The organism is Variovorax sp. GW821-FHT10D07 (genome assembly GCF_059415325.1).
Window position 1 is genome coordinate 666855 of record NZ_JBWKMZ010000002.1, and the last position, 56189, is coordinate 723043.

At 68.7% G+C, this 56189-nt stretch carries 51 protein-coding genes and 3 pseudogenes (1 of these 54 only partly in view); 41 read left to right on the forward strand and 13 right to left on the reverse strand.

The features are described 5' to 3' along the window. Positions 1-280 precede the first annotated feature (280 nt). On the forward strand, positions 281-1672 hold the full coding sequence (locus AC07PU_RS08465; protein ID WP_495316697.1) for an MFS transporter: 1392 nt from the start codon (positions 281-283) through the stop codon (positions 1670-1672). On the opposite strand, the gene AC07PU_RS08470 is transcribed toward AC07PU_RS08465, so the two are convergent. After that, entirely contained in the window at positions 1673-2818 is a 1146-nt protein-coding gene (locus AC07PU_RS08470; protein ID WP_431512211.1) for an ROK family protein, read from the reverse strand. A gap of 109 nt (positions 2819-2927) precedes the next feature. Here AC07PU_RS08470 and AC07PU_RS08475 point away from each other — a divergent pair, with 109 nt between their 5' ends. Beyond that, positions 2928-4499 (forward strand): ABC transporter permease/substrate-binding protein, encoded by a 1572-nt coding sequence (locus AC07PU_RS08475; RefSeq protein ID WP_495316699.1) that lies wholly within the window; start codon positions 2928-2930, stop codon positions 4497-4499. 55 nt (positions 4500-4554) lie between these two features. On the opposite strand, the pseudogene AC07PU_RS08480 reads toward AC07PU_RS08475, so the two are convergent. Next, a pseudogene (locus tag AC07PU_RS08480) lies at positions 4555-5388 on the reverse strand (LysR family transcriptional regulator); the annotation flags it as partial. A 104-nt stretch (positions 5389-5492) separates the two neighbouring features. Here AC07PU_RS08480 and AC07PU_RS08485 point away from each other — a divergent pair. Beyond that, complete coding sequence (locus tag AC07PU_RS08485) at positions 5493-6689, forward strand: MFS transporter (protein ID WP_495316701.1); 1197 nt, start codon at positions 5493-5495, stop codon at positions 6687-6689. Positions 6690-6833: 144 nt separating this feature from the next. Here the strand turns inward: AC07PU_RS08485 and AC07PU_RS08490 are convergent, their stop codons facing one another. The 7 genes and pseudogenes from AC07PU_RS08490 to AC07PU_RS08520 form a co-directional block, all read right to left on the reverse strand. Continuing rightward, complete coding sequence (locus AC07PU_RS08490) at positions 6834-8270, reverse strand: aldehyde dehydrogenase family protein (protein ID WP_431512208.1); 1437 nt, start codon at positions 8268-8270, stop codon at positions 6834-6836. A gap of 55 nt (positions 8271-8325) precedes the next feature. Further along, the gene (gene gudD / locus AC07PU_RS08495) at positions 8326-9672 is read right to left on the reverse strand and encodes a glucarate dehydratase (RefSeq protein WP_495316703.1); all 1347 of its coding nucleotides are present in this window, start codon (positions 9670-9672) and stop codon (positions 8326-8328) included. Between the two features lie 58 nt (positions 9673-9730). After that, the gene (locus tag AC07PU_RS08500; protein WP_495316705.1) at positions 9731-10717 is read right to left on the reverse strand and encodes a Bug family tripartite tricarboxylate transporter substrate binding protein; all 987 of its coding nucleotides are present in this window, start codon (positions 10715-10717) and stop codon (positions 9731-9733) included. A gap of 16 nt (positions 10718-10733) precedes the next feature. Beyond that, a complete protein-coding gene (locus AC07PU_RS08505) occupies positions 10734-11189 on the reverse strand; it encodes a nuclear transport factor 2 family protein (RefSeq protein WP_495316707.1) in 456 nt (151 codons plus the stop codon). 49 nt (positions 11190-11238) lie between these two features. Beyond that, positions 11239-12150: a 5-dehydro-4-deoxyglucarate dehydratase gene (gene kdgD / locus AC07PU_RS08510; protein WP_093343117.1), complete on the reverse strand. Its 912-nt coding sequence runs from the start codon at positions 12148-12150 to the stop codon at positions 11239-11241. 55 nt (positions 12151-12205) lie between these two features. Next, positions 12206-13194, reverse strand: a pseudogene (locus AC07PU_RS08515) (Bug family tripartite tricarboxylate transporter substrate binding protein). 121 nt (positions 13195-13315) lie between these two features. After that, positions 13316-14146 carry a FadR/GntR family transcriptional regulator gene (locus AC07PU_RS08520; protein WP_093343120.1) on the reverse strand — a complete coding sequence of 277 codons (831 nt, stop codon included), beginning with the start codon at positions 14144-14146 and terminating at the stop codon, positions 13316-13318. A gap of 114 nt (positions 14147-14260) precedes the next feature. Between AC07PU_RS08520 and AC07PU_RS08525 the strand changes: the two genes are divergently transcribed. The 25 genes and pseudogenes from AC07PU_RS08525 (at position 14261) to AC07PU_RS08645 (ending at position 42453) form a co-directional block, all read left to right on the forward strand. Beyond that, positions 14261-15010, forward strand: coding sequence for an amino acid ABC transporter permease (locus AC07PU_RS08525; RefSeq protein ID WP_495316709.1), 750 nt, complete (start codon positions 14261-14263; stop codon positions 15008-15010). After that, on the forward strand, positions 15007-15663 hold the full coding sequence (locus AC07PU_RS08530) for an amino acid ABC transporter permease (protein ID WP_398500917.1): 657 nt from the start codon (positions 15007-15009) through the stop codon (positions 15661-15663). The genes AC07PU_RS08525 and AC07PU_RS08530 overlap by 4 nt, the downstream gene beginning before the upstream one ends. Positions 15664-15682: 19 nt before the next feature. Next, complete coding sequence (locus tag AC07PU_RS08535) at positions 15683-16462, forward strand: amino acid ABC transporter ATP-binding protein (protein ID WP_281081344.1); 780 nt, start codon at positions 15683-15685, stop codon at positions 16460-16462. A 57-nt stretch (positions 16463-16519) separates the two neighbouring features. Then, on the forward strand, positions 16520-17314 hold the full coding sequence (locus AC07PU_RS08540; RefSeq protein WP_093343126.1) for a transporter substrate-binding domain-containing protein: 795 nt from the start codon (positions 16520-16522) through the stop codon (positions 17312-17314). A gap of 13 nt (positions 17315-17327) precedes the next feature. Continuing rightward, positions 17328-18140, forward strand: coding sequence for an NAD-dependent epimerase/dehydratase family protein (locus AC07PU_RS08545; RefSeq protein WP_495316712.1), 813 nt, complete (start codon positions 17328-17330; stop codon positions 18138-18140). A gap of 14 nt (positions 18141-18154) precedes the next feature. Beyond that, on the forward strand, positions 18155-19045 hold the full coding sequence (locus AC07PU_RS08550) for an SMP-30/gluconolactonase/LRE family protein (protein ID WP_495316715.1): 891 nt from the start codon (positions 18155-18157) through the stop codon (positions 19043-19045). 64 nt (positions 19046-19109) lie between these two features. Then, positions 19110-20087, forward strand: a complete 978-nt coding sequence (locus AC07PU_RS08555; protein WP_209540988.1) for a TRAP transporter substrate-binding protein — start codon at positions 19110-19112, stop codon at positions 20085-20087. Between the two features lie 154 nt (positions 20088-20241). Beyond that, positions 20242-20730 (forward strand): TRAP transporter small permease, encoded by a 489-nt coding sequence (locus AC07PU_RS08560; protein WP_093343131.1) that lies wholly within the window; start codon positions 20242-20244, stop codon positions 20728-20730. Positions 20731-20739: 9 nt separating this feature from the next. After that, a complete protein-coding gene (locus AC07PU_RS08565; protein WP_093343132.1) occupies positions 20740-22035 on the forward strand; it encodes a TRAP transporter large permease in 1296 nt (431 codons plus the stop codon). Continuing rightward, positions 22035-23594, forward strand: coding sequence for a galactarate dehydratase (gene garD, locus AC07PU_RS08570; RefSeq protein WP_495316719.1), 1560 nt, complete (start codon positions 22035-22037; stop codon positions 23592-23594). The genes AC07PU_RS08565 and garD overlap by 1 nt, the downstream gene beginning before the upstream one ends. Positions 23595-23679: 85 nt before the next feature. Further along, a complete protein-coding gene (locus AC07PU_RS08575; protein WP_495316721.1) occupies positions 23680-25698 on the forward strand; it encodes a lipocalin/fatty-acid binding family protein in 2019 nt (672 codons plus the stop codon). Between the two features lie 55 nt (positions 25699-25753). Beyond that, positions 25754-26515 (forward strand): SDR family NAD(P)-dependent oxidoreductase, encoded by a 762-nt coding sequence (locus tag AC07PU_RS08580; protein ID WP_490876018.1) that lies wholly within the window; start codon positions 25754-25756, stop codon positions 26513-26515. A 68-nt stretch (positions 26516-26583) separates the two neighbouring features. Continuing rightward, positions 26584-27564: a Bug family tripartite tricarboxylate transporter substrate binding protein gene (locus AC07PU_RS08585; protein WP_495316723.1), complete on the forward strand. Its 981-nt coding sequence runs from the start codon at positions 26584-26586 to the stop codon at positions 27562-27564. Beyond that, positions 27561-28646 carry a lactonase family protein gene (locus AC07PU_RS08590; RefSeq protein ID WP_495316726.1) on the forward strand — a complete coding sequence of 362 codons (1086 nt, stop codon included), beginning with the start codon at positions 27561-27563 and terminating at the stop codon, positions 28644-28646. The genes AC07PU_RS08585 and AC07PU_RS08590 overlap by 4 nt, the downstream gene beginning before the upstream one ends. Before the next feature lie 41 nt (positions 28647-28687). Next, positions 28688-29677 carry a Bug family tripartite tricarboxylate transporter substrate binding protein gene (locus AC07PU_RS08595; protein WP_395348114.1) on the forward strand — a complete coding sequence of 330 codons (990 nt, stop codon included), beginning with the start codon at positions 28688-28690 and terminating at the stop codon, positions 29675-29677. A gap of 144 nt (positions 29678-29821) precedes the next feature. Then, a complete protein-coding gene (gene asd, locus AC07PU_RS08600; RefSeq protein ID WP_296778307.1) occupies positions 29822-30673 on the forward strand; it encodes an archaetidylserine decarboxylase in 852 nt (283 codons plus the stop codon). Positions 30674-30868: 195 nt separating this feature from the next. Further along, positions 30869-31171 (forward strand): annotated as a pseudogene (locus AC07PU_RS08605) (winged helix-turn-helix transcriptional regulator); the annotation flags it as partial. A gap of 280 nt (positions 31172-31451) precedes the next feature. Next, positions 31452-31802 (forward strand): FKBP-type peptidyl-prolyl cis-trans isomerase, encoded by a 351-nt coding sequence (locus tag AC07PU_RS08610; RefSeq protein WP_057594512.1) that lies wholly within the window; start codon positions 31452-31454, stop codon positions 31800-31802. Between the two features lie 239 nt (positions 31803-32041). Then, complete coding sequence (gene grpE / locus AC07PU_RS08615; protein ID WP_093343144.1) at positions 32042-32605, forward strand: nucleotide exchange factor GrpE; 564 nt, start codon at positions 32042-32044, stop codon at positions 32603-32605. A 124-nt stretch (positions 32606-32729) separates the two neighbouring features. Beyond that, on the forward strand, positions 32730-34673 hold the full coding sequence (gene dnaK / locus AC07PU_RS08620; protein WP_057594514.1) for a molecular chaperone DnaK: 1944 nt from the start codon (positions 32730-32732) through the stop codon (positions 34671-34673). 120 nt (positions 34674-34793) lie between these two features. Next, positions 34794-35933 (forward strand): molecular chaperone DnaJ, encoded by a 1140-nt coding sequence (gene dnaJ / locus AC07PU_RS08625; protein WP_057594515.1) that lies wholly within the window; start codon positions 34794-34796, stop codon positions 35931-35933. Between the two features lie 39 nt (positions 35934-35972). Further along, positions 35973-36995 carry a hypothetical protein gene (locus AC07PU_RS08630; protein WP_495316732.1) on the forward strand — a complete coding sequence of 341 codons (1023 nt, stop codon included), beginning with the start codon at positions 35973-35975 and terminating at the stop codon, positions 36993-36995. A gap of 611 nt (positions 36996-37606) precedes the next feature. After that, positions 37607-39529 carry a PrkA family serine protein kinase gene (locus tag AC07PU_RS08635; protein WP_495316734.1) on the forward strand — a complete coding sequence of 641 codons (1923 nt, stop codon included), beginning with the start codon at positions 37607-37609 and terminating at the stop codon, positions 39527-39529. A 60-nt stretch (positions 39530-39589) separates the two neighbouring features. After that, positions 39590-40882, forward strand: a complete 1293-nt coding sequence (locus AC07PU_RS08640) for a YeaH/YhbH family protein (protein WP_495316736.1) — start codon at positions 39590-39592, stop codon at positions 40880-40882. After that, the gene (locus AC07PU_RS08645) at positions 40879-42453 is read left to right on the forward strand and encodes a SpoVR family protein (protein ID WP_281077238.1); all 1575 of its coding nucleotides are present in this window, start codon (positions 40879-40881) and stop codon (positions 42451-42453) included. Before AC07PU_RS08640 ends, AC07PU_RS08645 begins: the two co-directional genes overlap by 4 nt. A gap of 7 nt (positions 42454-42460) precedes the next feature. Here the strand turns inward: AC07PU_RS08645 and aroQ are convergent, their stop codons facing one another. Together aroQ and AC07PU_RS08655 are read right to left on the reverse strand one after the other, a co-directional pair. Beyond that, on the reverse strand, positions 42461-42901 hold the full coding sequence (aroQ, locus tag AC07PU_RS08650; RefSeq protein ID WP_057594519.1) for a type II 3-dehydroquinate dehydratase: 441 nt from the start codon (positions 42899-42901) through the stop codon (positions 42461-42463). 39 nt (positions 42902-42940) lie between these two features. Next, positions 42941-43912, reverse strand: a complete 972-nt coding sequence (locus AC07PU_RS08655) for a LysR family transcriptional regulator (RefSeq protein WP_208508497.1) — start codon at positions 43910-43912, stop codon at positions 42941-42943. 193 nt (positions 43913-44105) lie between these two features. Here AC07PU_RS08655 and AC07PU_RS08660 point away from each other — a divergent pair, with 193 nt between their 5' ends. From AC07PU_RS08660 to AC07PU_RS08715, 12 genes are all read left to right on the forward strand, one after another. Then, complete coding sequence (locus AC07PU_RS08660) at positions 44106-45185, forward strand: BMP family ABC transporter substrate-binding protein (protein WP_398499409.1); 1080 nt, start codon at positions 44106-44108, stop codon at positions 45183-45185. 17 nt (positions 45186-45202) lie between these two features. Beyond that, positions 45203-45886 (forward strand): Rieske 2Fe-2S domain-containing protein, encoded by a 684-nt coding sequence (locus tag AC07PU_RS08665; RefSeq protein ID WP_495316741.1) that lies wholly within the window; start codon positions 45203-45205, stop codon positions 45884-45886. A gap of 10 nt (positions 45887-45896) precedes the next feature. Then, the gene (locus AC07PU_RS08670; protein ID WP_495316743.1) at positions 45897-46760 is read left to right on the forward strand and encodes an aromatic ring-hydroxylating dioxygenase subunit alpha; all 864 of its coding nucleotides are present in this window, start codon (positions 45897-45899) and stop codon (positions 46758-46760) included. Next, positions 46757-47407 carry a glutathione S-transferase family protein gene (locus AC07PU_RS08675; protein WP_495316745.1) on the forward strand — a complete coding sequence of 217 codons (651 nt, stop codon included), beginning with the start codon at positions 46757-46759 and terminating at the stop codon, positions 47405-47407. The genes AC07PU_RS08670 and AC07PU_RS08675 overlap by 4 nt, the downstream gene beginning before the upstream one ends. A 72-nt stretch (positions 47408-47479) precedes the next feature. Next, positions 47480-48586, forward strand: coding sequence for an S-(hydroxymethyl)glutathione dehydrogenase/class III alcohol dehydrogenase (locus AC07PU_RS08680; protein WP_057594524.1), 1107 nt, complete (start codon positions 47480-47482; stop codon positions 48584-48586). Positions 48587-48603: 17 nt separating this feature from the next. Then, positions 48604-49512: an alpha/beta fold hydrolase gene (locus tag AC07PU_RS08685; protein ID WP_495316747.1), complete on the forward strand. Its 909-nt coding sequence runs from the start codon at positions 48604-48606 to the stop codon at positions 49510-49512. After that, a complete protein-coding gene (fghA, locus tag AC07PU_RS08690) occupies positions 49509-50384 on the forward strand; it encodes an S-formylglutathione hydrolase (RefSeq protein WP_495316749.1) in 876 nt (291 codons plus the stop codon). Before AC07PU_RS08685 ends, fghA begins: the two co-directional genes overlap by 4 nt. Positions 50385-50394: 10 nt before the next feature. Continuing rightward, on the forward strand, positions 50395-50889 hold the full coding sequence (locus tag AC07PU_RS08695; protein WP_093343159.1) for a GNAT family N-acetyltransferase: 495 nt from the start codon (positions 50395-50397) through the stop codon (positions 50887-50889). A 23-nt stretch (positions 50890-50912) separates the two neighbouring features. Continuing rightward, the gene (locus AC07PU_RS08700) at positions 50913-51302 is read left to right on the forward strand and encodes a VOC family protein (RefSeq protein WP_296778344.1); all 390 of its coding nucleotides are present in this window, start codon (positions 50913-50915) and stop codon (positions 51300-51302) included. Between the two features lie 16 nt (positions 51303-51318). Beyond that, positions 51319-51636 (forward strand): YciI-like protein, encoded by a 318-nt coding sequence (locus AC07PU_RS08705; RefSeq protein ID WP_093343162.1) that lies wholly within the window; start codon positions 51319-51321, stop codon positions 51634-51636. Then, entirely contained in the window at positions 51633-52130 is a 498-nt protein-coding gene (locus AC07PU_RS08710) for a TfoX/Sxy family protein (RefSeq protein WP_495316752.1), read from the forward strand. The genes AC07PU_RS08705 and AC07PU_RS08710 overlap by 4 nt, the downstream gene beginning before the upstream one ends. After that, positions 52127-52738, forward strand: coding sequence for a 3'-5' exonuclease (locus AC07PU_RS08715; RefSeq protein ID WP_495316754.1), 612 nt, complete (start codon positions 52127-52129; stop codon positions 52736-52738). The genes AC07PU_RS08710 and AC07PU_RS08715 overlap by 4 nt, the downstream gene beginning before the upstream one ends. Here AC07PU_RS08715 and AC07PU_RS08720 read toward each other — a convergent pair whose 3' ends face one another. Both AC07PU_RS08720 and AC07PU_RS08725 read right to left on the reverse strand, forming a co-directional pair. After that, positions 52739-53476, reverse strand: a complete 738-nt coding sequence (locus AC07PU_RS08720) for an alpha/beta fold hydrolase (protein ID WP_057594530.1) — start codon at positions 53474-53476, stop codon at positions 52739-52741. 83 nt (positions 53477-53559) lie between these two features. Continuing rightward, a complete protein-coding gene (locus tag AC07PU_RS08725) occupies positions 53560-54585 on the reverse strand; it encodes an AraC-like ligand-binding domain-containing protein (protein WP_495316756.1) in 1026 nt (341 codons plus the stop codon). Between the two features lie 201 nt (positions 54586-54786). Here AC07PU_RS08725 and gnd point away from each other — a divergent pair, with 201 nt between their 5' ends. Then, positions 54787-56189: the 5' portion of a decarboxylating NADP(+)-dependent phosphogluconate dehydrogenase gene (gnd, locus tag AC07PU_RS08730; RefSeq protein WP_208507688.1), read on the forward strand. It continues 22 nt past the right edge of the window; only the first 1403 of its 1425 coding nucleotides appear in the window; its start codon is at positions 54787-54789; its stop codon lies beyond the right edge, outside the window.

Consider the following 56189-nt stretch of genomic DNA (forward strand, 5'->3'; position numbering starts at 1 on the left):
GCCCGCGCTTGCAAGGCATCAGCCTTGCTGCGCGCGGGCGCCTTGCATCCAGCCCCTTTGCGGGGCAACGCGACCCCTTGAATAGGGTTAACAGGCCCTGGATCACGCGCTGGGGCAAGGTGGTGGCGGCCACGGGCGCCAAGCCCGAGTGAGCGGCGGGCGGGCGCCGCGGGCCCGCGACGCGCTTCTCCGAGCGCCTGCAAGGGTTTCCCCTTAAGACTAGCCTTCGCGTCCTCCCACGGCGTCGCCGGACGCCGCAGCCCTCTTCTTTCCGCGAGCGATGGCCTCCCTGTTTTCCCGTCAAGAGATCCATGCGGTCGGCCCGGGCCTGCCGGCCCACGAGCGCTTCGGTTCGCTGCTCGCCGTCATGCTGGGCGTGTGCGTGGCCAGCCTCGATACCGCGATCGCCAACACCGCCCTGCCCACCATCGCCAACGAACTGCGTGTGAGCGAGGCCGCCTCGACCTGGGTCGTCAGCGGCTACCAGCTCGCGATGGTGGCCGCGCTGCTGCCGGCCGCCGCGCTCGGCGACGTGCTCGGCCACCGGCGCGTGTTCCTCTGGGGCCTGGTGCTGTTCACCGTGTCCTCGCTGGGCTGCGGCCTGGCCGATTCGCTGCCCGCGCTGGTCGGCTGGCGCGTGGTGCAGGGCCTGGGCGCCGCCGGCGTGATGGGCGTGAACGGCGCGCTGGTGCGCGTCATCTACCCGTCGGGCATGCTGGGGCGCGGCCTGGGCGTGAACGCGCTCGTCGTGGGGCTGGCCTTCGCGGGCGGGCCCACGGCGGCATCGCTGGTGCTGCTGCTGGGTTCGTGGCACTGGCTGTTCCTGATCAACGTGCCGATCTGCGCGGTGGCGGTGTTCTACGGCCTGCGCTTCCTGCCGGCCACCGAGCGTCACGGCCACGGCTTCGACGGCCTGGCCGCGCTGCTGTGCGCCGCCGCGCTCGCGCTGCTGGCCTCCACGCTCACCGAGGCCGCGCACCAGGCCACCGTCGAGTCGGTGGTCGTGCAGGCGGTGCTGGGCTTCGGGCTGCTGGCCTGGCTGCTCAAGCGCCAGTCCGGGCATCCGGCGCCGATCCTGGCCGTGGACCTGCTGCGCAATCCCATGTTCGCGCTGTCGGCGGCCACGGCCGTGTGCTCGTTCGCGGCGCAGGCGCTGGCCTTCATCTCGCTGCCCTTCCTGTTCCAGGCGCTGCTGGGCTACTCGCAGGTCGAGACCGGCTTCCTCATCACGCCGTGGCCGCTGGTGGTGGCCGCGATGGCGCCCGTGGCCGGGCGCCTGTCGGACCGCTACGAGTCGGGCATGCTCTGCGGCGTCGGGCTGGCGCTGCTCGCGCTGGGCCTGCTGTCGCTGGCGCTGCTGCCGCCGCATCCCACGGTGGCCGGCATCGTCTGGCGCATGGCGCTGTGCGGCGCGGGCTTCGGCTTCTTCCAGTCGCCGAACCTGCGCGCCATCATGGGCTCGGCACCGGCCTCGCGCAGCGGCGGTGCCAGCGGCATGGTCGGCACGGTGCGCCTGTTGGGCCAGTCCTCGGGCGCGGCGCTGGTGGCGGCCTGCTTCCATGTGTCGAGCACGAATGGCGCGGTGTACGCGCTGTGGCTGGGCACCGCGTGCGCGGCGAGCGCCAGCGTGTTCAGCTTCCTGCGACTCCGGCGAAGGGCGCTGGCGATCTAGTTACTTGCGGTTCGTGAAGCTGGCGTTGCCCAGCCCGGTGCCGATCGTCAGCACCGCCCAATGCCCGACATCGCGCATGAACGGCAACTCGCTCAAGCCCTGCACCACCGCGTCGTTGTGCATCAGCACCAGCGTCGGGCCCGAGCCGATCATCGGCATGCGGCGCCACAGCGCGCTCGGCAGGTGGAAGTTCTCGCTCTCCCAGTCGCCCGGCAGGTTCTGCGCGCCGCGCGCGATCGAGCCGTCCTTGCGGATCAGGCCCGGGCAGGCGATGCCGATGAAGGGCGCGAGCCGGATCTTCTTGCGTTCGGCATAGCGCACCATGTCCTCGAGCATGCCGGCCACGTGCTCGACGAAGTTGGTGCGGCTGGGCTTCTCGTCGGCATGACGCCACTTCTCGCGCCGCACCACCTTCGCGAGCGAGAAGTCGCGCGCCTTGCGATGGCGCGTCTTCACGATGCCGCAGCGTACGTTGGTGCCGCCGATGTCGATCGCGAGGATCGCGTCGTGCTTCTTGAGCATCTCGGGCGGCGTCAGGTGCACCCAGCCGATCAGCCCGCCGTCGTCGACCTCGTGCGAGAGCCGGCCGAGCTGCACGTGCACGCCCATCTCCTCGAGGATCGCGCCGGCCTCGAGGATCGCGCGCTCGCCGGCCTCGCTCTCGGGAAAGCCGCCGCCCACCACGATGCGCTCGACCTTCTCCCACGAGGGCTGGTGCAGGAAGCGCTGGATCACCGCCGCGAGTTCCTGCGCGAACTCGCCGATCGCGCTGTGCATCACGTTGGCCGCATCGCTGACCTTCTGGCCGCGCAGCAATCGGTCGAGCTCCTTCTTGCTCATGTCGCGCGAATGCCGCAGGCCCAGCGGATCGGTGCCGTCGCTGCGGTGCTTGCGGCGCCAGCGCTCGAGCAGCGCGCGAAACGCGGTCTGGCTCGCCTGGTCGCCGACGAAGCCCTCGTTGTCGCGCAACTGCAGGCTGTAGCCGTCGACCTGCAGCTTGGGCAGCTCGCGCAGGCCGTGGACGTCGGGGCCGGGGAGATCGATGCGCGACGCGGACGGATCGCCGGCCTTGCGCTTGCTCTTCGGCGTAGCCGGTTCGGACTTCGGCTTCTTCTTCGCGGTCGTCGCGGTCGTGGACTTCTTCATGGACCCAGTGTGGCCGCGCCAAGGGCCGCGCCGCATCGGCGCCGCGCACGGCAGGCTGTAGGACGCCGACGGGTACGCCGCGCGCGGGCTTGTCTATACACTGGCCGCGATGCACCCGCCCCACTCCCTCCGGCGCGTCACGCTGGCCCTCGTGCTCGTGCTGCTGGCAGCCATCGCCTGCCTGTGGTTGGCGGCACCGGCCCGCGCGGCCACCGACGACGGCACGCTGCGCGTCGGCTCCAAGCGCTTCACCGAGTCCTACATCCTGGCCGAGCTGCTCGCGCAGACCGCCGCGCCGCACCTGGCGAACAAGCCGGTGGTGCGCCAGGGCCTGGGCAACACGGCCATCGTCTACGAGGCGCTGCGCTCGGGCGCGATCGACCTCTATGCCGAATACACCGGCACCATCGCGCTCGAGATCCTCAAGGGCTCGCCTGCGGCCACGCGCGAGCAGATGAACGCCTCGCTCGCGCCGCTGGGCCTGGGCGTGGCGATACCGCTGGGCTTCAACGACGGCTATGCGCTCGCGGTGCGCGCGGCCGATGCCGACCGGCTCGGGCTGCGCAGCCTCGGCGACCTCGCGAAGCATCCCGAGCTGAAGCTCGGCCTGTCGAACGAATTCATCGGCCGCGCCGACGGCTGGAAGGGCCTGGCCGCGCGCTACGGCTTCACGCAGACGCCCACCGGCCTCGACCACGGCCTGGCCTACGACGCGATCGGCGCGAAGCAGGTCGACGTGATCGACATCTACACCACCGACGCCAAGATCGACCACCTGGGCCTGCGCGTGCTCGAGGACGACCGCCAGTACTTCCCGCGCTACGACGCGGTGGTGCTCTACAAGCTCGACCTGCCGCAGCGCCTGCCGAAGGCCTGGGCGGCGCTGCAGAAGCTCGAGGGCCGCGTCGACGAGCACGCGATGATCGCGATGAACGCGCGCGCCGAGCTGCAGAGCGTGCCCTTCGACACCATCGCGCGCGACTTCCTCGCGAGCGCCAGCAAGGACGGCGCGGCGCCGCAGGACACGCGGCGCGGCTTCACGGCCAAGCTGTTCGGCCCCGATCTCTGGCAGCTCGCGCGCCAGCACCTGCTGCTGGTGGCGCTGTCGGTGGGCGTGGCCATCCTCATCGGCGTGCCGATCGCGATCCTGGTGTTTCCGCACCTGCGGCTGCGCGCCCTGGTGCTGGGCGTCGCGAGCCTGATGCAGACCGTGCCCTCGCTGGCGCTGCTCGCGGTGCTGATCTCGATGCTCGGCGCCATCGGCACCCTGCCCGCGCTGATCGCGCTCACGCTCTATTCGCTGCTGCCGATCATGCGCAACACCGTGACCGGCCTGGCCGAGGTGCCCAACGGCCTGCGGCTGGCCGGCACCGCGCTCGGCATGACCTCGAAGCAGAGCCTGCGGCTGGTGCTGCTGCCGCTGGCACTGCCCACGCTGCTCGCGGGCGTGCGCACCGCCACCGCGATCGCCATCGGCACGGCGACCATCGCGGCCTTCATCGGCGCGGGCGGCTTCGGCGAACGCATCGTGACCGGGCTCGCGCTCAACGACCGCGAGTTGCTCGTGGCGGGCGCGCTGCCGGCGGCGGCCCTGGCGCTGCTGAGCGAGGGCGTGTTCGAGCTGGTGGAGTTCTGGCTGCGCCGGCGCCGCCGCGCGCCGCCGGCATCGACAGTGCCTTGAGACCCTCGCGCAGCAGCCGCGCGCCCACGCCCAGCGGCTTGTCGGCGCGGTGGCAGAAGTAGGCACGGTGGCCGGTCTCGCCGTCCACGCCGAGGCGGCCCACCGGCAACTGCACCAACGTGCCCGCGGCGATGTCGGCCGCCACCAGCCATGACGGCATCTTTCCCCAGCCGAGGCCAGCGCGCAGCAGCGCGAGCTTGATCTGCATGTCGCCCGCGCGCCAGGTGGTGGGAGAGAGCACGTCGAAGTCCTGGCCCGCGCTGAGCGCGCTCGCATCCTCCACCACGATCTGCAGATGCCGCACGGCCGCGTCGTCGAGCGAGCCGCGGGCCTTCTTCTTCGCGAGCATCGCCAGCGGATGCGCAGCGGCCGCCACCGCCACCATCGACAGCGGCATCAGGAACTCGCGCGCGATGCGCTCGTCGAGCTGCGAGAAGGCCGAGATCGCGAGCTCGCAGCGGCCGCTGTGCAGCGCCTCGATCGGCGCACCCATCGAGCCGTACTCGATGCGCATCGCGATGCCCGGATGCACCGCGTGCACGCCGCGGATGGCGGCCGCCACGAGGTCGATCGGGAACAGCGTGTCGACCGCGATCGAGAGGCCGAGCTCGATGCCCTGCTCGATCCCCTGCGCGCGGGCGCGCAAGGCATCGACCTTCGCGAGGATCTGCCGCACGTCGCCCAGCAGCGCCTGGCCCGCGGGCGTGAGCACCGGCTTGTGACCCGAGCGGTCGAACAGCCGCACCTGCAGCTGCTCCTCGAGGTTGGCGACGGCCTGGCTCACGGCCGACTGCACGCGGTGCAGCCGTTCCGCGCCCGCGCGGAAGCTGCCGGTCTCGGCCACCACCACGAACATCTGCATCTGGGACAGCGTGAGCGCATCCAGCATGGGCTTCTCCTCGTTCGAACAACGCAACTCGATCGGTTCGATCGATGAAGTCGACCGATATTATTTGCTTTCATCGATCGGGTTCGAAGGCCAGACTGGCACCCATGCACTCCACGTCCGCGCCGCTGCCCTCCCCCGCCGCCACCACCGCCTGGACCGCCGTCGCCCTGGTCGTTGCCGCGGGCGTGATCGCCGCGCTGCAGGTCGGCAAGGTCGCGATCGCGGTGCCACAGCTGCGCGACGATTTCGGACTCGGCCTGTCGGCGATCGGCTGGCTGATGGCGGTGTTCTCGCTGCTCGGCGTACTCGGCGCGATTCCGGTCGGCGCCTGGATCGCGCGCGCGGGCGACCGTCGGCTGCTCGCGGCCGGCCTGCTGGCGCTGGCTGTCGGCAGCACCATCGGCGCCCTGGCCGGCAGCCTGGCCGCGCTGCTGTTCGCGCGCGTGATCGAGGGCCTGGGCTTCCTGCTGATCGTGATCGCCGGGCCCGCGCTGCTGCAGCGCATCGTCGCGCCCGCGGCCAAGGACCTGGCCTTCGCGATCTGGAGCTGCTTCATGCCGGTCGGCATCGCGATCGCGTTCTTCGTCGGCTCGGTGCTCGAGGGCTGGCGCGGCTTCTGGCTCGCGAACGGCCTGCTCGCGCTGGTGCTGCTGGCGCTGGTGCTGGCGGCCGTGCCGCGCGGGGAGCGCGACGCGCGCCGGCTGTCGTGGCGCGGCATCGCCGGCGACACCACCCGCACGCTCGCGGCGCCCGCGCCGCTGCGGCTCGCGCTGTCCTTCGCGATCTACAGCCTGCAGTTCTTCGCGCTGTTCAACTTCCTGCCGGTGCTGCTGATCGAGCGCATGGGCGCGAGCGTGGCCACGGCCGGGCTGCTGAGCGCGCTGGCCTGCCTCGCGAACGTGGGCGGCAACCTCGCGGCCGGCCTGCTGCTGGCGCGCGGCACGCCGCGCTGGCTGCTGGTGGCAGTCGCGACCGCCACCATGGGCATCGCCGCGCTCGGCATCTTCCTGCCGCTGCTGGCGGCGCTGCCGACCTTCGTGCTGTGTCTGCTGTTCTCGGGCGCCGGCGGGCTGCTGCCCGCGACCCTGCTGGCCTCGGCCGAACGGGCCGCGCCGGAATCGCGGCTCGCGCCGCTCACGGTCGGCCTGCTGATGACCGGCAACAACATCGGCCAGATGATCGGCCCGGTGCTGGTCGGCGGCGCGGTCGAGGCGCTGGGCTGGCCGGCCGCCGCCGCGATCGTGGCGCTCGCGAGCGTGGCGGGGCTGTGGGTGGCGATGGGGTTGCGGCCGTTGCGCTGAGAACGGAAGCGGACAGCCGAACGCAGAAGGAAGCCAAAAGAAACGCAGAAGTCGCAGAAAAAACCTTTTGGGGTTTCCCTTCTGCGACTTCTGCGCAACCTTCGCGATTTCTGCGTTCGGCTGCCCGATCCCGTATCGGAGACCTCAGGCCAGCGTGTACGCCGTCTTCACCGTGGTGAAGAACTCCTGCGCATAGCGCCCCTGTTCGCGCGGACCATAGCTCGAACCTTTGCGACCGCCGAAGGGCACGTGGTAGTCCACGCCCGCGGTCGGCAGGTTCACCATCACCATGCCGGCCTGGCTGTGGCGCTTGAAGTGCGTGGCGTACTTGAGCGACGTGGTCGCGATGCCCGCCGACAGTCCGAACTCGGTGTCGTTGGCCGTGGCCAGCGCTTCCTCGTAGTTCTTCACGCGGATCACGCTCGCCACCGGGCCGAAGATCTCTTCCTTGTTGATGCGCATCGCCGCGGCCGATTCGCTGAACAGCGCGGGCGACATGTAGTAGCCGTCGGTCGCTAGCTTCAGGCGCTCGCCGCCTGCCGCCAGCACCGCGCCCTCAGCCTTGCCGATGTCGACGTACTCCAGGTCCTGCTCGAGCTGCGACTTCGAGGACACCGGACCCACGTCGGTGCCCTGCGCGAGCGCGTCGCCGACCTTGATCTTGGCCATGCGTTCCTTCATCGCCGCGATGAACTTCGGGTAGATGCCTTCGGTGACGATCAGCCGGCTCGAAGCCGTGCAGCGCTGGCCGGTCGAATAGAAGGCGCTCTGCGTGCTCAGTTCCACCGCCTGCGCGAGGTCGGCATCGTCGAGCACCACCTGCGGGTTCTTGCCGCCCATCTCGAGCTGCACCTTCTTGCCGTTCTTCACGCACTGCACCGCGATGTTGCGGCCCACGCCCACCGAGCCGGTGAAGCTGATCGCGTGGATGCCCGGGTGGTTGACCAGCGCATCGCCGATCACGCTGCCGCGGCCCATCACGAGGTTGAACACGCCGGCCGGAATGCCCGAGCGGCTGATGATCTCGGCCAGCGCCCAGGCGCAGCCCGGCACCAGGTCGGCGGGCTTGAGCACCACGCAGTTGCCAAAGGCCAGCGCGGGCGCGATCTTCCAGGCGGGAATGGCGATCGGGAAGTTCCACGGCGTGATCAGGCCGACCACGCCCACGGGCTCGCGCGTGATCTCCACGCCGATGTTGGGGCGCACCGAGGGCAGCAGCTCGCCCGACAGGCGCAGGCACTCGCCCGCGAAGAACTTGAAGATCTGGCCCGCGCGCGTGGCCTCGCCGATGCCTTCGGCCTTGGTCTTGCCTTCCTCGCGCGCGAGCAGCGTGCCGAGTTCCTCCTTGCGCGCGAGGATCTCGTTGCCGATCTTGTCGAGCGCGTCGGAGCGTGCCTGCACGCTGCCCGTGGCCCAGGCCGGGAAGGCGGCGGTGGCGGCGGCCACGGCCGCTTCGACATGACTCGCGTCGCCTTGCGTGTAGTGGCCCAGCACGTCGCCGAGGTTGCTGGGGTTGACGTTGGGGCTGTAGCTCGCGCCGGCGCGCCATTCGCCGCCGATCAGGTTGTCGTGGTTCTGCATGGAATGCATCCTTGTTGCTGCGGAAAGAACGGAATGAGGGGTGAGGCCGGCGGTCTCAGCGGACCATGCAGGGCCGTTTGTTGTCGAAGCGCCAGTTGGGGATCAGGTACTGCATCGCCTGCGCATCATCGCGCGCGCCCAGGCCATGCTTCAAGTAGAGGTCATGAGCTTTTTTGACTTCGTCCATGTCGAGCTCGACACCGAGGCCGCCGCGCGTGGGCACTTTCACGAAGCCGCCCTCGATGCGCAGCGGCTCCTTCGTCAGGCGCTGGCCGTCCTGCCAGATCCAGTGCGTGTCGATGGCCGTGACCTTGCCCGGCGCGGCCGCCGCCACGTGCGTGAACATGGCCAGCGAAACGTCGAAGTGGTTGTTCGAATGCGAGCCCCAGGTCAGGCCCCAGGCCTGGCACAGCTGGGCCACGCGCACCGAACCGGCCAGGGTCCAGAAATGCGGATCGGCCAGCGGGATGTCGACCGACTGCAGCGACAGGCTGTGGACCATCTCGCGCCAGTCGGTGGCGACCATGTTGGTGGCCGTGGGCAGGCCGGTGGCGCGGCGGAACTCGGCCATCACCTCGCGGCCCGAGAACACGCCCTCGGCGCCGCACGGGTCCTCGGCGTAGGCCATCACGCCATGCAGGTCGCGGCACAGCCGCACCGCGTCGGCCAGCAGCCAGCCGCCGTTGGGGTCGAGCGTGACGCGCGCCTGCGGAAAGCGCTCGTGCAGCGCGCGGATCGCCTCCACCTCCTCCTCGCCGCGCAGCACGCCGCCCTTGAGCTTGAAGTCGGTGAAGCCGTAGCGCGCATGCGTGGCCTCGCCCAGGCGCACGATGGCTTCGGGGGTCATGGCCTCCTCGTGGCGCAGGCGGAACCAGTCGTCGTCGGCGCCGGGGTCGCTGTCGTAGGGCAGATCGGTCTTCGCGCGGTCGCCCACGTAGAACAGGTAGCCGAGCATCTGCACCGCGTCGCGCTGCTGGCCCTCGCCGAGCAGCGCCGCCACCGGCACCTCGAGAAACTGGCCCAACAGGTCGAGCAGCGCGGCCTCGACGGCCGTGACCGCATGGATGGTCACGCGCAGGTCGAAGGTCTGCAGGCCGCGCCCGCCGCTGTCGCGCGCGGCGAACTCGCGGCGCATGGCGTTGAGCACGGCGTTGTGGTTGCCGATGGGCTGGCCCACGACCAGCGCGCGCGCGTCCTCGAGCGTCTGGCGGATCTTCTCGCCGCCGGGCACCTCGCCCACGCCGGTGCGCCCGGCGCTGTCGGTGAGGATCAGCAGGTTGCGCGTGAAGAAGGGACCGTGCGCGCCGCTGAGGTTCATCAGCATGCTGTCGCGGCCCGCGACCGGGATCACCTGCATCTCGGTGACGACGGGGGTGGAGGAACGGGAGTCCGGGAGCGTCATGGCTTTGGCGTCGGTTCTGAAGGCTGCGGGCCCGCGGGGCCCTTGTCAATCGGCGTGATCAATCGGCGGTGATGTGCCGGGTTTCGATCAGGGTCTTCCAGCGCGTCCATTCGCGCGCCTGGAAGGCGGTGAATTCCTCCGGCGTGCTCGCGACGATCTCGAGGCCCTGCTCGAGCATGCGCTTCTTCGTCTCGGGATCCTGCATCGCGGCCACCACGGCATCGGCCAGCTTCTTCTTCGTGGCCGGCGGCAGTCCGCGCGGCGCGGCCACGCCCTGCCACGAATAGACCTCGGCGCCCTTCACGCCGGCCTCGGCCAGCGTGGGCACCTCGGGCAGCACGGGCGAGCGCTTGTCGCCGGTGACGGCAATGGCGCGCAGCTTGCCGGCGCGGATGTGCGGCAGCACGGCATTGACGTTCTGGAACGAGAAGTCGACCTGGTTGCCAAGCAGGTCGTTGACCGCCGGCGCGCCGCCCTTGTAGGGCACGTGCACGCCCTCGGTCTTCGTCTGCTGCCAGAACAGCTCGGCCGAGAGGTGGTCGGAGGAGCCGTTACCCGAGCTCGCGAACGAGACCTTGCCCGGCGTCTTGCGCAGCAGCGCGAGCACCTCGTCGACCGTCTTCTCGGGCCGCGCGACATTGGCCACCAGCACGTTGGGCGCCTGCACCGGCACGCTGATGTAGTCGAAGTCTTTCGTCGCGTCGTAGGGCACGCTCTTCTGCAGGTGCGGCGTGACGACGAAGGCGCCGAGCGAGGACACCAGCAGGGTGTAGCCGTCGGGTGCCGCGCGCTTGACGAAGCCGGTGCCGATGGTGCCGGTGGCACCGGGCCGGTTGTCGACCACGAAGCTGCCGCCGAGCTTCGTCTGCAGCTGCAGCGCCAGCGCGCGCGCCACCATGTCGGTGGAGCCGCCCGCGGGGAACGGCACGATGATGGTCACGGGCTTCTGCAGCGGCCAGTCACCTTGTGCGGACGCGGCCATCGGCAGCCAGGCCGCACCGGCCAGGCCGACCAGGCCGGCCGCGAGCAATGCTCTGCGCTTCATGCGTGCCGTCCGCGGATCAGGAGGCGCGCACGGCCTGGCGCGCGAGCAGCTTCCAGTCGCCGCCCTGCTTCTGCCACACGCCGAGGATCTTCAGCGCCACCTTGCCGGGCTTGCCCGAGTCGTTGGTGTCGGCGGCCAGCGCATGGCGCACGATGGCGGTGCGGGCATCGACCACCTTCACGGTCTGCTCGGTGATGGTGATGGTCACGAAGTCGGACTTGCCGTCGAGCAGGTCGGCGATGAAGCTTTCCTTGGTGTCGACCTTGCCGCCCGAGTGGCCGTAGCTGAGCTCGTCGGCCACCAGCGCCGACAGCGCGGGACGGGTCGGGTCGACCATCGCGATACGCAGGCGCTCGGCGGCCGCGGCCACGTCGGCCGCATCGGAGGCGCTGCCGCCGCCCGTGGGCATGACGTTGGCGCAGCCCGAGAACATCGCCGCGGCGGCGGCAACGAGGAACAGTTTCTTCAGCATGTCGTCATCTCCGGTGTTGTGTGTGTTTCTTGTTCGACGGCGCCGCCGCTTACTGCGGGCCCAGCTTCTCGATCAGCGCGGCGAGCTGCGCGACCTCGTCGGGCTTGAGGTCGGTCAGCGGCGCGCGCACCGGGCCGGCGTCATGGCCGACGATCTTGGCGCCGGCCTTCACGATGCTCACCGCGTAGCCCGGCACGCGGTTGCGCAGCTCGAGGTAGGGCATGAAGAAGTCCTTCAGCAGGCGGTGCTGGGTCGGCAGGTCGTCGTTGGCGACGGCGTTGTAGAAGTCCATCGCGGTCTTCGGGATGAAGTTGAAGACGGCCGACGAATACACCGGCGTGCCCATGGCCTTGTAGGCCGCGGCATAGACCTCGGCCGTGGGCAGGCCGCCCAGGTAGGCGAAGCGGTCGCCCATCTTCTGGTAGATGGCGACCATCGCCTCGATGTCGCCCACGCCGTCCTTGAAGCCCACCAGGTTCGGGTTGCGTTCGGCCAGGCGCGCCAGCGTGTCGGGCTTGAGGCGGCTGGTGGCGCGGTTGTAGACGATCACGCCGAACTTCACGCTCTTGCACACGGCCTCGACGTGCGCGGCGATGCCGTCCTGGCCGGCTTCGGTCAGGTAGTGCGGCAGCAGCAGGATGCCGTGCGCGCCGGCCTTCTCGGCCGCCTGCGCGCACTGGATCGCGAAGCGCGTGGGACCGCCGGCGCCCGCGATGATCGGCACCTTGCCGCGGCAGGTGTCGACCGCGGTCTGGATGATGCCGGGGTACTCCTCGCCGGTCAGCGAGAAGAACTCGCCCGTGCCGCCGGCCGCGAACAGCGCGCTGGCGCCGTAGGGCGCGAGCCATTCGAGGCGCTCGATGTAGCCCTTCTTGTCGAAGTCGCCGTTGGCATCGAAGTCGGTCAGCGGGAACGAGAGCAGGCCGGAGCCCATGATGTTTTTGAGTTCTTGCGGGTTCATCGAAGAAAACGTCCAGTGAAAGAAATGAAGAAAGGGTTGGAAGCGGCGAGCGCGTTCAGTCGAGCTTGATGCTGGCGTCGGCCACCACCTTGGCCCAGCGCGCGCGTTCCTTGTCGAAGAAGCGCTCCTCCTCGGCGGGGGTCATGGTCACCACCTCGGCGCCCTGCCCCGCGAGCCGCGAGCGGATGTCGGCCGTGCGGATGACGGCGATCAGTTCCTTGTTGAGGCGCTGCACGATCGCCTCGGGCGTGCCGCGCGCGACGCGCACGCCCTGCCAGGTGCCCGATTCGTAGCCGGGCACGCCCTGCTCGGCGATGGTCGGCACGTCGCCGATCAGCGGCATGCGCGTGGCCTTGGACACGCCCAGCACCTTGAGGCGGCCGCCCTGCACCTGCGGCAGGGTGGCGAGCATGCCGTTCATCAGTACCTGGGTCTGGCCCGAGACGGTGTCCTGCACCGCCTGCACGCCGCCCTTGTAGGGCACGTAGGTCCACTTCGCGCCGCTGGCGCGCTCGAGCGCCACGCCGGCCAGGTGCGGCGCGCTGCCGGTGGGGTCACGGCGAAGTTCAACTCCGAGGTCTTCGAGAGCGCGACCAGTTCCTTGAGGTTGTTGGCCTTCACCGACGGATGCACCACCAGCAGGTGCGGCGAATAGGCCAGCATGGTCACGCCGCGCAGGTCCTTCGACGGATCGAAGGACAGCCTGGTGTAGACCGAGGGGCTGATCGCCAGCGCGCCCACGTCGCACAGCAGCAGCGTGTAGCCGTCGGGCGCGGACTTGGCGACGAAGTCGGCGCCCAGGTTGCCGTTGGCGCCGGGCTTGTTCTCGACGATCACCGGCTGCTTCAGCGCTTCCGACAGCGGCTGGCTGATGGCGCGCGCGATGATGTCCGACGAACCGCCGGGCGGGTACGGCACCACGATGCGCAGCGGCTTCGCGGGCCAGCCGGCGGTGCCGGCTTGCGCCAGGGCGAACCCCGGCAGGCTTGCGGCCAACGTCGTGGCCAGTGCGGCGCTGAGCGCGCCGCGGCGTTTGATGGTCATCCTCTGCCTCCAGTTGTCTCGATGGTCGATGCCTCGCTCGTTGGTCTTGCGAGTTATCAGTCATCGTACAACTAGAAAAACAAGTTGTCCAGCATCACGAACCCCAAAAGGGGTTCATGGACTAGTTATCGGAGGACTTGGCCGCTTCGGCCTTCTTCTGCGCCGCTTCCTGCGCCATGCGCAGCCGTTCGCGGCTGTTGGTCAGGTGGATGCGCATCGCGGCGCGGGCCGATTCGGGGTCGCGCCGCGCGATCGCCGCATAGATCTCTTCATGCTCACGGTTGACGCGGCTGAGGTAGGCCCCGCCCTCCTGGTGGCGGATCGCGCTGATGCGGGTGCGCGGAATGATCGTCGTGCCCAGGTGTCGCATGATGTCGGCGAAATAGGGGTTGCCGGTCGACTGGGCGATCTGCAGGTGGAAGCGGAAGTCGGGCGCCACGGTGTCGCCCGAGACCGTCACGTTGTGCTCGAAATCGTCGAGCGCCTGGCGCATCGCGACCAGCTGCTCCTCGGTGCGGCGGCTCGCGGCCAGCCCGGCCGATTCGGTCTCGAGGCTGATGCGCAGCTCGAGCACGGCCAGCACGTCGACCGAGGTCGCGATCTCGCCCGGCTCGAGCCGGAACACCCCGCCCGGACGCGGCTGCAGCACGAAGGTGCCGACGCCGTGCAGGGTCTCCACCAGCCCGCCGGCCTGCAGCTTCGACAGCGCCTCGCGCACCACGGTGCGGCTCACGCCATAGGCCTGCATGATGGCCGACTCGGTCGGCAGCTTGTCGCCCGGCCGCAGCACCTGGCTACGGATCTTCTCGCCCAGGTCTTCCACCAGCCCGTGCGCCAGTCCGCGCGCGCGCTGGCGCGGCCGCCCCACGAAGGCGCTGCCGCCCTTCGAGGCGGAAACACCGGCTTCCGGCGCATCGGAAACCAAGGGATTACCCGCAGTCGTCTGGTCCATACCCACGATCATAATCTCCCATCAGTTGTACGACAACAGATAACCTATCACTCAAATCCTGCCAGATCGCCGCCTTCGCACCTCTGCGGGTGTTCTCGTCGAAGCGGCATTCACATGAAGTATTCGCTCGATTTCTCTCCGCTGGCATCGTACTGGCCCGTGTTCGTCAACGGGGCATGGCTGACCCTGAAGATGACCGCGCTGGCCGTGCTGATCGGCGTCTGCGTGGGCACGCTGGTGGCTTTCGCCAAGCGCAGCCGCATCCGGCCCCTGTCGCGCGCCTGCTCGATCTACATCGAGGTGGTGCGCAACACGCCGTTCCTGGTCCAGATCTTCCTGCTGTATTTCGGCCTCGCGAGCTTCGGCCTGCGCATGCCGACCTTCGCGGCCGCGGTGCTGGCGATGGTGATCAACATCGCGGCCTACGCGGCCGAGATCATCCGCGCCGGCCTCGAGTCGGTGCCGCGCGGGCAGATCGAGGCCGCCGAATGCCTGGGCCTGTCGAAGTGGCGCATCGGCTGGCACGTGATGCTGCAGCCTTCGATCGAGAAGGTCTACCCTGCCCTCACGAGCCAGTTCCTGCTGATGATGCAGGCCTCGGCGATGGCCTCGCAGATCTCGGCCGAGGAGCTCACGGCGATCGCCAACACCGTGCAGTCCGACACCTTCCGCTCGCTCGAGACCTACATCGTGGTCGCTGCCCTCTACCTGGTGCTGTCGCTGTTCATCAAGCTCGTGACCTGGGCGCTCGGCGAGTACATGTTCCGCCGCCGCCGCGTGGTGCGCCGCGCAGCCGCGCAGGCCGGCAAGGTGCAGCCGGCCGCGAGCGCCGCCGCCGTCGCGATCCACGGAGGCGCGGCATGAGCATTGGAAACTTCACCTTCACGCACCTGATGTACCTGGTGCAGTCCATCGGCTGGACCCTGGTGCTCTCGGCCATCGCCTTCGCGCTCGGCGCCATCGGCGGCTTCGGCCTGATGCTCGCGCGCATCTCGCCGCGGCCCTGGCTGCGCTGGCTCGCGCTGGTCTACATCGAGTGCATCCAGGGCATCCCGCTGCTGATCCTGCTGTTCATCGTCTACTTCGGCCTCTCGGTCTACGGCCTCGCGCTGCCCTCGCTGATCGCGGCCGGCATCGCGATGATGATCTACGTCAGCGCCTACCTCGGCGACATCTGGCGCGGCTGCGTCGAGGCCATGCCCAAGCCGCAGTGGGAAGCCTCCGAATGCCTGGCCTTCACGCGCTGGCAGACCTTGCGCCTGGTGATCATCCCGCAGGCGGTGCGCCTGTCGCTGCCGCCCACGGTCGGCTTCCTGGTGCAGATCATCAAGATGACCTCGCTGGCCTCGGTGATCGGCTTCGTCGAGCTCACGCGCGCCGGCCAGATCATCAACAACACCATCTTCCAGCCCTTCCTGGTCTTCCTCCTGGTCGGCGCTTTCTATTTCGCCCTGTGTTATCCGCTGTCGCGCTGGAGCGAAGCGATGGAGAAGAAGCTCAATGTCGCCAATCGTTGAATCCCTGCGCACCCCCTACATGGACGCCAGCGTCGGCACGGCCGGCGGCGGTGCCGCGCAGGTCCCGGGCTCCTCGCCCATCGTGCGCCTGGACCAGGTCTACAAGAGCTTCGGCGCGAACCAGGTGCTCAAGGGCGTCTCGTTCGAGGTCGCCAAGGGCGAGATGATCGCCATCATCGGCGCCAGCGGCTCGGGCAAGAGCACGGCGCTGCGCTGCATCGACCGGCTCGAGGTGATCGACCGCGGCAGCATCGAGGTCTGCGGCATCCGCGTCGACGATCCCGCGGTCGACCTCAAGCGCCTGCGGCTCGAGGTCGGCATCGTGTTCCAGAGCTACAACCTGTTCCCCCACCTCACGGTGCAGGAGAACATCATGCTGGCGCTGCGCCACGTGAAGAAGCTCTCGCGCGGCGAGGCCGCCGAGGTCGCGATCCGCGTGCTCGACCAGGTCGGCCTGAAGCAGAAGGCCGACGCCTATCCCGAGCAGCTCTCGGGCGGCCAGCAGCAGCGCGTAGCCATCGCGCGCTCGCTCGCGATGTCGCCCAAGGTCATGCTGTTCGACGAGGTGACCTCGGCGCTCGACCCTCAGCTCACCGGCGAGGTGCTGCGCGTGATGGAGGACCTCGCGGCCGGCGGCATGACCATGCTGCTGGTGACGCACGAGATGGCCTTCGCCAAGCGCGTGGCCGACCGGATCATCTACATGCACCAGGGCACCGTGTGGGAAACCGGCCCCGGCGAAATGCTCGACGCGCCCCGCACGCCGGAGCTGCATGCCTTCCTGAACAACGGGCTGTAAACAGGCAGCCCGGGTCTTTCTCTTTACTCCCATACCAAACCACACCAGGAGATATTCATGAAACTCGGCAAAGCCTTCACCCGCAGCTGCATCGCGCTGGCCCTCGTGGCCGGCGTGGCACAGGCCGCCATGGCCGACCAGCTCGACGACATCAAGAAGGCCGGCAAGATCCGCGTCGCGATCGCCATGGGCACGCCGCTGTTCAGCTTCGCCGACGCCAACCTGCAGCCCACCGGCTCCGACGTCGACACCGCCACGCAACTGGCCAAGGACCTGGGCGTGAAGCTCGAGATCGTCTCGGTCACCAACGCCGCGCGCGTGCCCACGCTGCAGGCGCAGCGCGCCGACATCGTGGTGGCCGACCTGTCGATCACGCCCGAGCGCGAGAAGGTGGTCGACTTCTCGACGCCCTACGCCGTCATCAGCATCATCGTGGGCGGCCCCAAGAGCATCAAGGTCGCCGACTACGCCGACCTCAACGGCAAGCGCATCGGGCTGACGCGCGCCACCGTCAACGACACGCTGACCACCCAGCAGGCCAAGGGCGCCGAGATCGTGCGCTACGAGGACGACGCCACGCTGATCACCTCGATGGTCACGGGCCAGATCGACCTGTTCTCGAGCACGCCCTCGAACCTCAGCGAAATGATCAAGCAGGCCCCGGCCAAGAACCTCGAGCTGAAGTTCTCGCAGAAGGACTTCGACCTGGGCATCGCGCTCAACAAGGAGCAGCCCAAGCTCAAGGAGTGGATCAACAACTGGGTCGTGACGAACCAGAAGAACGGCAAGCTCAACGCCATCTACAAGAAGTACCACGGCCGCGATCTCCCGGAACGCATCACCAAGCTGTAAGGACGAGCGACGGATGGAATCGAACAAGAAACTCGACCGGCTGCTCTTGACCGGCGCCGCTGGCGGCCTCGGCAAGGTGCTGCGCGAACGGCTCAAGCCTTACGCGGGCGTGCTGCGCGTGTCCGACATCGCGGCGCTCGCGCCGGCCGCCGACGCGAGCGAGGAAGTGGTGCCCTGCGACCTCGCGGACAAGGCCGCGGTGCATGCGCTGGTCGAGGGCTGCGATGCCATCGTCCACCTGGGCGGCGTGTCGGTCGAGCGGCCGTTCGAGGAGATCCTCGAGGCGAACATCAAGGGCATCTTCAACGTCTACGAGGCCGCGCGCCGCCACGGCGTGAAGCGCGTGGTGTTCGCGAGCTCGAACCACGTGATCGGCTTCTACCGGCAGGACGAGCACATCGACGCCCATGCCGCGCGCCGGCCCGACGGCTACTACGGCCTGTCGAAGTCCTTCGGCGAGGACATGGCGCAGTTCTACTTCGACCGCTGGGGCATCGAGACCGTGAGCATCCGCATCGGCTCCTCGTTCCCCGAGCCGGTGAACCGCCGCATGATGAGCACCTGGCTCAGCTACCGCGACCTCACCACGCTGATCGAGAAGTCGCTGTTCACGCCCGGCGTGAAGCACACGGTGGTCTACGGCATGTCGGCCAACCGCGACGTGTGGTGGGACAACAGCGCGGCCGCGCACCTGGGCTTCGTGCCGCAGGACGGCTCCGAGGTGTTCCGCGACAAGATCGAGCAGCAGCCGCCGGTGGCCCCCACCGATCCCAACGCGATCTACCAGGGCGGTGCCTTCACGGCGCAGGGCCCGTTCGGCGATTGAGCGGCACTCCCAGCATGCAGGCCGAACTCGTTCTCGACGCGCGCAACGGCACCGGCGAAAGCCCGGTCTGGCAGGCGGCCGAACAGGCGCTCTACTGGGTCGACATCCCGGCGCGCGCGCTGCACCGCTGGCACGCCACCGAGGGCCATGCCAGCTGGACCGCGCCCGAGATGATCGCCTGCATCGCGCCGCGCGCCGACCGGCCCGGCACCTGGATCGCGGGCCTGGAGAGCGGCCTGTTCTCGCTCGAGCCACGGGCCGACGGCACGCTGGCCGCCACGTCGATCGCACCGGTCGAGCACGAGGCTCCCGCGATGCGCTTCAACGACGGCCGCTGCGACCGCCAGGGCCGCTTCTGGGCCGGCACCATGCTGCTGGACATGGCCGCCGGCGCGCGCGTCGGCCGCCTCTACAGCCATGGCCAGGGCGATGCGAGCGCCGCCCTGCGCCTCGACGACCTGATCGTGCCCAACGGCCTGGCCTGGAGCCCCGACGGCCGCACGATGTATCTCTCCGATTCGCACCCGAGCGTGCAGGCCGTCTGGGCCTTCGACTACGACACCGCCAGCGGCACGCCGTCGAACCGCCGCCTGTTCGTCGACATGAAGCCCCTGCCCGGCCGCCCCGACGGCGCCGCGATGGATGCCGAGGGCTGCTACTGGATCTGCGGCAACGACGCCGGCCTGGTCCACCGATTCACGCCCGGGGGCCGGCTCGACCGCTCGCTCGCGGTGCCGGTGAAGAAGCCCGCGATGTGCGCCTTCGGCGGCCCGGGTCTCGACACCCTGTTCGTCACCTCGATCCGGCCGGGCAACACCGACCTGTCGGACCAGCCGCTGGCCGGCGGGGTGTTCGCGCTGCGGCCGGGCGTCACGGGATTTCCCGAGCCGATGTACGGCACTTGATTGGGTACCTGAGTCTTTGCGCTTTCATTTTCACGACAACCAACGATCAGAGGACGAGACAGACATGAAACTCCAGAAGACACTCATCGCACTTGCAGTCGGCGCCGCGGCCATGCTGACCACCCTGGCCGCCAGCGCCACCGAGTTCCGCTCGGCCGACATCCATCCCGACGACTACCCCACCGTCACCGCCGTCAAGTTCATGAGCGAGCGCCTCAAGGCGCTGTCGGGCGGCAAGCACAGCATCAAGGTCTTCAACAACAGCGCCCTCGGCAGCGAGAAGGACACCATCGAGCAGACCAAGATCGGCGCGCTGCAGATGGTGCGCGTGAACATCGCGCCGATGAACAACATCTGCGCCGAGACGCAGGTGCCCACCATGCCCTTCCTGTTCCGCTCGGTCGACCACCTGCACAAGGTGCTCGACGGCCCGATTGGCGAGGAGATCCTCAAGTCCTGCGAGAAGCAGGGCTTCGTCGGCCTGGCCTACTACGACAGCGGAGCGCGCTCGATGTTCACGGCCAAGAAGCCGGTGCGCAGCTTCGCCGACATGAAGGGCCTGAAGGTGCGCGTGCAGCAGTCGGACCTGTGGGTCTCGATGCTCGAGGCCATGGGTGCCAACGCCACGCCGATGCCCATGGGCGAGGTCTACACCGGCCTGAAGACCGGCCTGATCGACGCCGCCGAGAACAACTACCCCACCTACGAGAGCGCGCGTGCCTTCGAGGTGGCCAAGTACTACAGCAAGACCGAGCACTCGATGGCGCCCGAGATGCTGCTGTTCTCCAAGCGCGTGTGGGACAAGCTCTCGGCCGAGGAGCAGGGCTGGATCCGCCAGGCCGCCAAGGAGTCGGTGCCCTACATGCGCAAGCAGTGGGAAGAGCGCGAGGTGAAGTCGCTGGCCACCGTGAAGGCCGGCGGCGCCGAGATCATCGAGGTCGACAAGGCGCCGTTCCAGGCCGCGATGAAGCCGGTGTACGACAAGTTCATCACCGACGCGAAGCTCAAGGACCTCGTGAAGCGCGTGCAGGACACGAAGTAACCGACCGGTTTGCTGAATTGGCTCCTTCCCCCGCTGGGGGAAGGCAGGGATGGGGGCATCGGCGCATCCATCGCCGCGCGCTTGCCGGCGCCCGGCGCCCCCACCCCAACCCTCCCCCACTGGGGAGGGAGGACGACAGAAGGCTTCACATCGTATGTACACCAAACTCTGCCGCACGCTCGCGCGTGCCTGCATGTGGCTGGGCATCCTCGGACTCGTCGCGGTGATCTGCGCGGTGAGCTGGCAGGTGTTCGGCCGCTACGTGCTCAACAACACACCGACCTGGGCCGAGAGCCTGGCGCTGCTGCTGGTGCTCTACGTCACCATGCTCGGCGTGGCCGTGGGCGTGCGCGACGCCGGTCACATCGGCCTCGAATCCTTCCTCGTGCTCGCGCCCGACTGGCTGCGGCTGAAGATGGAATACCTGATCCATGCGCTGATCCTGATCTTCGGCGCCGCCATGGCCTGGAACTGCGCCGAGCTGGCCGCCTCGGTCTGGGACTACCGGCTGCCCACGCTGTGGATCTCCGAAGGCTGGAAGTACGTTCCCGCCACCGTCTCGGGCGTGCTGATCGTCCTGTTTTCCATCGAACACCTCATCGCGCTCGCACAGGGCCGCGAAGTCGAACCCGCCTGGGGATAAGCCGCCATCATGACGATCCCGCTCCTCATCCTCTGCCTCTCGTTCACGCTGTTCCTGCTGCTCGGCGTGCCGGTGGCCTTCTCCATCGGCCTGTCCGCGCTCGCCACCCTGCTCTACGAAGGCCTGCCGCTGGCGGTCGGCTTCCAGCAGATGACCTCGGGCATGGGCATCTTCTCGTTCCTCGCGATCCCGTTCTTCATCTTCGCGGGCGAGCTCATGCTGTACGGTGGCATCGCCGACCGCATCGTCAACTTCGCGCGCGCCCTGGTGGGCCACGTGCGCGGCGGCCTCGGCATGTCGAACGTGGTGGCCTGCACGCTGTTCGGCGGCGTCTCGGGCTCGCCGGTGGCCGACGTCTCGGCCATGGGCGCCGTGATGATCCCGATGATGAAGAAGGAGGGCTACCACGCCGACTACGCGGTCAACGTGACGACCCACGCGGCCCTGGTCGGCGCGCTGATGCCCACCAGCCACAACCTGATCATCTATTCGCTGGCCGCGGGCGGCAAGGTCTCGATCGCGGCGCTGATCCTCGCGGCGCTGCTGCCGGCCGCGGTGCTCACGCTCAGCAACCTCGCGGCCGCCTACCTGGTGGCGGTGAAGCGCGGCTATCCCGCGGGCACCTTCCCGGGCTGGGACATCGTCTGGCGCTCGCTCGCCGCGGCGCTGCCGGGCCTGTTCATCGTGGTGCTGATCCTCGGCGGCATCCTCTCGGGCGTGTTCACCGCGACCGAGTCGGCCGCCGTGGCGGTGCTCTACGCGCTGGCGCTCACGATCTTCGTCTACCGCACGCTGAAGTGGGAGCACTTCATCAAGGCGGCCTCGAAGGCGGTGCGCACCACCGGCGTGATCCTGCTGCTGATCGGCATCTCGAGCACCTTCGGCTACCTGATCAGCCTCTACGGCGTGGCCGAGCTCACGGGCCAGATGCTGTCGCAGGTCACGACCACGCCGTGGATGATCTTCCTGCTGATCAACATCATCCTGTTCGTGCTCGGCACCTTCCTCGACATGGCGGCCACCATCCTGCTGTGCACGCCGATCTTCCTGCCGATCGCGCAGCACTACGGCATGAGCTCGGTGCAGTTCGGCGTGGTGATGCTGATCAACTGCGCGCTCGGCCTCAACACCCCGCCCGTGGGCACCACCCAGTTCGTGGGCTGCGCCATCGGCGGCGTGTCGGTGGGCCAGGTGATGCGCACCATCTGGCCGTTCTACGGCGCGCTGATCTTCGCGCTCGGCGTCGTGACCTTCGTGCCGGCCTTCTCGACCTGGCTGCCGAGCCTGTTCATGGTCGTGCGCTGATGACCGAGCCCGTGCGTCCGCCGCTGTACATCCGCATCCATCCGGCGGACAACGTCGCCATCGTCGCCAACGACGGCGGCCTGAAGGCCGGCGCGGTGTTCGCCGATGGCCTCGCGCTGGTGGACAACGTGCCGCAGGGCCACAAGGTGGCGCTGGCCGATCTCGCCGAGGGCGAGGCGATCCGGCGCTACGACGTGGTGATCGGCTATGCGCAGAAGGCGCTGCCGCGCGGCAGCTGGGTGCACGAGCGCGTGATGCGCATGCCGACCGCGCCCGAGCTCGACGGCCTGCCGATCGCCACCGTCAAGCCGCCGCCGATGGCGCCGCTCGAGGGCTTCAGCTTCGAGGGCTACCGCAATGCCGACGGCTCGGTGGGCACGCGCAACATCCTCGCGATCACGCAGACGGTGCAGTGCGTGGCCGGCGTCACCGAGTTCGCGCTGCAGCGCATCAAGCGCGAGCTGCTGCCCAAGTACCCGAACGTCGACGACGTGGTCGCGCTCGCGCACGGCTACGGCTGCGGCGTGGCGATCGACGCGCCCGACGCGATCGTGCCGATCCGCACCTTGCGCAACATCAGCCTCAATCCGAACTTCGGCGGCGAGGTGATGGTGGTGAGCCTGGGCTGCGAGAAGCTGCAGCCCGAGCGCCTGCTGCCGCCCGGCAGCATCCCGATCGCCGATGGCCGCGATGCCGACCTCGACGTGGTCTGCCTGCAGGACGACGAACACGTGGGCTTCATGTCGATGATCGACTCGGTCATGCGGCAGGCCGAGCAGCACCTCGCGCGGCTGAACGCACGCCGGCGCGAGACCGTGCCCGCGAGCGAGCTCGTGGTGGGCGTGCAGTGCGGCGGCAGCGACGCCTTCTCGGGCGTCACCGCCAACCCGGCCGTGGGCTTCTGCACCGACCTGCTGGTGCGCGCGGGCGCCACCGTGATGTTCTCGGAGACCACCGAGGTGCGCGACGGCATCGACCAGCTCACCGCGCGCGCCAGCACGCCCGCGGTGGCCGAGGCCATGATCCGCGAGATGGCCTGGTACGACGACTACCTGCGCAAGGGCCGCGTCGACCGCAGCGCCAACACCACGCCCGGCAACAAGAAGGGCGGCCTGTCGAACATCGTCGAGAAGGCGATGGGCTCGATCGTGAAGTCGGGCTCGGCGCCGATCTCGGGCGTGCTCGCGCCCGGCGAGAAGGCCACGCACAAGGGCTTGATCTACACCGCCACGCCGGCCAGCGACTTCATCTGCGGCACGCTGCAGCTCGCGGCCGGCATCAACCTGCACGTGTTCACCACGGGCCGCGGCACGCCCTACGGGCTGGCCGAGGTGCCAGTCATCAAGGTCGCCACGCGCAGCGACCTCGCGCGCCGCTGGCACGACCTGATGGACGTGAACGCGGGCCGCATCGCCGATGGCGACGCCACGATCGAGGAGGTGGGCTGGGAGCTGTTCCGCCTGATGCTCGACGTCGCCAGCGGCCGGAAGAAAACCTGGGCCGAGCACTGGCAGCTGCACAACGCGCTGGTGCTCTTCAACCCGGCTCCCGTGACCTGAAAAAAAAGAGGCAGGCGCGGGTATTCCGGACGACCCGGCAAAGGGGGCCGGGCGTCCTTCTTTCAACCGAGAGAGGAGACCGAGGATGCAAAGAACCCGTTTGGTGGCGAGCATGATCGCAGGCGCCGCCCTGCTGGCCGCGTGTGGCGGCGGCGGTGGTGGTGGCGCGAGCTTCGTGCCGCTGCCGCCCGCGGCGAACAACCCGCCGCCCGAAACACCCGTGCCGCCCGAGGTGCAGGCAGCCCAGCCGAAGCTGTCGAACACGCCGATGGACGAGATCGTGAGCAGCCACCTGCTGCCCACCATCGAGCGCCTGTTCGCGCAGGTGCGCACGCAGAAGCTCGACACCGTGCTGCTGGGGCAGAAGGTGTTCGCGCCCGGCAGCAAGGACAAGTTCCTGCCCGGCAAGGTGGCGATCGGCTTTTCCTACATCCTGCTGAACACGCCCAGTTCCGACCCGAAGTACCGCGAGTACATCGACGGCTACCGCGAGATCGCCGACGTGACCATCGACGTGACCAACGACAGCTGGGGCATCTACTACTACATGTCGGCGCTGTGGAAGCTCAAGAAGGCCGGGCTGCTCGAGGGCAGTGGCGCCGCGATCTCGCCGGCCACGCTCGACAAGCTCAAGACCAAGCTCAACTGGACCGCCTTCGTCAACCCGGCCGACTATTCGCTGATCGGGCTGCCGACCAACTACTACGGCGTGGCCTTCAGCATCGCGCGCCTGCGCCACCTCATGGGCTGGGAAGGCCCCGAGGCCAGCGAGGCGCTGCTGCAGAAGATGATCAACCACTACAAGACCTTCTCGGCCTTCGGCTTCTCCGACGAGACCGACGGCAGCGGCCGCTTCGACCGCTACAGCGTGCTGCTGATCGGCGAGATCATGCAGCGGCTGATCGAGACCGGCATGACGGTGTCGGCCGAGGACGAGGCCTCGCTCAAGGGCTGGCTGCGCCAGTCGGTGGACGTGATCAAGGTGCGGCTGAACCCGGCCGGCAACGGCGTGGACTACGGCCGCAGCCTCGCGGGCTATGCCGACACGGCCTTCGCCGAGGTGCTGTCGGCGGCCGAGCACATGAACGTGCTGAACGAGGAGGAGAAGCAGATCGCCTATGCCTTCGCCACCCGCGTCACGGCCAAGTACGTGGAGTTCTGGTACGACGCCGAACTCGGCTCGCTCAACATGTGGCAGAAGGGCCGGCGCGTCGACAGCTACCGCGGCATCGACCGCGTGCTCGGCGAGAACCTGAGCCTGTCGCACCAGCTGATCTACACCAACAACCTCTGGAAGTCGGCGGGCTACGCGCAGAAGGCGCCGGTGTCCACGCAGACCTTCCTGGCCTACCTCGACAGGCAGCCGCGCGCCACGCTCACGAAGTTCGCGGGCTTCGACGGCGGTGCCTCGACCTACGACCGCGGCCTGGTGACCTACCGCGACGGCCTGCGCGTGATCAGCCTGCCGGTGGTGAACGGTGCGAAGACCTACCACCACACCAACCCCTACTTCGCGATCCCCCACTCCTACAACATGCTCTCGGGCGTGGCCGACACCCAGTGGCCGCAGCTGCAGCCGCGCTTCACCGTGGCGAGCGGTTCGCAGCCGCTGATCCCCGCGGCCTACCAGAAGAACCTGAAGATCGCCGAGGCCGGCCAGGTGCTCACCGTGAGCTACGACCAGGATGCGATGGACCGGGCCACCTCGGGCAACGACCCGATCAAGGACACGCGCATCACCTCGCGCACGCGCTACACCTTCGAGCCCGGCCGGATCACGCGCGTCGACACCTACACGCCCGCGGCCGCGCTCGACATCGCGAAGCTCGAGCTCGAGTTCGGCAGCTACTCCGACGGTGCCAGCGCGCTCGGCGGCAATCGCTTCGCGTTCGCGAACGGCGACGTGCAGGGCTTCGAGGTCGAGGGCCTGCAGGACTGCGCGGCGGTCGATGTGCGCGAGAACGTCGACTACAACACGCCGACCGGCGCGCTGAAGACCAGCATCCGCTGCAGCACGGCGGCCTTCAGCCTGGCCGCGCCGCTCACGATCAAGTGGGTGCTCGAGTACCGCTCGCCGAGCGTGGCGGGCATCGCCCCCAAGTGACCCACCGCCCGGTCGCTGCGACGGCCGGGCTTTTTTCTCCAACGACGGAAGCCCCATGGAAGACCTCAGGAACAAGACCGCCCTCGTGACCGGCGCCAGCACCGGCATCGGTGCCGCGGTGGCCATCGCCTTCGCCGCGCGCGGCATGCGCGTGGCGGTGCACTACAACAGCTCGGCCGATGCCGCGAACCAGGTGGTCGAGACCATCCGCGCCGCCGGCGGCAGCGCCTTCGCGGTGCAGGCCGACGTGCGCGACACGGCCGCGATCCGCGACTGCGTGCAGCGCACCGCCGGCGAGTTCGGCCGCATCGACGTGCTCGTGAACAACGCCGGCAGCCTGGTCAAGCGGGTGCCGATCGCCGAGTTCGACGACGCGCTGTTCGACGAGGTGCTGCATGTCAACGCGCGCTCGGTGCTCGCCTTCTGCCGCGAGACGGTGCCGCTGATGCGCCAGCAGGGCGGCGGCAACATCATCAACGTGACCTCGGTCGCGGCACGCACCGGCGGCGGCCCCGCCGCCTACCTCTACGCGGGCGCCAAGGGCTTCGTGAGCACGGCCACCCACGGACTGGCCAAGGAGCTGGTGGGCGACCGCATCCGCGTCAACGCGGTGGCGCCGGGCGTGATCCAGACGCCGTTCCAGGACCGCTTCTCGACGCCCGCGATGCTCGAGAACTTCAGGGCCGGCATCCCGATGGGACGCCTCGGCGAGCCCGAGGAGTGCGTGGGCGCCTTTCTCTTCCTCGCTTCGGAACAGCTCTCGGGCTATGTCACGGGGCAGGTCATCGAGGTGAACGGCGGGCAGTACATGCCCTGAGTTTCTTGAGCGACGGCGCCCTCGCGGGCGCGCTTGGATTTCGATCGACAACAACCACTGGAGACAGCATGAACAGAAACGACTTCCTCCGCGGCCTCGCCACCCTCTCGGCGACGGCCGCGCTCTCACTGGGCCTGGCCGCCACGGCCTCGGCGCAGGCCAGCGACTACCCGAACCGCACCATCGAGCTGCTGGTGCCCTACCAGCCCGGCGGCGGCACCGACGGCCTGGCGCGCGCCTTCGCGGACGCGAGCCGCAAGCACATCTCGCAGCCCATCGTGATCGTCAACCGCCCCGGCGCGGGCGGCGCCATCGGCTGGACCGAGGTGATCAATTCCAAGCCCGACGGCTACAAGCTCGCGGTGCTCACGGTCGAGCTGCTCACGCTGCCGCACCTGGGCCTGGCGAAGTTCAACTACGACGACTTCCAGCCGATCGCGCAACTCAATGCCGACCCGGCCGCGATCACGGTGAAGGCCGACTCGCCCTGGAACACGATCGAGGACTTCCTCGCGGCCGCGAAGAAGGACCCGGGCAAGGTGAATGTCGGCAACTCGGGCAACGGCTCGATCTGGCACCTGGCGGCGGCCGCGCTCGAGGACAAGACCGGCACCAAGTTCGGCCACATCCCGTTCCAGGGCGCGGCGCCCGCGGTGCTCGCGCTGCTCGGCGGCCACATCGACGCCGTGGCCGTGAGCCCTGCCGAGGTGACGACCCATGTGCAGGGCGGCAAGCTCAAGGTGCTGATGGTGATGGCCGACCAGCGCGTGAAGGGCTTCGAGAAGGTGCCGACCGCGAAGGAGCGCGGCATCGACCTCACGATCGGCACCTGGCGCGGACTGGGCGCGCCGAAGAACACGCCGCCCGAGGTGATGGCGCGGCTGCGCGAGATCACGGCCAAGACCGCGGCCGAGCCGCTGATGCACGAGGTGATGGACAAGCAGAACCTCGGCTACGTCTACACCGACGGCGCGGCCTTCAAGGAGACGCTGGCCAAGGACAACGCCTATTTCAAGGCGCTGATCACCAAGCTCAACATCAAGCCATGAGCTCAGCCACGCATCGCGCGCGGCGCGTCGCCGCGGCCGCGCTGCTGTCGGCGGCCGCGTGGCAGGCCCAGGCCGCGACCTGGGTCTACGTGGCGAACGCCGACAGCCAGGAGATCTCGGTGCTCGCGCTCGACCGCGACAAGGGCACGCTGGCGCCGGTGCAGACGCTCGCCGTCGGCGGCACGGTGATGCCGATGGCGGTGAGCCACGACAAGCGCCTGCTCTACGCGGCGCTGCGCTCGCAGCCGTTCCGCGTGGCCACGCTGGCGATCGACGCCGCCACCGGCCGGCTGCAGAAGCTCGGCGAGGCGCCGCTGGCCGACAGCATGGCCAACATCGACCTCGACGCCAGCGGCCGCTGGCTGTTCGCGGCCTCCTACCAGGGCGGCAAGATCTCGGTCAACGCGATCGGCAAGGACGGCGCGGTGGGCGCGATCCAGCAGCTGGTGCAGACCGCGCCGAACGCGCACGCGATCCATGCGGACGCCAACAACCGCTTCGTGCTCGCGACCAGCCTGGGCGGCGACAACCTCTCGGCCTGGCGCTTCGATGCCGAGCGGGGCCTGCTCTCGCCGAACGATCCGCCGCTCACGCGCACCGCGGCGCAGGCCGGGCCGCGCCACTTCGTCTGGGACCGGGCGCAGCGCCACCTGTACCTGCTCGACGAGCTCGATGCGGCGCTGCACGTGTACGCCTGGGATGCCGAGCGCGGCACGATGAAGCTCGAGCAGAGCACGACCACGCTGCCCGCCGGCTTCGCGGGCAAGCCCTGGGCCGCCGACCTGCACCTCACGCCCGACGGCCGCCACCTCTACGCCTCGGAGCGCACCTCGAGCACGCTGTCGGCGTTCCGGGTCGACGCGGCGAGCGGCCGGCTGCAGCCGCTGGGCCAGACGCCGACCGAGAAGACGCCGCGCGGCTTCGCGATCGACTCGAGCGGGCGCTACCTGATCGCGGCCGGACAGGAATCGCACGGCCTGACCTTGCACACCATCGATCCCGCGACCGGCGCACTCGGCACCGCGCAGCGGCTCGCGGTGGGCAAGAACCCGAACTGGATCGAGATCGTCGATCTGCCCTGACCTTCGCCACGACTTCGCCACAACCATAAGGAGACATCGCCATGCAACGCCGCACCCTCATTCGCAGCGCCTTCGCCACGCCGCTGCTCGCCGCCCTGCCCCACGCCTTCGCACAGGGCAACTGGCCCACAGGCAAGGCCATCACCTACCTCGTGCCCTTCCCGGCCGGCGGCACCACCGACGTGCTGGGCCGGCTGATCGGTCAGAAGCTCGGCCCGGTGCTCAACACCAGCGTCATCATCGACAACAAGGGCGGCGCCGGCGGCAGCGTGGGCTCGGAGATCGGCGCGCGCGCCGCGCCCGACGGCTACACGCTGGTGGGCGGCACCATCAGCTCGCACGCGATCAACGTGAGCCTCTATCCGAAGCTGGGCTACGACCCGCAGAAGTCCTTCGCGCCGGTCACGCTGATCGGCACCAACCCGGTAGTGCTGGTGGTGAACCAGGCGAGCCCGCACAAGACGCTCAAGGACGTGCTCGAAGCGAGCAAGGCCAAGGCGGGCGGGCTCTCCTCGGCCTCGGCCGGCACCGGCACCTCGCAGCACCTGGCGCTGGAACTGCTGGCCTACAAGTCGGGCGTGAAGTTCACGCACATCCCCTACAAGGGCAGCGGCCCGGCGATCCAGGACGTGATCGGCGGCCAGGTCGACATGATGTTCGACACCACGGTGGTGGCCGGCCCGCACATCCAGAGCGGCAAGCTGCGCGCGATCGCCGTCACCTCGGCGAAGCGGCTGGCCTCGATGCCCGACGTGCCGACGGTGGCCGAGTCGGGCATCGCGGGGCTGCAGGACTTCGAGGTGGTGTCGTGGCAGGCGATCTTCGTGCCCGCGGGCACGCCCGCGCCGGTGGTTCAGCGGCTGCACACGGAGATCCGCACCATCCTCGCGACCCCGGAGATGCAGGACAAGCTCAAGGGCTTCGGCATGGAGCCCACCGACCTGGGCACGGCGCAGATCGCAGCCTTCCAGAAGGCCGAGGTCGAGAAATGGGCGCAGGTGATCAAGGCGGCGGGGATCAAGCCCGACTAGCCAGCAGAAAAACGGCCATCGGCGGCGCGGCCGCCGAATTCCGCGCAATTCGCCCCCGCGAAATCCCGAGGGAAGTTTCCTACGCCCCGGGCCGGGCCCGCTTTATAGAATGCCCCTCCCATCCAAGAACCAGAAGCTCCGCACGTGTCTGATCGCTCCGCTGTCCTGCCCCAATACCTGTTCCCCAAGCAGGCACTGACCAATTTCGCCGGCTGGGTCGCGGGCAAGGAGCGGGGAGCGGTCACCACCTGGATCATCCGGCGCTTCGTCGACAAATACGGCGTCGACATGAACGAGGCGCTCGAGCCCGATATCGCGCACTACAAGAGCTTCAACCAGTTCTTCACGCGCGAGCTCAAGCCCGGCGTACGCCCGCTCGCCGACGCCGACATGATCTGTCCCGTCGATGGTGCGATCAGCCAGTTCGGTGCGATCGAGGGCGACCAGATCTTCCAGGCCAAGGGCCACAACTACAGCACCACGGCCCTGGTGGGCGGCGACGCGGCGCTCGCGGCGCAGTTCGCGCACGGCAGCTTCGCCACGCTGTACCTGAGCCCGCGCGACTACCACCGCATCCACATGCCCTGCGACGGGCGGCTGCTGCGCATGATCCACGTGCCGGGCGAGCTGTTCTCGGTCAACCCGACCACCGCGCGCGGCGTGCCGGGCCTGTTCGCGCGCAACGAGCGCGTGGTCTGCGTCTTCGAATCGGCCCATGGCCCCTTCGTGCTGGTGCTGGTCGGCGCCACCATCGTCGGCAGCATGGCGACCGTGTGGCACGGCGTGGTCAACCCGCCGCGCGGGGGCGAGCTGCGCGAATGGCGCTACGACGACCGGCAGATCGCGCTGCGCAAGGGCGAGGAGATGGGCCGTTTCTTGCTCGGCTCGACCGTCGTCATGCTGTTCCCCGCACCCGCGGTGGCCTTCAATTCCGAATGGGCGCCTGCGCGCGCCATCCGGCTGGGCGAAGCCATGGCGAATTTTTCAAAGATGTGACGCTTTGTCTCTGGAGCCGCATGCAGCGTACGCCCACAGCTATAAAACTAGTAGCATCGTAATCATTTGAGCTATAGTCCCCGGCCGGAGCGAAGGCCGGACAGCGGTCCGCCAACCATCAAAAAAGAGCGAGGCCGAGGCACTGCCCACGGGCCGGCCTCCCGCGCAGCACAGATCGCAGAGGAGATGATGACGATGAGTTCCAAGGAAAACGCAGCCATCAGCCAGTTGCTCGCGCTGCTCGAGGCCCGCTATGCGCTGCGTGTGCTCTGGGCCCTGCGCGACGGCCATGCCCAGACCTTCCGGCTGCTGCAGGACAGCGTCGGCGGCATCACTCCCAACACCCTCAACACCCGGATCAAGGAACTGCGCGAAGCCGGCGTGGTGAGCCACGGCGGCGACGGCTACAGCCTCACGCTCAGCGGCCAGGACCTGCTCAAGCGGCTGTCCGACCTGCAGGCCTTCGCGAGCAAGTGGCAGCTCGGCCAGGCCAAGAAGGCGGCGGCGCAACCGGCCGCCGCGGTGCCGCCCGCGGCATCCGCCTCGGCGCCATCGGCAGCGCCCGCGCCGCAGCCGAGCTCGCCACCGCTGCCTGCGCCCGCCTCGCCGCCGCCCTCCCCGCCCTCCTCGCCGATCCCCCCGCCGATCTCGGACTGAACCCGGCGGCGCCCCGTCCGGCAAACGCCGTCCGCCGGCCTCGGTAAACTCCGCGCCTTCGATCCCCGGATCGATGCCCTTCTTTCATCTCGCGAACATACCGACGCAAGGAGCGTTCACCATGCCCACCACTCCCTCCGGCCTGCAATACGAAGACACCGTCGTCGGCGACGGCGCGGAAGCCAAGCCCGGCCACCACGTGCACGTGCACTACACCGGCTGGCTCTACAACGACGGCGTGCAGGGCGCCAAGTTCGACTCGAGCCGCGACCGCAACGACCCGTTCGCGTTCTCGCTCGGCGCCGGCCAGGTCATCAAGGGCTGGGACGAAGGCGTGGCCGGCATGAAGATCGGCGGCCAGCGCACGCTGATCATCCCGGCCTCGCTGGGCTACGGTGCCCGCGGCGCCGGCGGCGTGATCCCGCCGAACGCCACCCTGAAGTTCGACGTCGAGCTGCTCGACACCCACTGATCGAGCGCGGGCCCGTCGGCTCGAAGGCCCTGCGAAGGGCCTTTTTCATCGCCGGGCCGCCCCAAGATGGAAAACGCCCCCTGGGGGGCAGCGACCTCACGGAGTGAGGGAGCTCTGGGGCCATCTTTCATGCCCATGCGGCCTTTTCGGCCGCATTTTTTCGCTTGAAAAGCCTCCGGAGGGCCCCAACTGGCCCGCAATCGTTTGTTTCCAGCCCATCGATCAATCCGCTTCAAAAGATGTCCGATCCGCAACAATCCGCCCCGAATTCGCAAACCCTGCACGGCGAACCCAGCCCTGAAGAGCTGGAGGCCGCGCAAGCCGCCAACGAGGCGGACGCGCTGGCCGCGGCCCAGGGCGAGCTCGCCGCCCTGCAGGCCAAGAACGCCGAACTGGCCGACCAGTACCTGCGCGCGCAGGCCGACGTGCAGAACGCCCGCCGCCGCGCCGACGACGAGATTTCCAAGGCCCGCAAGTTCGCGGTCGAAGCCTTCGCCGAGAGCCTGCTGCCGGTGACCGACAGCCTCGAGGCCGGTCTCGCCATCAAGGACGCCACCCCCGAGCAGATCCGCGAAGGCGCCGAAGCCACGCTGCGCCAGCTCAAGAGCGCGCTCGAGCGCAACAAGGTGATCGAGATCGCGCCGGCTCCCGGCAGCAAGTTCGATCCGCACCAGCACCAGGCGATCTCGGTGGTGCCCGCCGACCAGGAACCGAACACCGTGGTGGGCGTGCTGCAGAAGGGCTACACCATCGCCGAGCGCGTGCTGCGCCCCGCGCTGGTCACCGTCAGCGCCCCGAAGTAAGCCGCTGCGCCCTTCTCCCCGTCCACACGAATTCCACAGGAAAACCCCGTTTCTTCCCTTGAATAGACCCGGGTTATCCACAAGTTCATAACAACATATTTTTCAGGTTTCAGGAGTACAGAACATGGCAAAGATCATCGGCATCGACCTCGGCACCACCAACTCGTGCGTGTCGATCATGGAAGGCAACACCACGCGCGTGATCGAGAACTCGGAAGGCGCGCGCACCACGCCTTCGATCGTCGCGTACCAGGAAGACGGTGAAGTGCTGGTCGGTGCCTCGGCCAAGCGCCAGGCCGTCACCAACCCCAAGAACACGCTGTACGCGATCAAGCGCCTGATCGGCCGCAAGTTCGAGGAAAAGGAAGTCCAGAAGGACATCGACCTGATGCCCTACACCATCGCCAAGGCCGACAACGGCGACGCATGGGTGGAAGTGCGCGGCAAGAAGATGGCCCCGCAGCAGGTCAGCGCCGACATCCTGCGCAAGATGAAGAAGACGGCCGAAGACTACCTCGGCGAAGCCGTGACCGAAGCCGTGATCACGGTGCCGGCCTACTTCAACGACGCCCAGCGCCAGGCCACCAAGGACGCCGGCCGCATCGCGGGCCTCGACGTCAAGCGCATCATCAACGAACCCACCGCCGCGGCGCTGGCCTTCGGCCTCGACAAGCAGGACAAGGGCGACCGCAAGATCGCGGTGTATGACCTCGGCGGCGGCACCTTCGACGTCTCGATCATCGAGATCGCCGACGTCGATGGCGAGAAGCAGTTCGAAGTGCTGTCGACCAACGGCGACACCTTCCTCGGCGGCGAGGACTTCGACCAGCGCATCATCGACTACATCATCGGCGAGTTCAAAAAGGAACAGGGCGTCGACCTCAGCAAGGACGTGCTCGCGCTGCAGCGCCTGAAGGAAGCGGCCGAGAAGGCCAAGATCGAGCTGTCGAACAGCGCCCAGACCGACGTCAACCTGCCCTACATCACGGCCGATGCCACCGGTCCGAAGCACCTGAACATCAAGCTCACGCGCGCCAAGCTCGAGAGCCTGGTCGACGAGCTGATCGAGCGCACCATCGCGCCCTGCCGCCTGGCCATCAAGGATGCCGGCATCAGCGTGAGCGACATCAACGACGTGATCCTGGTCGGCGGCATGACCCGCATGCCCAAGGTGCAGGACAAGGTGAAGGCCTTCTTCGGCAAGGACCCGCGCAAGGACGTGAACCCCGACGAGGCCGTGGCCGTCGGCGCCGCCATCCAGGGCCAGGTGCTCTCGGGCGACCGCAAGGACGTGCTGCTGCTCGACGTGACCCCGCTGTCGCTGGGCATCGAGACCATGGGTGGCGTGATGACCAAGATGATCACGAAGAACACCACGATCCCGACCAAGTTCGCGCAGACCTTCTCGACCGCCGAGGACAACCAGCCGGCCGTGACGATCAAGGTGTTCCAGGGCGAACGCGAAGTGGCCGCGGGCAACAAGCTGCTCGGCGAGTTCAACCTCGAGGGCATCCCGCCGGCCTCGCGCGGCACGCCGCAGATCGAGGTGAGCTTCGACATCGACGCCAACGGCATCCTGCACGTCGGCGCCAAGGACAAGGGCACCGGCAAGGAAAACAAGATCACCATCAAGGCGAACTCGGGCCTGTCGGAGGACGAGATCCAGAACATGGTGAAGGACGCCGAGCTCAACGCGGCCGAGGACAAGAAGAAGGTCGAGCTGGTGCAGGCCCGCAACCAGGGCGAGGCCATGGTCCACAGCGTGCGCAAGTCGCTGGGCGAGCACGGCGACAGCCTGGACGCCGGCGAGAAGGAAAAGATCGAGACCGCGATCAAGGAACTCGAGGACGTGGTCAAGGGCGAAGACAAGGCCGCGATCGAAGAGAAGACCAACACGCTGATGACCGCGAGCCAGAAGCTCGGCGAGAAGATGTACGCCGACGCGCAGGCCGCGGCCGGTGCCGCCGGCGGCCCGGGTGCCTCGGCTGGCGCGGAAGCTGCGAGCAGCGCCCCGGCCGACGACAACGTGGTCGATGCCGAGGTCAAGGAAGTCAAGAAGAAGGACTGAGCGTCCGCTCGGTCGAACGGGGCTGGAACACCTGAAAGGGTGCTCCAGCCTTTCTCGCTTCGATCGATCCCCGTTCCCGAAGAGACCTGAAGACCGCCCCGCCGCCCGATCGAACCTGCCATGGCCACCAAACGCGACTACTACGAAACCCTCGGCGTTCCCAAGAACGCGAGCGACGACGAAATCAAGAAGGCTTATCGCAAGCTCGCGATGAAGCACCACCCGGACCGCAACCACGGCGACACCAGCAAGGACGCCGAGGCCAAGTTCAAGGAGGTGAAGGAAGCCTATGAAATGCTGTCGGACGGCCAGAAGCGCGCGGCCTACGACCAGTACGGCCACGCCGGCGTCGATCCCAACATGCGCGGCGGCCCGGGTGCGGAAGGCTTCGGCGGCTTCGCGGAAGCCTTCGGCGACATCTTCGGCGACGTGTTCGGCGGCGGTGGCCGCGGCCGCGCCGGCGGCGGCCGCCAGGTGTTCCGCGGCAGCGACCTGAGCTACGCGATGGAGATCACGCTCGAGGAAGCGGCCGAGGGCAAGGAAGCCCAGATCCGCATCCCGAGCTGGGACGACTGCGGCACCTGCAAGGGCACCGGCGCCAAGCCGGGCACCAAGCCGATCACCTGCACCACCTGCCACGGCGCGGGCGCGGTGCAGATGCGCCAGGGCTTCTTCAGCGTGCAGCAGACCTGCCCGACCTGCCACGGCAGCGGCAAGATCATTCCCGAGCCCTGCGCGACCTGCCACGGCCAGGGCAAGATCAAGAACAACAAGACGCTGGAAGTGAAGATCCCGGCCGGCATCGACGACGGCATGCGCATCCGCAGCACCGGCAACGGCGAGCCCGGCACCAACGGCGGGCCGCCCGGCGACCTCTACATCGAGATCCGGCTCAAGAAGCACGAGCTGTTCGAGCGCGACGGCGACGACCTGCACTGCGTGGTGCCGGTCAGCGTCACCACCGCGGCGCTCGGCGGCGAGATCAACGTGCCCACGCTCAAGGGCAACGCGGCCATCGACATTCCCGACGGCACACAGAGCGGCAAGCAGTTCCGCCTGCGCGGCAAGGGCATCAAGGGCGTGCGCTCGAGCTACCCGGGCGACCTCTACTGCCACGTGCGCGTCGAGACGCCGGTCAAGCTCACCGAGCACCAGCGCAAGCTGCTGAAGGAGCTCGACGAGTCGCTCAAGAAGGGCGGCGAGAAGCACAGCCCCACCGACAAGGGCTGGTTCGACAAGGCCAAGGAATTCTTCAGCTGAGGACGCGCGGCGCGCGCTCCGATCCACGGCATTCCGCCCATGGCCCTGTTCGACGAACTCACGGCCTGGCGCCGCGCCACCGCGGCGCAGCGTGAAGCCGCCGCGCGGGACCTGGCGGCGCAACTGCCCGCGGGCTTCGCCTTCGACGGCATCCGGCGCTTCGCGCTCGGCGGTGTCGCGCACGAGGTGGCGCAGTACACCGCCGGCGGCGCCCTCTTCTCCCTGATTCCGGGCGGCCCGGCCACGCTGGGCTTCGACGTCGGCGGCTGGCGGCCCACGCCCGCGATGCACGAAAGCTGGCAAGGCATGGCGGAGGAATACGGCCTCGAGGAAAGCCTGGCCGACTACGTGGCCGCGCGCAGCACCCGTGTGCGCGAGGTGGCGCTGCCGCCGCTGCTGGCCGAGACCCTTCATGCCGAGGTCGGCTGGCAGCCCATCGATCCCGCGAGTGAGAAGGTGCGGGCGCTGCTCGCCGAGCATCCGCGCGGCGTGACCGAACATGCGGACATCGTGACCCGGGTCGAGGTCGCGCCCGATGGCCGCGTCAGCGCCTGGCAGGCCGACGAGGACGCCCTGAGCCATGCGCTGGTCGCCGATGGCTTCGCCGCACAGGGCTTCCGCCTGCCGAGCCCCGACGAATGGGAGCACCTGTGCGCGGCCGGCGCACGCGGCTTCTTCCGCTGGGGTGACGAGGCGCCGATGGACCGCTACCCCACCGACATCAGCCCCGAGGAAGCCGAATGGCGCCGCCAATGGGTGCGGGCCGCGGGCCAACTCGAGAAACCGGCGGCGGGCTTCGCCAGCGACTGGGAATTCCACCGTGTGCCCAACGCCTGGGGCCTGCAGATCGCGGCCGACCCCTACAAGTACGAGCTGACCGCGCAACGCGGCCTCACGCGCGGCGGCGATGGCGGCTGCGCCATCTGCGGCGCCGCCGGTTTTCTCTCGGGCTGGCTGCCGCTCGCGAGCGCCTGGCACGACCCCGACTTCTGCGAGCACGCGCCCGGCGAGGAGATTTCGCTGGGCTACACCGTGGCGCGCCGCGTCCTGCCGCTGGCCTGAGCCTCGTAACCCTTTGGTTTGCGTCAGCGCACGCAAACGGTGCTCCTCGAACGCCTTCGGTGCCACGCACCACAACGGCGCCTTCTCCCGCTTCCCTCCGACTCGCAACTGGCGCGCTTTCCCACGCCGCGGCGCGCGCGCCGCTCATCAAAAGATGGCGCGTAGATTGCTTTTAGATATTTTTTGAATGTGCAATAAACCCAAACGGGAGCTGCCGCGTTATTGAAGGACAGCGTTGTTTTTTTGAGTCAGTGGGCTCAATAGGAGGTGCTTGCCGTTAAAACACGCAAAGGACGCATATGTCGATTGCCATAGGTATTTTCACTGGCAAACTGGTTTACCCGAACCCGTTTGCGGAACCTGGGAATTTAGCTGGAATTCGCAAACTCGTGCACGAATTTTTTGTTGAACTTTACTCGTGACTGTGGTTCTGAATTAACAACTATTTCCTGGGTGCACTCTTTGCTTTATGCTGATTGTGCAGATTGTGTTTAAGGGAGTTTTCCAAGGCATGCAGCCCTGGGCGGCCACACCTTTTTCAAAAGATGCGACGCTTTCGGACTGCAGGATTTCGGGCTTTAAAGGCCCGCTGACTTGACGGAGGCGTGACCATGGATGTGATCAGCAACTTTGCAGCGCGTTACGAGCGCACTCGCGAAGAGGTCCTTTCACTGCAGGACTACCTGGAACTCTGCAAACGGGATCCGATGGCCTATGCCACGGCTTCCGAGCGCATGCTCAAGGCCATCGGCGACCCCGAACTGGTCGACACCCGCAACGACTCCCGCCTTTCGCGCATCTTCGCCAACAAGGTCATCAAGATCTACCCGGCGTTCAAGGAGTTCTACGGGATGGAGGAGGCCATCGAGCAGGTGGTGTCCTATTTCCGCCACGCCGCGCAGGGCCTGGAGGAAAAGAAGCAGATCCTCTACCTGCTGGGCCCGGTCGGCGGCGGCAAGAGCTCGATCGCCGAGCGCCTCAAGCAGCTCATGGAGCAAGTGCCCTTCTACGCGATCCACGGCTCGCCCGTGAACGAGTCGCCGCTCGGCCTGTTCGACGCGGCCGAGGACGGCGAGATCCTCGAGAAGGAATTCAACATCCCGCGCCGCTACCTGCAGCGCATCCTCTCGCCCTGGGCCGTCAAGCGGCTCGAGGAGTACGGCGGCGACATCCGCCAGTTCAAGGTGGTGAAGCGCTACCCGTCGGTGCTGCGCCAGATCGCGGTGGCCAAGACCGAACCGGGCGACGAGAACAACCAGGACATCTCCTCGCTGGTCGGCAAGGTCGACATCCGCAAGCTCGAGACCTATGCCCAGGACGACCCGGACGCCTACGCCTACTCGGGCGGCCTGTGCCTCGCGAACCAGGGCCTGCTCGAGTTCGTGGAAATGTTCAAGGCGCCGATCAAGGTGCTGCACCCGCTTTTGACCGCCACGCAGGAAAGCAACTTCAAGGGCACCGAGGGCTTCGGCGCGATCCCCTTCGATGGCATCGTGCTGGCCCACAGCAACGAAAGCGAGTGGAAGGCCTTCCGCAACAACAAGAACAACGAGGCCTTCCTCGACCGGATCTACATCGTCAAGGTGCCCTACTGCCTGCGGGTGTCCGAGGAGATCAAGATCTACGAGAAGCTGGTGCGCAACTCCTCGCTGGCCCAGGCGCCCTGCGCGCCCGGAACCCTGCGCATGATGGCGCAGCTGTCGGTGCTCACGCGGCTCAAGGAACCCGAGAACTCGAGCATCTTCAGCAAGTCGCAGGTCTACGACGGCGACAACCTCAAGGACACCGACCCCAAGGCCAAGTCGATCCAGGAGTACCGCGACTACGCGGGCGTCGACGAGGGCATGAGCGGCGTCTCCACGCGCTTCGCCTTCAAGATCATCTCCAAGGTCTTCAACTTCGACAGCTCCGAGGTGGCCGCCAACCCGGTGCACCTGATGTACGTGCTCGAGCAGCAGATCGAGCGCGAGCAGTTCCCGCAGGAGGTCGAGCAGAAGTACATCAGCTACATCAAGGAGCTGCTGGCGCCGCGCTATGCCGAGTTCATCGGCAAGGAGATCCAGACCGCCTACCTCGAGAGCTACAGCGAGTACGGCCAGAACATCTTCGACCGCTACGTGACCTACGCCGACTACTGGATCCAGGACCAGGAGTTCCGCGACGTCGACACCGGCGAGGTCTTCGACCGCGCCTCGCTCAACGGCGAGCTCGAGAAGATCGAGCGGCCGGCCGGCATCGGCAACCCGAAGGACTTCCGCAACGAGATCGTCAACTTCGTGCTGCGCGCGCGGGCCGGCAACAACGGCCGCAACCCGGCATGGACCAGCTACGAGAAGCTGCGCGCGGTGATCGAGAAGAAGATGTTCTCCAACACCGAGGAGCTACTGCCGGTGATCAGCTTCAACACCAAGAGCAGCGCCGACGAGCAGAAGAAGCACGAGGACTTCGTCACGCGCATGGTCGAGAAGGGCTACACCGCCAAGCAGGTGCGCCTGCTGTGCGAGTGGTACCTGCGCGTGCGCAAGAGCTCGTAGCGCGCACCGCCAACGGAGCACGCCAACGCCCATCGTTTTGCAAGGAGCTTTGAAACCATCGTGGCCATCCTGCAGCAGATCATCGACCGCCGGCTCTCGGGCAAGAACAAGTCCATCGGCAACCGCGAGCGCTTTCTCCGGCGCTACCGCGGCCAGATCCAGGAGGCGGTGCGGCGGGCCGTGAGCGGCCGCAACATCCGCGAACTGGAACAGGGCGAGGATGTGACGCTGCCGCGCCACGATGTGTCGGAGCCGGTGTTCGGCCATGCGCGCGGCGGCGACCGCGAGTACGTGCACCCGGGCAACCAGGAGTACGTGCGCGGCGACCGCATCAAGCGCCCCGACGGCGGCCAGGGCGGCGGCTCGGGCAGCGGCGAGGCCAGCGACAGCGGCGAGGGCAACGACGACTTCGTGTTCCACCTCACGCGCGAGGAGTTCATGCGCGTGTTCTTCGACGACCTCGCGCTGCCGCACCTGATCCGCACGCAGATCGCCGACGTGCCCGAATGGAAGAGCCACCGCGCGGGCTTCACCAGCGACGGCACGCCCAACAACCTGCACGTGGTGCGCTCGATGCGCGGCGCGCTGGCCCGGCGCATCGCGCTCGGCGGCGAACCGCGCAAGGAACTGCGCCGGCTCGAGGCGCACCTGCTGCACCTGAGGGCGCATCCGCAGGCCACGCAGCCCTTCATCCAGAACGAGATCGCCGAGACCGAGGCGCGCATCGAGGAACTGCGCCGCACCGCGCGCCACGTGCCCTACATCGATCCGATCGACCTGCGCTACCGCAACCGCGTGAAGACGCCGGTACCCAGCGCCAAGGCCGTGATGTTCTGCCTGATGGACGTCTCGGGCTCGATGGACGAGGCGCGCAAGGACATGGCCAAGCGCTTCTTCATGCTGCTGTACATGTTCCTCACGCGGCACTACGAGACCATCGACCTGGTGTTCCTGCGTCATCACACGCAGGCGCAGGAGGTCAGCGAGGACGAGTTCTTCCACGCCACCGAGACCGGCGGCACCGTGGTGTCGAGCGCGCTGGTGCTGATGGACGAGATCGTGCGCGCGCGCTACCCCAGCGGCGAATGGAACATCTACGGCGCGCAGGCCAGCGACGGCGACAACTGGCATCAGGACAGCGGGCGCTGCCGCCAGCTGCTCGAGGAGAACATCCTGCCGAAGGTGCGCTACTACGCCTACGTGCAGGTGGCCGAGACCGAGCAGAACCTGTGGCAGGAATACGCGCAGCTCGAGGGCATCGAGCCCAACTTCGCGATGCGCAAGGTGTCCGAGGCCAGCGACATCTACCCCGTGTTCCGCGACCTGTTCAAGAAGGAAGGAGCCAGCGCATGACCACCGCCGATCGCCCTCCTTCGGCACCGCCGCTGCCGACCGCCGCCACCATCCCGCAAGGCAAGCTCGAGCGCTTGCCCAGCCCTTCGGACTGGACCTTCGACCTGATCGAGCGCTACCACACCGAGATCGCGCGCACCGCGCGCGGCTACGGCCTCGACGTCTACCCGAACCAGCTCGAGATCATCACGGCCGAGCAGATGATGGATGCCTACGCCAGCGTGGGCATGCCGATGATCTACAGGCACTGGTCGTACGGCAAGCAGTTCATCGCCACCGAGAAGAACTACCGCCGCGGCCACATGGGGCTGGCCTACGAGATCGTGATCAATTCCGATCCCTGCATCGCCTACCTGATGGAAGAGAACACCATGGCCATGCAGGCCCTGGTGATCGCGCACGCGGCCTATGGCCACAACAGCTTCTTCAAGGGCAACTACCTGTTCCGCATGTGGACCGATGCGTCCTCGATCATCGACTACCTGGTCTATGCGCGGCACTACATCGCCGAATGCGAGGAGCGCCACGGCGTGGACGAGGTCGAGAAGCTGCTCGACTCCTGCCATGCGCTGATGAACTACGGCGTGGACCGCTACCGCCGTCCGCAGAAGCGCTCGCTGGCGCAGGAGAGCGCCCAGCGCGCCGAGCGCGAGCGCCACATGCAGCAGCAGGTCAACGACCTCTGGCGCACGCTGCCGCGGCGCAGCGAGCAGAACGCCGGCTCGGAATCGGCGCCGCGCTTTCCGCTCGAGCCGCAGGAGAACCTGCTCTACTTCATCGAGAAGAACGCCGCGCTGCTCGAACCCTGGCAGCGCGAGGTGGTGCGCATCGTGCGCAAGATCGCGCAGTACTTCTACCCGCAGCGCCAGACCCAGGTCATGAACGAGGGCTGGGCCACCTTCTGGCACTACACGCTGCTCAACACCATGTACGACCGCGGCCAGCTCGACGACGGCTTCATGATGGAGTGGCTGAGCTCGCACACCGGCGTGATCTTCCAGCCGCCGGTGGGCCACCGCGCCTACAGCGGCATCAATCCCTACGCGCTCGGCTTCGCGATGTACACCGAGCTGCGCCGCATCTGCGAGAAGCCCACCGACGAGGACCGGCGCTGGTTCCCCGACTTCGCGGGCAGCGACTGGGTGGCCACGCTCGACTACGCGATGCGCAACTTCAAGGACGAGAGCTTCGTGGGCCAGTTCCTGAGCCCGAAGACCATGCGCGACTTCCGCCTGTTCGCGATCCGCGACCACCAGAGCGAGTCCGAGCTCGAGGTCTCGGCGATCCACGACGACAGCGGCTACCAGGCGCTGCGCGAATCGCTGTCGCGCCAGTACGACCTCGGCAGCCGCGAGCCCGACATCCAGGTCTGGAACGTCAACATGCGTGGCGACCGCTCGCTGACGCTGCGCCACACCCAGCGCAACAGCCTGCCGCTGCACGACGATGCCGAGGAGGTGCTCAAGCACGTGGCGCGGCTGTGGGGCTTTGACGTGCATCTCGAGAGCGTCGATGCGCAGGGCCGCATCAGCCGCAGCTGGAAGGCCTCGGCGCCGCGGGCGCTGTACTAGCCGAGGCTCAGGGCACCAGCGCGGCAATCGCCAGCGTGTAGCCCTTCACGCCCAGCCCCACGATGATCCCGCGCGCCGCCGGCGAGATGTACGAGCGGTGCCGGAACTCCTCGCGCGCGTGCACGTTCGAGATGTGCAGCTCGATCAGCGGCACGCTCGCGCCCTTGATGGCGTCGTGCAGCGCGATCGAGGTGTGGGTGTAGGCCCCCGGGTTCATCACCACGCCGAGCATGGTGCCAGCCGCCACCTCGCGGCCCGCTTCCTGGATCCAGTCGACCAGCACGCCTTCGTGGTTGGTCTGGCGGCACTCGATCGCCACGCCGAGCTTCGCGCCCGTTTCATGGCACAGGCGCTCCACGTCGGCCAGCGTGTCGCGGCCGTACTGTTCGGGCTCGCGCGTGCCCAGGAGGTTGAGGTTGGGGCCGTTGAGGACGAGGATTTTCTTCATGATGGATCGGGCTGGCAGCACGCGTCGGACGGGCCGCCATTATGGTCTGGCACCCGCCCTGCCCCGCCGGGCCGCGGACGAGCCGACGTAGTAGTTGTACGAGTCGATGTCGACCACGCAGCGCGCCATCAGGTCGACGAAGGCGCGCAGCTTCTGCCCCATGTAGCGCTGCCGCTGGTAGGCGCAGTAGATGCGCCGCGGCTGCGGCTGCCACTGCGGCAGCACCGGCACCAGCACGCCCTGCGCCAGCTCGGGCCGCACGAAGAAGGCCGGCAGCAGCGCGATGCCCAGGCCGTCGATGCAGAAGGTCTTCATCACCCAGTGGTCGTTGGTCTCGAAGGCGGGTTCGGGCCGGTAGGCATGGCGGCCCGACGCGCCCGACACCAGCAGCACCTGCGACGGCCCCGCGGCCTCCTTCATCACGATCGCGCGGTGCGCCGCCAGGTCGTCGGGCGAGCGCGGCGTGCCCTGGCGCTCGAGGTACTGCGGGCTCGCATAGAGGCCATAGTTGAGCTGGCCCAGCAGCTTGGCGACGAGGTTCGGCGCGTCGGGCGGCTCCGAGCACACGTAGCAGTCCACGTCGCCGATGCCCGGCGCGTTCGGCCGGCTCGCCACGTCGAGCTGGCAGCGCACGTTGGGATGCGACTCCAGGAACAGCTTCACCACGTGGCAGACGAAGGAGGTGCCGAACTGGGTGTCCGACAGCAGCGAGAGGCTGCCCGACACGCCGGTGGTGATCTCCTGGATCTCGGTGCGCGCCGTCTCGAGCCGGCCCGTGACCTCGCCGAGCAGGTCCTCGCAGCGCACGAAGAAGGCGCGGCCCGCCTCGGTCGCGGTGATGCGGCGCGAGCTGCGCATCAGCAGCTGCGCGCCCAGCAGTTCCTCCAGCCGCGTGAGCTGCCGGCTCAGCGTGGCCTTCGAAACGCCCGACAGGCTCTCGGCCCGCGTGAGGCTGCCGCTTTGCACGACGAGCACGAAGGCCTGCACCAGCGCCAGGTCGATGCCGGTCACGCGCGCTCCCTGTCGGCGAGGGTCGGCCGTTTCAGGAATGAAAAGTTGCGTCTCGGCATGTGGCTTTCATCGGAGGGCGGGAAACGGTACGGTCTGCGCGGGCGTAGCGAATGCTATGCCATGCCCCGCCGAGACCTCGAGCCTTCGAGCCCTGGAGGCCCGAGCCCCACTCCCCACGACAGGAGAATCCCCGATGCACAGCCCTGCCCGACGCACCCTGCTTTCCGCCGGCGTTGCCGCCTCCCTGCTGCCGTTGCGCAGCGCCTGGGCCGCCGGCCCGCTCAAGATCGGCTTCGTCTTCCTGGGCCCGGTCGGCGACACGGGCTGGACCTACCAGCACGACCTCGGCCGGCGCGAGCTCGAGAAGAACCTCGGCGCCCAGGTCAGCGTGCGCACCGTGCCCGACACCAACGAAGGCCCGGACTCCGAGCGCGTGGCGCGCGAGCTGTCGGCCGACGGCTGCCAGCTGATCTTCGGCGCCTCCTTCGGCTACATGAAGCCGATGCTCACGGTCGCCAACGACAACCCCGGCGTCCAGTACCTGATCGCGAGCGGCTACCAGACCGCGAAGAACTTCGGCGGCTACAACGCGCGCTGGCACGAGGGCGGCTACCTCGCGGGCATCGTGGCGGGCCGGACCACGCGCTCCAACATCATCGGCCTCGTCGGCGCCCACCCGGTGCCCGACGTGATGTGGTATCTCAACGCCTTCGCGCTCGGCGCGCGCAGCGTCAACCCGAAGGCGATGGTGCATGTGGTGTTCGTCAATTCGTGGTTCGACCCGCCGAAGGAGCGCGACGCCGCGGTCGCGCTGATGAACCAGGGCGCCGACGTGCTCACGCATTTCACCGACACGCCCGCCGTCACCACCGCCGCCGAGGCGCGCGGCGTGGGCGCCATCTCGTTCCACTCCGACATGCGCAGCCACGCGCCCAGGAACTACCTCACCGGCGTCACCCACCACTGGGGCGGCTTCTACACCCGGGTGGCGCGCGAGGTGATGGCCGGCAGCTGGAAGCCCGGCCTCTACCTCGGCGGCATCGGCGACGGCGTGGTGAAGATGGCGCCGATGGGCCCGCGCGTGCCGAAGGACGTCGCCGAACTCGTGCAGGCGAAGGAGCGCGACATCGCCAGCGGCAAGCTGCAGGTGTTCGCCGGTCCCATCAAGGACCAGAAGGGCGCGGTCCGCGTGGCCGCGGGCGCCCGCGTCGCCGACGCGGACCTCGGCCGGATGGACTGGTTCGCCGAGGGCGTGGTGGGCGGCTCGCGTTGAAGGCCATGGAGAACCCCATGACGCATCCCGCTACCGCCCCCTGGCACCCCGTCGCCCCTTCGGCCGGGCTGCGCCCCGGCGCCAACATCGTCGCCGGCTTCGCCGAGGGCCAGGAGCTCGCGCTCTGGCGCTCGGCCGACGGCGCGGCCCAGGCCTGGGAGAACCGCTGTCCGCACCGCAGCGTGCGCTTCACGCTGGGCCAGGTGGTCGAGAACCGCCTCTCCTGCGCCTACCACGGCTGGCAGTACGCCGCGGGCAACGGGCAGTGCGTCGGCATTCCCGCCCATCCGGCGATGCCCGCGCCGCGCAACGTCTGCGCCAGGGTGTTCGGCGCGGTCGACGCGGCGGGCATGCTGTGGGTGAACCTGGCGCACGAGGGCGACGCGCCGCCGCCCGCGCCGCAGGCACTGGCCGATGCCGTGCCGGCCGGCTGGCACTTCTGCCGCACGCTGACCTTGCGCGCCGGTGCGCAACAGGTGCGCGAGGCACTCCCACGGCTGGGCTTCGCGGCCGGCGCCGCCCCGGGCGCCTGGCGCGGCACGCTCGGCGGCACGCCGACCGTCGCGCTGCTGCTCGACGCGCAAGCGCAACTGGCTTTCGTCCACCTGTGGACCGAGGCCGCCCCGGGCGCCGAGGCCATGAAGACCCTGCACGCGGCCGCGCGAACCCTGCGCGGCGACATCGAACGAACCGAGACCTGAAGGAAGCACGATGCTCTTCGTCACCGACGATCCCAACATGCTCGACGACTGGCTGGTCGTCGGCCCCGCGAGCGCGCTCGCCGGCCGCTCGCAGCGGCAGCCCTACGGCACCTGCCTGCTCGGCGCGACGCTCTCGCTGTGGGCCGAGGCCGACGGCACGCCGCAATGCCGGCTCGGCACGCAGCCGCTTTCCGTTCAGTCGCGCCACGGCTACCTCTGGGTCTGCCCCAGCGGCCGGCCCGCGCGCCCGCTGTTCGAGTTTCCCGAATACACCGAGCCCGGGCGCCGCCTCGTCGACTGCGGCGGCATCGGCGTCGCGGTGTCGGGGCTGCGCGTGATCGAGAACTTCCTCGACATGGCGCACTTTCCCTTCGTGCATGCCGACTACCTCGGCAAGGTGCCGCACACCGAGGTCGCCCGGTACGAGGTGGCGATCGAGCCCGCCACCGGCGAGATCTGGGCCACCGACTGCCGCTTCTGGCAGCCGCGTGCCTCGGCCGCGCACGACAGCGGCGCCGACGTGCGCTACACCTACCGCGTGATGCAGCCCTTCTCGGCCATGCTCTACAAGTCGAGCCTGCGGCCCGAGGCGCAGGACGCGATCGGCCTGTTCCTGCAGCCGCTCGACGACGAGCACGTGATCGCCCACACGGTGCTGGCCTACTTCGACGATGTGTCGAGCGACGCCGAGCTCATCGCGTTCCAGCACACGATCTTCGGCCAGGACAAGCCGATCCTCGAGAACCATGCCTTCAAGCGCATGCCGCTCGAAGGCCGCGCCGAGACGCCGACGCGCGGCGACACCACCTCCGTCACCTACCGCCGCTGGCTGCGCGAGCGCGGCATGCGCTTCGGCACGAGGGCCGCCGCATGACGACGCTGCTCAGGCTCCACGACTACCCGCTCTCGGGCAACTGCTTCAAGGTGCGGCAGCTGCTGGCCTGGCTGGCCGTTCCCTACGAGGCCGTGCCGGTCGACTTCTACCCCGGGCGCGCGCACAAGTCGGCCGCGTTCCTCGCGCAGCTCAACCCGCTCGGGCAGATCCCGGTGATCGAAGACGAGGGCTTCGTGCTGCGCGACGCGCAGGCCATCCTGGTCTACCTCGCGAGCCGCCACGACGCCCGGAGGCGCTGGTACCCCGACGATCCGAAGCTGCGCGGCCAGATCGCGATGTGGCTCGCCACGGCCGACGAGATCACGCGCACCGCCTCGGCCGCGCGGCTGCACGACGCGCTGGGCTACCGCCACCTCGACATCGAGGCCTGCCGCGCCGGCGCGCGCGCCGTGTTCCGCGTGCTCGACGACCACCTGGCCGAGCAGGCCAGCGCCGGCCAGCGCTGGCTGGCCGCGGCGGCTGAGCCGACGATCGCCGACCTGGCCTGCTTCCCCTACGTGGCGCTGGCCGGCGAAGGCGGCATTTCGCTCGACGAATTTCCCGCGCTGCGACACTGGGTCTGGGATTTCCGACACCTGCCCGGGTTCATCGGCATGTCGGGTATCTTCCCCGCTGGCCCCGCCTGAGTATCCTTGGGGCCTCGCGCCGTCTTCCGGCCCCATTCCTTCCCTCCTCCCCCCTTTCCCCCCGAACACGCCATGAAAACCAAAGCCGCCGTCGCCTGGAAATCCGGAGCCCCCCTGACCATCGAAACCGTGGACCTCGACGGCCCCCGGTTCGGCGAAGTGCTCGTCGAGATCAAGGCCACCGGCATCTGCCACACCGACTACTACACCCTGTCGGGCGCCGACCCCGAAGGCATCTTCCCCGCCATCCTCGGCCATGAAGGCGCGGGCATCGTGGTCGACGTCGGCCCCGGCGTCACCACCCTCAAGAAGGGCGACCACGTCATCCCGCTCTACACGCCCGAATGCCGCCAGTGCAAGTTCTGCCTGTCGCGCAAGACCAATCTGTGCCAGCTGATCCGCGGCACCCAGGGCAAGGGCCTGATGCCCGACGGCACCAGCCGCTTCAGCCTCGACGGCAAGCCCATCGCCCACTACATGGGCACCTCCACCTTCAGCAACTACACGGTCGCGCCCGAGATCTCGCTGGCCAAGATCCGCGAGGACGCGCCCTTCGACAAGGTCTGCTACATCGGCTGCGGTGTCACCACCGGCATCGGCGCGGTGATCTTCACGGCCAAGGTGGAAGCCGGCGCCAACGTGGTGGTGTTCGGCCTCGGCGGCATCGGCCTGAACGTGATCCAGGGCGCGAAGATGGTGGGCGCCGACAAGATCATCGGCGTCGACCTGAACCCCGAGCGCGAGGCCATGGCGCGCAAGTTCGGCATGACGCACTTCATCAACCCGAAGGACACCGAGAACGTGGTCGACGCCATCGTGCAGCTGACCGACGGCGGCGCCGACTACAGCTTCGAGTGCATCGGCAACACCAAGGTGATGCGCCAGGCGCTCGAATGCACGCACAAGGGCTGGGGCCGCAGCATCATCATCGGCGTGGCCGAAGCGGGCGCCGAGATCAGCACGCGCCCGTTCCAGTTGGTCACCGGCCGCAAGTGGGAAGGCTCGGCCTTCGGCGGCGCGCGCGGCCGCACCGACGTACCCAAGATCGTCGACTGGTACATGGAGGGCAAGATCAACATCGACGACCTGATCACCCACACCATGCCGCTCGAGAAGATCAACGACGGCTTCGACCTCATGAAGCGCGGCGAGTCGATCCGCGGCGTGGTGCTCTACTGACGCCGCGGGTGCCGACCATGGAACGCATGGAGCCCCTGCGCCGCATCGAAGCCGGCGTGCTCGAGGTCGCCTACCACGAGAGCGGCCCGGCCGACGGACCGCCCGTGCTGCTGATGCACGGCTTCCCCTACGACATCCACACCTACGCCGAAGTCGCGCCGCTGCTGGCGGCCGAGGGCTGCCGCACCATCGTGCCGTACATGCGCGGCTACGGCGGCACGCGCTTCCTGAGCAAGGACACGCCGCGCTCGGGCGAACAGGCGGCCTTCGGCGCCGACCTGCTGGCGCTGCTCGATGCGCTCGAGATCGAGCGCGCCGTGCTGGCCGGCTACGACTGGGGCGGCCGCGCCGCCTGCGTGGTGGCGGCCCTGTGGCCCGAGCGCTGCGCGGGGCTGGTATCGCTCAACAGCTACAACATCCAGAACATCGCCAGGGCGATGGAGCCCGACACGCCCGAGAACGAGCACAGCCTCTGGTACCAGTACTACTTCCACAGCGAGCGCGGCCGCGCCGGCCTGCAGAAGGACCGCAAGGCCATCGCGAAGCTGCTGTGGAAGCTGTGGTCGCCAACCTGGCGCTTCGACGACGCCACCTTCGAGCGCAGCGCCGCGGCCTTCGACCATCCCGACTTCGTGGAGGTGGTGATCCACTCGTACCGCCACCGCTTCGGCCTGGTGGCGGGCGATCCGGCCTATGCCGACATCGATCGCCAGCTGGCCGCGCAGCCGGTCATCCGCGTGCCCGCGATCACCTTCGACGGCATCGACGACGGCGTGCGGCCACCGGCCGATGCATCGGCGCATGCGCCGCGCTTCAGCGGACCGCGCTCGCACCGGCTGGTGCCGGGCGTGGGCCACAACCTGCCGCAGGAGGCGCCGCGCGCCTTCGCCGACGCGGTGCTCGAACTGGTGCGGGGCGCCGCATGACCGATCTGCTCAAGACCCTGTCCGAGCACCACTGCTTCGGCGGCGTGCAGGGCTTCTACGAACAGGCCTCGCACGAGATCGGCCTGCCGATGCGCTTCTCGGTCTACCTGCCGCCGCAGGCCGCGAACGAGCGCGTGCCGGCGCTGCTGTACCTCGCGGGCCTGACCTGCAACGAGGAGACCTTCGCGATCAAGGCCGGCGCGCAGCGCATGGCCGCCAGCCTCGGCCTGGCGCTGATCGCGCCCGACACCAGCCCGCGCGGCGCGGCCGTGGAAGCGCTGCCGGGCGCCAACGCGAGCTGGGACTTCGGCATCGGCGCCGGCTTCTACCTCGACGCCACCGAGGCGCCCTGGGCCGCCCACTGGCGCATGGAGAGCTGGATCGTGCAGGAGCTGCTGCCGCTGGTGGGCCGCCAATTCGCGATCGACACCGCGCGCCTGGGCATCTTCGGCCACTCGATGGGCGGCCACGGCGCGCTGACGCTGGCGCTGCGCCATCCGGGGCGCTTCCTCTCGCTGTCGGCCTTCGCGCCGATCTGCGCGCCCACCCAGTGCCCCTGGGGCGACAAGGCGCTGCGCGGCTACCTCGGCGAACCCGGCGACGACCGCGCGGCCTGGCTCGCGCACGATGCCAGCGCGCTGATGCAGTCGCAGGTCGCGGCGCCCTATCCGCACGGCATCCTGGTCGACCAGGGCCTGGCCGACAAATTCCTCGCCGAGCAGCTGCATCCCGAGGCCTTCGAGGCCGCCTGCTTCGCCGCCGGCCAGCCGCTCACGCTGCGGCGCCACGCGGGCTACGACCACGGCTACTACTTCATCCAGAGCTTCATGGCCGACCACCTGGCGCACCATGCGCAGGTGTTGCGCGGCTGAACGAACGGCCATGTCCGACGCCCAGACGCCCGCCTTCCACCTGCGACTGCGCGATGGCGCGGCCGAGGAGAACATGGTGCTCGCCGGCATCTGGCGCCGGGCCTGGGCGGCCTCGCATCCGGGCACGCCCGTGATCGAGCCGATCGCCCACTGGCTGCAGCGCGTGCGCACCGAGTTCGTGGCGCCGGCCGAGGTGGTGATCGCCGAGCGCGACGCGCAGGCGCTGGCCTTCATGGTGCTGCACGACCGGCGCGAGTACGTGGCGCAGCTGTTCGTCGACCCGCACCTGCGCAACCAGGGCCTGGGCCAGGCGCTGCTCGACGAGGCCTGCGTGCGCATGCCCACCGGCTGGCGGCTGCACGTGGCGCTCACCAACACCGCGGCCCAGCGCTTCTACGAGCGCTACGGCCTCGCGCGCGGCACGGTCGACCGCCATCCGACCAGCGGGCGCGAACGCATCAGCTACCACTGGTATCCGGCGCGCGCGCCCTGGCGCAAGGCTTGAAACCACCTGCCGTCTCCCCCACCATGCGCATCGACCACATCGCCCTCTGGACCACCGACCTCGAACGCTGCAAGCGCTTCTACGTCGACTACTTCGGCGCCGCCGCCGGCGAGGGCTACGTCAATCCCGCGAAGGGCTTCGCCTCCTGCTTCCTGAGCCTGGGCGACGGCGCCCGCATCGAGGCCATGACCACCCGCACGCTCTCGCCGGTGGCGGCCGAGCCCGGCGCGCAGCGCATGGGCTGGACCCATCTCGCGATCAGCGTGGGCTCGGAGGAAGCGGTCGACGCGCTGAGCCGCCGACTGCAGGCCGACGGCTACCCGCTGCTCGACGGCCCGCGCCGCACCGGCGACGGCTACTACGAGAGCGTGGTGCTCGACCCCGACGGCAACCGCATCGAGATCACGGCCTGAACCCCACGAACACCCCATGCACTACCTGCTGATCTACGACACCGCGCCCGACTACCTCGAGCGCCGCGGCGAATTCCGCGATGCGCACCTCGCGCTGGCCTGGCAGGCGGTGGAGCGCGGCGAGCTGCTGCTCGGCGGCGCCACCGGCAACCCGCCCGACGGCGCGCTGCTGCTGTTCGAGGCCGCCTCGCCCGCGGTGCCCGAAGCCTTCGCCAAGGCCGATCCCTACGTGACGAACGGCATCGTGACCGGCTGGCGCGTGAAGGCCTGGAACACGGTGGTCGGCGCGCAGGCCTCGACGCCAGTGCGGCCGGCCGCGGGCGGCACGCCATGAAGAACGCCTTCGCCGACAGCCTGCACGAGACCTTCGAGCGCTTCGGCCGCATCGACATCCGCCGCATGTTCAGCGGCTTCGGCATCTACCACGAGGGCCGCATGTTCGCGCTGGTGATACGCGACACCCTCTACCTCAAGTCCGACGCCGAGAGCGCCGCGCATTTCGACCGCCTGAACCTAGCCCCCTTCACCTACGAACGGCAGGGCCAGCAGATGCCGATGTCCTACCGCGAGGCGCCGCCCGAGCTGTTCGAGGACCGCGAGGAAGCGGCCCTGTGGGGCCGGCGCGCCTACGAGGCCGCGCTGCGCTCGGGCACGGTGCCGAAGGCGATGCGCAAGGCGGCTGCCGCGAAGAAGGCGGCGGCGAAGAAAGCGCCGGCCAGGAAGGTGGCGGCGAAGAAAGCCGCCGCGAAGAAGGCTGCACCGGCCAGGAAGACCGCCGCGAAGAAGACCGCCCCGGCGAAGACGGCCCGGAAGGCGGCCTCCCGTTGAACGCACCTCGCACCCCCCTGCCCCCGCTGCCCGAACGCGAGGAGATCGCGCTGCTCGAACCCTTCGAGGGCCTGGGCCTGAACGACATCGTGCTGGTCGTCACGCGCGACGATGCCGAGCGCGCGGCCGCCGCGCTGCTGGCCGCGGGCGTGGTCGGCTTCGACACCGAATCCAAGCCCACCTTCGCCAAGAACGAGGTCTCGACCGGCCCGCACCTGGTGCAGTTCGCCACGCGCGAGACCGCGTGGCTGTTCCAGCTGCATCGCAGCGACTGCAACGAGGTGCTGGGCGCGCTGATCGGTTCCGAGGCGCTGCGCAAGGTGGGCTTCGGCCTCTCGAGCGATCTCTCGCTGATCCGCCAGAAGCTCAAGGTGGAGCCGCGCGCGGTCTACGACATCGACGACGAGTTCCGCCGCCGCGGCTATCGCCGCTCGGTCGGCGTGAAGACCGCCGTGGCGCTGGTCTTCAACCAGCGCTTCACCAAGTCGCGCAAGGCCACGACCTCGAACTGGGCCAGCCACCGGCTCAGCGAGGCGCAGCTGCGCTATGCGGCCAACGACGCCTATGCGTCGATCCGCGTGTTCGACGCGCTGCTGCCGCGCGACTGATCAGTCGCGCCCCGCCTCGAGGATCGCCTGCGCGAGCCGCTTGGGGTTCGAGAAGAACATCTCGTGGCTGCCCGGGCATTCGACCAGCCGGAACAGCCCCAGCCGCTCCGACAGCCGCGGATGCCACGGCAAGCTGTGCGGCAGCGCGATGTCCTGCTGGCAGTTGACGTAGGACTTGCCCACCTGCAGCGCGGCCATCGGCTGGCTCAGCACGATCTTGTCGGTGAAGGTGCGGTACGGGTGCGGGTTGAGCTGCTCGTAGGCCGAACGCGCGAGCGCCATGTCGGCGTCGTTGATGAAGGCATCGCGCCAGATCTCGAACGGCAAGGTCACGGCCTGGTCGTTGGCGGCCGCCACCGCGTCGAACAGCGCCACGTAGTGCGGCGGCACCATGTCGTTGAGCGACTCGCCGGGCTGCGGCACGAAGGCGTTCACGTAGACCAGCCGCGCGATCCGGCCCGGCTGCTGCGCGAGGCGGTCGGCCACGCCCGTGATCACCATGCCGCCATAGCTGTGGCCCACGAGCCGCAGCTGCGAGAGATTCTTCTCCTCGATGTATTGCAGCGCCGAATCGATCGCGTCGGCCAGGCCGATCTTCGCGCGGTCGTCGCCGGGCCGGTTGCCCGCGAGCGTGGGGCAGTGCACGGTGTGGCCGGCCTCGCGCAGGCCGTTCGCGACGGCCTCCATTTCGGCACCGGTGTGCCAGGCGCCGTGGATCAGGACATAGGTGTCGGACATGGGGGTCTCCTCGTTGGGTGGATGCGGGTTGCTGGCGATCGAACGCAGCGACTGTAGAAATCCCGCCGCGCCGCCGCTGGCCGCTAGCCGCCAGCGCGATGGCCGATTCGCGCCAGCCGCAGCGCGCCCGGCGTGGCGCCCAGCTGCTGGCGGCACAGGCGCACGAAATGCGAGGCATCGCGCAGGCCGACGCGAAAGCCGATCTCCGCCACGGCCAGCCGGTCGAAGCGCGCGTCGCCCAGCATGCGGCGCGCGGCCTGCATGCGAAAGCCCAGCAGCGCGGTGGCGAAGGTGGTGCCACCCTCGCCACCTTCAGCGAGGCAGCGGTGCAGGCTGCGCTGCGAGATGCCGAGCTCGCGCGCCACCGCCTCGGCCGTGAGGCCGGGCTCGGCATGGCGCTCGCGCGTGGCCTCGAGCACGCGCCGGCGCAGCGCGGCGCGCGCGCCCGGTTCCACCGCCGCGGCCACGCCCGGCCCGGTGGCCAGCGCGAGCAGCCCGCCGAGCTGGTCGGCCAGCAGGCGCGGCGGCAGCGGCGGCGCGCTCGCGGCCTCGGGCGTGAGCTGCTGCACGAAGCGGCTCAGCACGCTGCCCCAGCCCGCGCTGCCGTCGATGCGGCAGGCCAGCTGGCCCGGCGCGTCGGGCAGCCAGGACTCGACCCAGGCCGTGGGCAGCTCGAGCGAGATGGTGTCGGCCGACTGCACGAAGTGGAAGGCATAGCTGCGCCGCGAATCGACCAGCACCGCGTCGCCCGGCAGCATGCGCGCGCTGCGCCCTTCCTGCTCGACGCTCCAGGCGGTGTCGGTCTTGCACAGCAGGTAGTAGAAGTTGCTGCGGCTGCGCTCGATCGCGCGGCGCGTGCGATAGACATCCTGCGCGCTGCCGCGCACGCGGTTGACGCCGATGCCGAGCGCCGGCGTGCCCAGCGGCGCCGATTCGAGCGTGGCGTCGAAATGCCGCGCCTGCGGGCTGGTCACCTCCATCTCGAGGAAGCCCTCGCAGACCGCGCCGACCCAGTAGTCCAGGCGCTGCGCGGGCGGCACCGCGTGGGTGGACCAGCGCTCGATCGCGGCCGGCGAACGATGGGCTTCGGCGTGGGGCTGGGTGGGCATGGAGGGTTCTCCCCGTGGATGGGTCGGCTGCAACATACCGAAGCCGGCGGGGCTTGCCAAGCGGGCTCGCCCGGGAAGGCGGTCCGGTTATAGGCGGTGGCTGACGGCGCGGCCGGCGGGCGGTCGGCACAATGGCCTGCTGCATCAACCCCGCGCACCGGCCGCCGCCGGCGTGCGCACCAGGAAGGAAACACCCAGGCCATGACCACCAACAAAAGCGACTTCGGACTGATCGGCCTGGCCGTGATGGGCCAGAACCTCGTGCTGAACGTGGAAAGCCGCGGCTTCCAGGTCAGCGTCTACAACCGCACCGAAGCCACCACCGAGGCCTTCATCGCCGCCAACCCCGGCAAGAAGCTGGTGGGCGCGAAGACGCTCGAGGAATTCGTTCAGAGCCTCGCCAAGCCGCGCAAGATCCAGATCATGGTCAAGGCCGGCGCGCCGGTCGACCAGGTGATCGAGCAGCTCATCCCGCTGCTCGACAAGGACGACATCGTCATCGACGGCGGCAACAGCCTCTACACCGACACCGAGCGCCGCGACGCCTACCTCTCGAGCAAGGGCCTGCGCTTCATCGGCGCGGGCGTCTCGGGCGGCGAGGAAGGCGCGCGCAAGGGCCCGTCGATCATGCCGGGCGGCCCGGCCTCGACCTGGGAGGTGATGAAGCCGATCTTCGAGAGCATCGCGGCCAAGGTCGACGGCGAGCCCTGCGTGATCCACATCGGCCCGGGCGGCGCCGGCCACTACGTGAAGATGGTGCACAACGGCATCGAGTACGGCGACATGCAGCTGATCTGCGAGGCCTACAGCCTGTTCAAGGCCGCCGGCTTCACGACCGACGAGATGGCCGCGATCTTCAACGAATGGAACGACGGCGAGCTGCAGAGCTACCTGATCCAGATCACCGCCAAGGCGCTCGAGCAGAAGGACCCGGAAACGGGCAAGCCCATCGTCGACGTGATCCTCGACAAGGCCGGCCAGAAGGGCACGGGCCAGTGGACCTTGATCAACGCGGCCGAGAACGCGGTGGTCATCAGCACCATCAACGCCGCCGTCGAGGCGCGCGTGCTGTCGTCGCAGAAGAAGGCGCGCGTGGGCGCGAGCAAGCTGCTGCAGGGGCCGAAGGTCGAACTCTCGCTCGAGAAGAAGGCGCTGGTGGCCAAGGTGCACGACGCGCTCTATGCCTCCAAGGTCATCAGCTACACCCAGGGCTTCGACCTCATCAAGACCATGGGCGACAAGAAGGGCTGGGGCCTCGACCTCGGCCGCATCGCGGCGATCTGGCGCGGCGGCTGCATCATCCGCGCGCGCTTCCTCAACCGCATCACCGACGCCTTCCGCACCGATCCGGCGCTGGCCAACCTGATGCTCGACCCCTTCTTCAAGGACCTGCTGAACCGCACCCAGCAGAACTGGCGCGAGGTGGTGGCGCTGGCCGTGAGCAACGGCATCCCGGTGCCGGCCTTCAGCGCCTCGCTGGCCTACTACGACAGCTACCGCACCGAGCGCCTCAGCGCCAACCTGCTGCAGGCGCAGCGCGACTTCTTCGGCGCCCACACCTACGAGCGCGTGGACAAGCCCGAGGGGCAGTTCTTCCACACGGA

Excerpts from the sequence above, each read along its gene's own strand:
- AC07PU_RS08465 (WP_495316697.1), top strand. The coding sequence starts at position 281 with ATGGCCTCCCTGTTTTCCCGTCAAGAGATCCATGCGGTCGGCCCGGGC.
- AC07PU_RS08470 (WP_431512211.1), bottom strand. The coding sequence starts at position 2,818 with ATGAAGAAGTCCACGACCGCGACGACCGCGAAGAAGAAGCCGAAGTCC.
- AC07PU_RS08475 (WP_495316699.1), top strand. The coding sequence starts at position 2,928 with ATGCACCCGCCCCACTCCCTCCGGCGCGTCACGCTGGCCCTCGTGCTC.
- AC07PU_RS08485 (WP_495316701.1), top strand. The coding sequence starts at position 5,493 with ATGCACTCCACGTCCGCGCCGCTGCCCTCCCCCGCCGCCACCACCGCC.
- AC07PU_RS08490 (WP_431512208.1), bottom strand. The coding sequence starts at position 8,270 with ATGCAGAACCACGACAACCTGATCGGCGGCGAATGGCGCGCCGGCGCG.
- gudD (WP_495316703.1), bottom strand. The coding sequence starts at position 9,672 with ATGACGCTCCCGGACTCCCGTTCCTCCACCCCCGTCGTCACCGAGATG.
- AC07PU_RS08500 (WP_495316705.1), bottom strand. The coding sequence starts at position 10,717 with ATGAAGCGCAGAGCATTGCTCGCGGCCGGCCTGGTCGGCCTGGCCGGT.
- AC07PU_RS08505 (WP_495316707.1), bottom strand. The coding sequence starts at position 11,189 with ATGCTGAAGAAACTGTTCCTCGTTGCCGCCGCCGCGGCGATGTTCTCG.
- kdgD (WP_093343117.1), bottom strand. The coding sequence starts at position 12,150 with ATGAACCCGCAAGAACTCAAAAACATCATGGGCTCCGGCCTGCTCTCG.
- AC07PU_RS08520 (WP_093343120.1), bottom strand. The coding sequence starts at position 14,146 with ATGGACCAGACGACTGCGGGTAATCCCTTGGTTTCCGATGCGCCGGAA.
- AC07PU_RS08525 (WP_495316709.1), top strand. The coding sequence starts at position 14,261 with ATGAAGTATTCGCTCGATTTCTCTCCGCTGGCATCGTACTGGCCCGTG.
- AC07PU_RS08530 (WP_398500917.1), top strand. The coding sequence starts at position 15,007 with ATGAGCATTGGAAACTTCACCTTCACGCACCTGATGTACCTGGTGCAG.
- AC07PU_RS08535 (WP_281081344.1), top strand. The coding sequence starts at position 15,683 with ATGGACGCCAGCGTCGGCACGGCCGGCGGCGGTGCCGCGCAGGTCCCG.
- AC07PU_RS08540 (WP_093343126.1), top strand. The coding sequence starts at position 16,520 with ATGAAACTCGGCAAAGCCTTCACCCGCAGCTGCATCGCGCTGGCCCTC.
- AC07PU_RS08545 (WP_495316712.1), top strand. The coding sequence starts at position 17,328 with ATGGAATCGAACAAGAAACTCGACCGGCTGCTCTTGACCGGCGCCGCT.
- AC07PU_RS08550 (WP_495316715.1), top strand. The coding sequence starts at position 18,155 with ATGCAGGCCGAACTCGTTCTCGACGCGCGCAACGGCACCGGCGAAAGC.
- AC07PU_RS08555 (WP_209540988.1), top strand. The coding sequence starts at position 19,110 with ATGAAACTCCAGAAGACACTCATCGCACTTGCAGTCGGCGCCGCGGCC.
- AC07PU_RS08560 (WP_093343131.1), top strand. The coding sequence starts at position 20,242 with ATGTACACCAAACTCTGCCGCACGCTCGCGCGTGCCTGCATGTGGCTG.
- AC07PU_RS08565 (WP_093343132.1), top strand. The coding sequence starts at position 20,740 with ATGACGATCCCGCTCCTCATCCTCTGCCTCTCGTTCACGCTGTTCCTG.
- garD (WP_495316719.1), top strand. The coding sequence starts at position 22,035 with ATGACCGAGCCCGTGCGTCCGCCGCTGTACATCCGCATCCATCCGGCG.
- AC07PU_RS08575 (WP_495316721.1), top strand. The coding sequence starts at position 23,680 with ATGCAAAGAACCCGTTTGGTGGCGAGCATGATCGCAGGCGCCGCCCTG.
- AC07PU_RS08580 (WP_490876018.1), top strand. The coding sequence starts at position 25,754 with ATGGAAGACCTCAGGAACAAGACCGCCCTCGTGACCGGCGCCAGCACC.
- AC07PU_RS08585 (WP_495316723.1), top strand. The coding sequence starts at position 26,584 with ATGAACAGAAACGACTTCCTCCGCGGCCTCGCCACCCTCTCGGCGACG.
- AC07PU_RS08590 (WP_495316726.1), top strand. The coding sequence starts at position 27,561 with ATGAGCTCAGCCACGCATCGCGCGCGGCGCGTCGCCGCGGCCGCGCTG.
- AC07PU_RS08595 (WP_395348114.1), top strand. The coding sequence starts at position 28,688 with ATGCAACGCCGCACCCTCATTCGCAGCGCCTTCGCCACGCCGCTGCTC.
- AC07PU_RS08610 (WP_057594512.1), top strand. The coding sequence starts at position 31,452 with ATGCCCACCACTCCCTCCGGCCTGCAATACGAAGACACCGTCGTCGGC.
- grpE (WP_093343144.1), top strand. The coding sequence starts at position 32,042 with ATGTCCGATCCGCAACAATCCGCCCCGAATTCGCAAACCCTGCACGGC.
- dnaK (WP_057594514.1), top strand. The coding sequence starts at position 32,730 with ATGGCAAAGATCATCGGCATCGACCTCGGCACCACCAACTCGTGCGTG.
- dnaJ (WP_057594515.1), top strand. The coding sequence starts at position 34,794 with ATGGCCACCAAACGCGACTACTACGAAACCCTCGGCGTTCCCAAGAAC.
- AC07PU_RS08630 (WP_495316732.1), top strand. The coding sequence starts at position 35,973 with ATGGCCCTGTTCGACGAACTCACGGCCTGGCGCCGCGCCACCGCGGCG.
- AC07PU_RS08635 (WP_495316734.1), top strand. The coding sequence starts at position 37,607 with ATGGATGTGATCAGCAACTTTGCAGCGCGTTACGAGCGCACTCGCGAA.
- AC07PU_RS08645 (WP_281077238.1), top strand. The coding sequence starts at position 40,879 with ATGACCACCGCCGATCGCCCTCCTTCGGCACCGCCGCTGCCGACCGCC.
- aroQ (WP_057594519.1), bottom strand. The coding sequence starts at position 42,901 with ATGAAGAAAATCCTCGTCCTCAACGGCCCCAACCTCAACCTCCTGGGC.
- AC07PU_RS08660 (WP_398499409.1), top strand. The coding sequence starts at position 44,106 with ATGCACAGCCCTGCCCGACGCACCCTGCTTTCCGCCGGCGTTGCCGCC.
- AC07PU_RS08665 (WP_495316741.1), top strand. The coding sequence starts at position 45,203 with ATGACGCATCCCGCTACCGCCCCCTGGCACCCCGTCGCCCCTTCGGCC.
- AC07PU_RS08670 (WP_495316743.1), top strand. The coding sequence starts at position 45,897 with ATGCTCTTCGTCACCGACGATCCCAACATGCTCGACGACTGGCTGGTC.
- AC07PU_RS08675 (WP_495316745.1), top strand. The coding sequence starts at position 46,757 with ATGACGACGCTGCTCAGGCTCCACGACTACCCGCTCTCGGGCAACTGC.
- AC07PU_RS08680 (WP_057594524.1), top strand. The coding sequence starts at position 47,480 with ATGAAAACCAAAGCCGCCGTCGCCTGGAAATCCGGAGCCCCCCTGACC.
- AC07PU_RS08685 (WP_495316747.1), top strand. The coding sequence starts at position 48,604 with ATGGAACGCATGGAGCCCCTGCGCCGCATCGAAGCCGGCGTGCTCGAG.
- fghA (WP_495316749.1), top strand. The coding sequence starts at position 49,509 with ATGACCGATCTGCTCAAGACCCTGTCCGAGCACCACTGCTTCGGCGGC.
- AC07PU_RS08695 (WP_093343159.1), top strand. The coding sequence starts at position 50,395 with ATGTCCGACGCCCAGACGCCCGCCTTCCACCTGCGACTGCGCGATGGC.
- AC07PU_RS08700 (WP_296778344.1), top strand. The coding sequence starts at position 50,913 with ATGCGCATCGACCACATCGCCCTCTGGACCACCGACCTCGAACGCTGC.
- AC07PU_RS08705 (WP_093343162.1), top strand. The coding sequence starts at position 51,319 with ATGCACTACCTGCTGATCTACGACACCGCGCCCGACTACCTCGAGCGC.
- AC07PU_RS08710 (WP_495316752.1), top strand. The coding sequence starts at position 51,633 with ATGAAGAACGCCTTCGCCGACAGCCTGCACGAGACCTTCGAGCGCTTC.
- AC07PU_RS08720 (WP_057594530.1), bottom strand. The coding sequence starts at position 53,476 with ATGTCCGACACCTATGTCCTGATCCACGGCGCCTGGCACACCGGTGCC.
- AC07PU_RS08725 (WP_495316756.1), bottom strand. The coding sequence starts at position 54,585 with ATGCCCACCCAGCCCCACGCCGAAGCCCATCGTTCGCCGGCCGCGATC.